Consider the following 54,821-nt stretch of genomic DNA (forward strand, 5'->3'; position numbering starts at 1 on the left):
CCGACCTTCCGGGCACCGACGTGGGCCCCGGTCGCGGGTGCGGTCGTGTCGCTCGTCCTCGCGTCGCCGCTGACGGGCCGCGACCCGGCCGTCTACGTGCGGGCGGGCGCGCTGCTCGCGATCGGTGTGGTGCTGTACCTGGTCAACCGCTGGGCGGTGGGACGCACGGACCGCACGGGCCGCGAGGCGGCGGCCCCGACGTCCCGCGCCTGACGTCGGACGGCCTCCTCACGGTCGACGCGGCCGGCGACGGCGACGTCGGACGACCTCGTCACGTCGACGCGGGCGGCGCCGGCCCGCGCTGCCGGCCGGGCTCAGCGCGACCGGTCGGCGTGCTCGCGGTGCAGCAGGCAGATCGCGTCGACGAGCGCCTCGGCGGGCCCGTCGACGACCGCGCCCGGGACGACGGACTTCACGGGCAGCGGCGCGACGGGCCCGGCCGGCAGCCCCCACGCGCGCCGCCACGCGACGAGCTGCCCGCTCGACGCGACGTAGACGATCCGCCCGAGCCCGGCCCACCCGTGCGCGGCGGCGCACATGGGGCAGTGCTCGCCCGACGTGTAGACCGTGCAGCCGCCGCGCTCCTCCGGCGGGAGGTGCGCGGCGGCCCAGCGGGCGATCTCGAGCTCGGGGTGCCGGGTCTGGTCGCCGTCCTTGACGCGGTTGCGGTCCTCGAGCAGGACGGTCCCGGCGGCGTCGACGAGCACCGAGCCGAACGGCTCGTCGCCGTCGTCGAGCGCTTCGCGCGCGAGCGCGACGCACCGTCGCAGGTGGACCAGGTCGGCGTCGGTCACGGCCATGCTGCCGACCCTAGGCCGCGGCCGGCGGTCAGGACAGGCGCGGCGTCTTCACGCTGGCGATCGGCCCGACGAGGGTGCCCGCGGAGTTCTGCGCGACGACCCGGTAGTAGTACGTCGTGCTCGGCGCGAGCCCGCCGAGGAGCCCGCTCGACACCGACTTCTCGTACGTGAGGGCGGCGACCGACGTGACGGGTGACGTCTGGCCGAGGGCCGTGGTCGTGCCCCACTCGATCCACGCCGTGGTCGCGAGCCGGTGCGGGTGCACCTGCGCCACGAACGTGGTCGACGTCGCGGTCGTGCCGGACGTCCACTGCTTCGACGACGTGGGCTTCCCGGCGGTCTCGAAGCTGCTCGTGGTGACGGTCGTGCCCGCGGGCGTCGTGGTCGTGGTGCGCACGTAGTAGGTGGTGTTCGGCTGCAGCGTCCCGAGCGGCTGGTTGACCGCCTTCGCGTAGGACACCGCCGGGACGGACGTGACCGGGCCGGTCGTCCCGTAGGCGGTCGTCGTACCCCACTCCGACCGCACGGTGCCCGCGAACCCGTGCAGGTCGACGAGCGCCTGCGACGTCGCGGACGTCGTCGTGACGTCCTTGGCCGACACGGTGACCGTCGGCACGGGTGCGGCCTCGACGGAGACCCGGTCGGTCGACGTGCGGCCGGCGGTGTCGGTCACGGTGAGCCGCAGCGCATAGGTGCCGCCGGCGTACGTCCGGCTCACCGTGGCGGGCGGCGTGCCGGTGCCGGTGAGGGGTGCCGATCCGTCACCGAGGTCGAGGGTCCACGAGGCGATCCCGGCCCCGGGCGTCGAGCCGGCGGCCGACGAGCGGGACGCGTCGACCGTGACGGCGAGCGGTGCGGCGCCGTGCGTCGCGGAGACGCGCAGCCACGCGGTGGTGCGGGTGCGGGCGGCGGGGTCGGCCGCGATCGACTGGAACGCGCCGAGCGTCGTCGGCGAGGAGTCCGCCCACCACGGGCAGCTGCCCTGCTGGTGGAAGTAGAGGACGGCCTTGACCTCGGGCCAGCTGGTCCACGTGGTCATCGAGTCGCGCAGCCACGTGGCCTTGCGCTGCGCGTTCGTCGGGTCCTCGACGGAGCCCCACTCGGCGACCATCATCGGCTTGCCGTGCTTCTGCGCGAACGCGCGCACGGCCGTGGACTGGGTCGCGACGCTCTGCCAGGACGTGGGTCCGCCGGGGTTGCAGCCGTTCCAGTTGTAGACGTCGAGCCCGACGAAGTCGACGACGTCGTCGCCGGGGTAGAGCGCGTCGGCGGTCGTGGTCGCGTTCACGGCGAACGGTGTGGGCGTGACGATCCACGTCCAGACGACGTTGCTCACGCCCTTGTCGCGGAACACCTGCACGTAGTGCCGCCACGCGGCGCGGTACTCGGCGGCGGTGCCGAAGCCGGTCGCGTAGTCGGGCTCGTGCTGGAAGGTGAGGTAGAGCGGGACGCCGAGGCCGGCGACGGTCGCGGCCTGCGCGGCGATGGTCGCGTCCTGGTCGCCACGGGCGATGGACGCCCAGCTCACCTTGGTCCCGTCGACGCGCTTGGTCGCGACGGACAGGACGGGCGTGCGGCCACGCTCGACGGCCGAGGCGACGCCGCCGGCGCGCAGGTCCTCGTCCCACTGCCGGTAGAGGCGCTGGGTGTCGAGCTTGCGGCCGACCGTGTCCTCGAACGTCGCGACGGCGTCCTCCTGCGTGGACGTGCCCTTGGCGACGAACGCGCCGAAGAGAAGGCCGCTCTGCGGGGTGAGGGCCGCGGCGGCGCTGCCCGGTGCGGGCTCGGCGGCGGTCGCGGGTGCGGCGACGCCGGTGCCGAGGAGGCCGGCGACGAGGGCCGTCACGACCACGGCGGCGCGCCGGCGGGTCGTGCCCGGCCGGAGCGCACGGGTGCCCCGGAGACGGCGGGTCGGGTGGATCTGGGCATGGGTGATGGCGCCCGCAACGGGCGTGGACGTGCGCAAGTGAAGAGCCCCCTGAGTCGTTCGGCAGCCTGGCGGACCTCGAGGGCCCCATGGCTTTGCGTCCCTGCCTCGCGGCAGGTTTGCCGTTCTCGCTGACCGAACAAGCGTACGAGCACACACTTGGACGTGTATATAGGACGAAGGTCCTAGACAATTGTCTAGATAGTCATATCTGTACTGACCAACTTGTGGACGGGTATTTCCCTTCACGGGTGACTCGTGGAAACTGTGAGCACTTGTCCGGTACGCCGGACCTGGCCGCTCCCGAACGCCGGGATCCGGCGCCGCACGACTGCTCGGGGACCGGGGGGACTCCGACCGCGTGCCGCGCCGCCTCACCGCTCGACGCCGAGCAGCCCTTCCCCCGCGACGCCCTCGCCGCCGACCCCGAGCGGCCCGACACCCGCCGCGTTGAAGACGCCGACGCCTCGACCCGAGGAGCTCCCGCGTGCTCATCTTCCTGCTGCAGGTCCGTGACCTGCTCTCCGACGCCCCGTTCGAGATCTATCTCTTCGCGTTGTTCACCGCCCTCGTCTGGCTCATCTGGCTCGTCAAGGTCGTGCTCTCCGCGCGCTACCGCACGTGGACGGAGCCGTGCCGCGCGACCACGTCCGTCGTCATCCCCGTCGTCGACGAGCCCCTCGACCTGTTCCACGACGTGCTGCGCCGCATCACCGAGCAGCAGCCGCACGAGGTCGTCGTCGTCATCAACGGACCGCGCAACACGGCCCTGGAATCCGTCTGCGACGACTTCCCCGAGGTGCGCCGAATCTGGACGCCGGTCGCCGGAAAAAGGAACGCGGTCGCCATCGGGGTGGAGGTGTCGACCGGTGAGGTCATCGCGCTCGTCGACAGCGACACCATCTGGACGCCCCACACCCTGACCGAGCTCGTGAAGCCGTTCAACGACCCCAAGGTCGGCGGCGTCACCACCCGGCAGCGGATCCTCGACCCGCGGCGCAAGTTCATCACCCGCTGGGCCGACTGGCTGGAGAACAGCCGCGCGCTGTACGCGATGCCCGCGCAGTCCGCGCTCGGCCAGGTCGGGTGCCTGCCCGGCCGCACGATCGCGTTCCGCCGCGACGTCCTCCAGCGGGCGATGCCGCAGTTCCTCGGCGAGGAGTTCCTCGGCATCTTCCTCGAGGTCTCCGACGACCGGACGCTCACCAACCTCACGCTCAAGCAGGGGTACCGGACCGTCTACCAGCACACGAGCCTCGTCTACACCGACGCGCCCCTGAAGCTGCGCAAGATGGCCAAGCAGCAGCTGCGCTGGGCGCGCGGCAGCCAGTACAACACCCTGCGGATGCTGCCCTGGATGACCGGGCACGCCCCCGTGCTCGGGTTCTTCTTCGTCATGGACATCCTGCTGCCGTTCCTGCTGCTCGGGACGTGGGTCGGCGGGCTGTACCGGACCCTGACCCAGACCGGCTACAACTTCTACAAGCCGCTGCTCGAGCTGCGGCCCGGGTGGCAGGGCGTCGTGCTGCTCGTCGGGCTCGTCGTCGCGGCCAGCTGGCTGTCGATGGCGCTGCGGCAGATGCGGCACCTGCGGGAGGTCCCGCGCGACCTGCTCCTGCTGCCCGCGTACATCGTGTTCTCGACGTTCTTCCTCATGCCGATCCGGCTGCTCGGGTTCTTCCGCATGGCGCACGTCGCGTCGTGGGGCACCCGCGCGCACGCGTACTCCGCGGACCGCTCCGACGGGGTGCTCGACGTCGCCGAGGACGCGCTGCGCGCCGACCCCGACCGCCCGATCGACGCGGCGCTGCCGTCCGTCGGCGACACCCCGCCGTCCGGGGTGCCGATCGCGGGCGGCTCGGGCCACGGCCCGCAGGCGACGCGGACCGCACCCGGCACCCGTGCGGAGCGCCGCACCGAGACGCTCACCTACGTCCGGACGCAGCCGGCTCCCCCGGCCCGACGGCGCCGGCTCAACCCCAAGGCCGCCGTGCCCTACCTGCTCGGCGGTGCCCTGCTCAGCGTGGAGGCGCTCGCCTATGTTCTCTGACCGCCTGTTCCGCCTCAGCCGCCGTCAGCGCATCAGCGGTGCGGCCCTCGTCGTCGCACTCCTGCTGGTCACGGGCCTCGCGTGGTCGACGCCGCAGGGCCAGCGCTTCTGGGAAGGGCCCTCCGCGGCCGAGGTCGCGCTGCAGACCGAACGCGCCCGGGCGGACGACCTCAAGACCCAGCTCACCGCCGCGGAGAAGAAGCTGACCGGCGGCCGGCCGCCCGTGCTCGACACCGTCCAGAAGGCGCGCGCGGACGACCTCAAGGCCCAGCTCGACGCGCTGCAGGCCGAGCTCGTCGCGACCCAGCAGGCCCTCGGTCGCGCCGAGGCCGAGGCCGCCGCGCAGGCGAACACCGCCAACGTCGTCAACGGCGAGCTCAAGGCGACGCGCGAGCGGCACAACGCCGCCGCCGTCGACACGACCGCGAAGATCGCCGACCTGCGCCGGCAGGTGCAGGAGCTGTCCTGGAAGGTCGAGAACCCCAAGGGCTACGTGCCACCGCCCGTGACCGCGTCGATGACGAAGTCGCAGATCCTCGCCGCCAGTCAGCTGTTCGGGCTCTACACGACGCAGAGCCCGTTCGACTACGCCGAGTTCAACGGCGTCGAGGCCGCCGTCAACCGCAACGCGAACGTCAGCGGCTACTTCCAGTCGTGGGACACCCCGTTCCGCCCCGACGCGGTGCAGGCCGCGTGGAGCCGCGGGCAGATCCCCCTGCTCACGTGGGAGAGCCAGAGCCAGATCGGCTCGATCACGAACTACGTGCCCGAGTTCTCGCTCAGCCGCATCATCGGCGGCGCGTTCGACGACTACCTGCACCAGTACGCCCGCGACATCGCCGCCACCGGGCTGCCGCTCGTCATCCGGTTCGACCACGAGATGAACGGCTCGTGGTACCCGTGGTCGGAGATCCGCGGCTGGGACGGCGGGTCCGTCAACGGCAACAAGCCGGGCCAGTACGTCGAGATGTGGCGTCACGTGCACGACATCTTCGAGGCCGAGGGCGCGAACGACCTCGTCGTGTGGCTGTGGGCACCCAACCGCGTCAACAAGATCCCCAGCCAGCCGCACCCGCGGCAGTTCTACCCCGGCCCCGAGTACGTCGACTGGGTCGGCATGTCCGGCTACTACCGCCCGGGCGACCCCGTGCCGACCTTCGACGACACGTACGCGATGACCCTGCCCATGCTGCGCGAGGCCGCTCCCGGCAAGCCGATCTTCCTCGCGGAGATCGGGGCGACCGAGCGCGGCGGCAAGAAGGCGCAGTGGATCAGCAGCCTGTTCGACGGGCTGGCCCGGCCGGAGAACAGCGACATCATCGGCATCGGCTGGTTCAGCCTCGCCGTGACCTCGGGCGAGGGCAGCGGGCGCTCGACGAACGACTGGCGGCTCGACTCGTCGCCGCAGTCGCTGCGCGCCGCCGCCGACGGGTTCGCGCGCACCGGGATCGGGCTGCCGCGGCCGTGACCGACGCGACCCCCGGTCCCGGTCCGCCGCCGGGGTCGGGGGTCGTCGTCCGTCGAACGTCGGTCGTCGGTCGTCGGTCGTCGGTCGTCGGTCGTCGGTCGTCGGTCGTCGGTCGTCGGTCGTCGGTCGTCGGTCGTCGGTCGTCGGTCGTCGGTCGTCGGTCGTCGGTCGTCGGTCGTCGAGCGTCGGCGTCGGGTCTCGTCCGTCGACCGTCGGGCTTCGGGCGTCGAGAGCCGGGTCGGCGTCGGTCGCGCCGCGACAGGCGCGGGGCCGCGCGCCAGGTGCGCGTCAGCCGCGCCAGGCCGGGAGCTGCTGGACCGACCACTCGTTGCCGTCGGGGTCCCGGAAGCCGGTGAACCGGCCCCACGGGAACTCCTGCACCTCGGGTGCCTCGACGCCGTGCTCGACGAGGAAGGCGCGCGCCGCGTCGGCGTCGTCGACGACCACCTGCAACCCCTTCACCGATCCCGGCGCGGCGTCGGTCAGGCCGAGCCCGACCGCGATCGAGCACGCGGAGCCGGGCGGCGTGAGCTGGACGAAGCGCACGTCGTCGCTCACGCGCTGGTCGTGGTCGACGACGAACCCGACCTTCTCGGAGTAGAACGCGACGGCGCGGTCCACGTCGCTCACGGGGACGATCACGAGCTCGAGCCTGAACTCCACGGGAGACCCCCTCGGTCGGTCCGCCGGACGTCCCCGGCGGCGTCCGGCCCATCGTCCCGCGGACCACCCACACGGCGCCCCTGCCCGGCAGGACGGAACCCCCCGCCACGGGTGATGCCGCGGACGTGGCCGCGGCGGGAGGGTGCGCGTCGAGGGCACGACGGCGCGAGCGACGGGAGCGGGACATGGCGAAGGGCTCGGACGCGGGCGGTGCGGGCGGCGGGGCGGTCTACGGCCTCGGGATCATCGGGGCGGCGGTCTACTACTTCTCGGCCGGGGAGGGGTTCTGGGACTTCGTCCTGGCGATCCCGAAGGCGCTCGTGTGGCCCGCGATCGTCGCGTACGAGCTGCTCAAGTCGTTCTACGGCGGCTGACGTCTGGCGCCGCGACGTGGGCTGCCGCCGGCCGGTCCGGTCAGGTCAGAAGCCGGTGTAGCGGCCCGGCCGGTGGTTGAACGTCACCACGAGGCTCAGCAGCACCGCGCCCGCGGCGGACACCAGCACGTCGAGCGGCGGGGCGACGGTGAACGCCGCGAGGACGACGAGCGTGTCGAGCGCCATGAGCACGTGCCCCGCACGGATCCCCGACCGCTCCTGCAGCAGGACGGCGACGATCGAGAACCCGCCCACGCTCGCCCGGTGCCGGAACACGACGAGGATGCCCGTCCCGCACAGCAGGTTGCCGACCACGGCGGCGAACCACGGGTCGACCGACGCGACGTCGAGGTGCGCCGCCGTGACCGCGGTGCCGAGCGACACCAGCCCGACGGTCGCGGCGCTGCGCAGCGTGAACGACCAGCCCGACCGGTGCGCCGCGAGCGCGAAGAACGGCACGTTGAGCGCGAAGAACAGGACGCCGAGCGGCACGTCGACGACGTGCCCCAGGAGCAGCGCGGCACCCGCGATGCCGCCCGTGACGAGCCCGCCGGTCCGCAGCAGCGACATGCCGACCGCGACCAGCACGACGCCCGTCACGAGGCCCAGCAGGTCCTCCGCGCGCCCGTGCGGGATCGCCGTGGGCAGCGTCGGGGTGTCGGTGGTGGCCATGGTGTCGTCCTCGGTCGCGTCGTCGTGGCGGGCGACGCTGCCCGGGGCGTGCGCGGCTCGGTGCATCGCGCGCAGGACATTGTGACCGACGACGACGCGGTCGCCTACGGGACGTAGGGCGGTCAGCCGGGGTGGCCCGCCTCACGCGACCGCGTCGGACGCGGGGCGCCGGATCGGCCTCGAGTCAGGCGACCGAGTCGGGCGCGCGCGCCGGACCGGCCTCGGCTCAGCGCACCGGCGCGTCCGGGTCCCGCGGGGGCGAGCCGAGCACGTACGCCATGTGCCCGCCCAGGAACCCGCCGACGCCGAGCGCCGCGGCACCGGCGGCCGACGCGAGCAGCCCGACACCCCGGTTGCCCTTGCGGCGGGCCAGCCACGACGCCGTGTAGCACGCGAGCGCGACGCCGTTGGACGCCGCGTGCACGACGCCGACGCGCCGGGTCCGGTCGTCGGCCACCGACCAGTCGGCCCACCCGGTGACGACCGTCGGTCCGGCGGCGAGGATCCCGGCACCGATGAGGCGGCGCGCCGCCTTCTCCTGCCCGACCGCGTCGAGGACCGCGGAGCTCATCCACAGGCCGAGCGGCACGTCGGTGAGCAGCGGGTGCGCGGCGTGGCCGAGCGGCTTGCCGCGCAGCAGCCGCCGCAGGCCGTCGTGCTGGAGAGGCCCGCGCCACAGCGCGGCGACCCGCTCGACGATCGGGTCGAGCTGGTGCGCGTTCTCGAGCGCCTGGGCCAACCGGTCGGCGACGGAGTCGGCGCGCGGGCCTGTGTGCCTACCGGTGCTGTGCTGCTCGCCGGACGCGTCGCCGGGTCGGTCGGTGTCGGCCGTGACCATGAGGACTCCTCGGGTACGTCGCCGTGGAGAGCTCGGCGACGGGCTCGTCGGCCACGTCCTGACCGTCCTCTCGACCCTACGCAGGGGTGCGACGGCGTGCCCGCCGGCGACGCACCGCCTGATCCTCGCGGGCGCGTGCCGACACCACGGTGCGTCGACAGGGTCGGTGCCGAGCATCGGGTCGTCCGGTCGCGCCTACGGCGTGGGGGCGAACGGTGGCTTTCTCCGGGCGGCGTCTCGCGGCCGTACGACCGCTGGTGCCACACCGCCGGTGACGCACGAGAACCACGCGCTACTGGGCCTGCTGCTACCGGTGGCGGCATCGAGGACTACCCGGGGCGCCGGCTCGCCCGTGCCTTGTCCCGCGCCGCGGCGTCGGAGCGGACGCCGCGGCGCTCCCGCACGTGACCCCGGCGGTCGTGCGGCCCGCACGGACCGTGCATCAGGACGGAGAGGAACTCCCGCGGGTGGCGTCGCGGACGTCAGCCCTTCGAGCCCGTCGTCGCGATGCCCTGGACGAAGTGCCGCTGGCCGAGGAAGAACAGGAGGATCATCGGGATCGTCGTGATGACGCTGGCGGTGACGACGATCTCCCAGTGCCACTCCCCGCCGAACCCGAACTGGTCGAGCATCGCCTTGAGCCCGCGCGGGACGGTGAACGTCGCGGAGTCCTGCAGGTAGATGAGCGGCCGCATGAGGTCGGTCCACGCGGCCTGGATCTCGAACAGCAGCGTGAGGATGAGCGCGGGCCGGCACAGCGGCGCGGCGATGCGCGCGAAGATCGTCCAGTTGCCGGCGCCGTCGAGCCGTGCTGCCTCGAAGAGCTCACGCGGCAGCGAGAGGAAGAACTGCCGCAGCAGGAAGATGTAGAACGCGCTGCCGAACAGGTTGCCGCCCCACAGCGGGGTGAGGCCGCCGACGAGCCCGAGCTGCTTCCAGATCAGGTACGTCGGGACCATCGTGACGGCGCCGGGCAGCATCATCGTGGCGAGCACCAGCCCGAACAGGGGCCCACGGCCGGGGAACCGGAAGTACGCGAAGCCCCACGCGACGAGCGCGGAGGACAACGTCACGGTGACCGCGGCGAGCGCCGTGACGATCACGGTGTTGACCAGCCAGGTCGCCATGGGGGCGACCTGCCACACCTCGACGTAGTTCTGCAGCGTGAACGTCTGCGGGATCAGCCGGTTGTCGAACACCTCGCCGCGCGGCTTGAACGACGCGGACAGCAGCCAGACGAACGGGTAGACGAACGCGACGGTCGCGAGCACGAGCGCGCCGAGGACGGCGACGCGCAGCGCGAGCCGTCGGGGCGGGCGCCGACGCGGGGCCGTGCGGGTCTCGGGGTCGGCGGTGACGACGCCCTGGGGCATGCGCGTCGCGGCGGCGGCGGAGGTCATCGGTCCCCCTCGTAGTAGACGACGCGGCGGCTGACGAGCATCTGGACCCCGGTGATCGCCATGATCACGAGGAACAGCAGCCATGCCAGCGCGGAGGCGTAGCCCATGTGCAGGAACTCGAACGCCTGCTGGAACAGGTAGATGACGTAGAACAGCGCGGCGTCGTTCGAGTACGTCGTGTTCCCCGACCCGAAGAACGCCGTGTACGCCTCGGTGAACAGCTGGAGCGCGGCGATGGTGTTGACGACCACGACGAAGAACAGCGGTCCGCTGATCATCGGGAGGGTCACCGCGCGCGTGCGGTGCCAGAACCCGGCGCCGTCGACGCGGGCCGCGTCGTACAGGTCGGCGGGGACGTTGCGCAGCGCCGCGAGCAGGATGATGACGGTCGAGCCGACGGTCCACAGGCCCATCATCACGAGCCCGGGCTTGACCCAGTCCGGGTCCGTCGTCCACGCCGGGCCGTCGATCCCGATCCAGCCGAGCATCGTGTTGATCGCACCGCGCTGGCCGTTGAACAGCAGCAGGAGGAGCACGCCGATCGCGACGGGCGGCGTCATCTTCGGCAGGAAGAACGCGGTGCGGAAGAACCCCGCCGAGCGGGCCGCCCGGTCGAGCAGCAGCGCGAGGCCGAGCGCGAGCAGGATGTGCGCCGGCACGGCCATCACGGTGTAGATGAGCGTGTTGCGCAGCGCCAGCGCGACCTTCGGGTCCGCGAACAGCTCCCGGTAGTTGTCCAGGCCCACGAACTGCGGGTCGTTGATGACGTCGTAGTCCGTGAACGACAGGTACGCGCTGTAGACCATCGGCCACGCCGTGAAGACGAGGAAGCCGACGATCCACGGGGCGATGAACCACCACGCGTTGCGGGCGTCCCGGCTCGACACGCTGGACCGCCTCCGGCGCGGGGCCTCGACCCCGGCCGGCGCGGTCGTCGTCGTCGCCGCCATCAGTCCGTCGTCCCGCCGTCCCAGCGCTCCCACGCCTTGTCGAGAGCGTCCTGCGCCTCCTTCTGCGCCTGGTCGAGCGCGTCCGCGGGCTCCTGCTGGCCGTTGAGCACGCGGTTCACCGCGTCCTGCCACGCCGTCTTGAACTCGCTGTCGGCGGGGTTCGCGGGGAGTGCGAACGTGTGGTCGTTGGCCTCGTACATCGCGTTCACGCCCGACGCCCACGGCTCGTCGGTGACCGTCACGAGCGTCGAGCGGATCTCGTCGTCCGCCTTCTCGTTGCCGGTCAGGACTCCCGTGAACACGAGGCCCTCCTGCTCGCGCGCGTCGGCCCGGGCCTGCGCCGCCGCCATCCAGCTGTCGAACGACACCATCGACGCCGCGAACCGGCACGCCGCCTCGGGGTTCGCCGAGCCGGCCGGGATCGCCCACGCGGAGCCCGTCGCGTACGCGAGCGGCTCACCCTCGGGCGTGCGGAACGCGTCGAACGCCATCGGCGCGTCCGGCGAGTTCTCGTTGAGCACGTTGACGTACCACTGCTCCATCGGCATCGCGCCGAGCGTCGACGACGCGAACTGGTTGCCGGAACCGAAGAAGTCCGCCGCGTCGCGCGTCGACTTCACGCCCGCGAACCCGCCCTGCACGTCGTAGACGTCGACCGCGAACTCGAGCGCCTCGAGCACCTTCGGGTCGTCGAGCTGCGCGGTGCGGCCGTCCTCCGACAGCAGGTCCGCGCCGTTGGCCTTGGCCCACAGCGGGAGGAACTCCGGCATCTTCGAGTCGTAGCCGATGACGCTCACCGTGCCGCCGCTGGACCTCGACAGGGCCGTCGTCGCGGCCGTGACCGCGTCCCAGTCGGAGCCGTTGACGTCCTCGATCGTGAGGCCCGCCGCGTCGAGCAGCGACTGGTTCGCCATCGTCAGCTGCACCTGGTTGAACTCCGGGACCCCGTACAGCTGGTCGCCGAACGTCACCTGCGCGAGCGCGGCGTCCCGGAACGCGTCCTGGTCGATGTCCTGCGACGCGTAGCACTCGTCGAGCGGCACCACGGCACCGCGCGACGCGAACGTGCCGATCTGGTCGCGGTTCGCGTACACGATGTCCGGCGGGTCACCGGCGGCGACGGCCGACAGGAACGCCTGGATGTCGAGGTCGCCCTCGATCAGCGACACGTCGACGTCGGGCATCGACTCCTTCGCGCGGTCCAGACGCGTCTGGCCGATCTCGTCGCCCGCGCCGAAGCCCATCACGGTGAGCTTCCCGGAGACGTCCGCGTCCGGGTCGAACGACGGTGCCGCCGTCCCGTCGCCGCCGCCCGTCCCTCGGGCGCACGCCGTCAGGACCAGCAGGACCGCCGCACCCGGGACCGCCCATCGCACTGCACGCATCGGAGCCTCCGCCTGGCTCGAAGGGCGACCGACGTCGCCCCTGACGCGCTCCGAACTGCCTCAGGGCTCCCCTCAATATGAACCGCTTCTCCCGGGTCGGCGAGCCGAAGCGGTTCTCCCGGCGGCGCGACCTGCGACGTCGGTGCGTGTCGCCCCGCGGCGGCGGGGCGAGGGGGTCCCCCTGCTGTCAGCCCGCGTCCGAGCGGTCCTCCTCCGACGACTCCGACGACTCCGACGCGTCCGTCGCGTCCGTCTTGGTCGGGTCGAGCTCCGACTCGTCGGGGCCGTGACCGGCGCTCAGCGGCCCCCGGTCCTTGTCGTCCTGTGCGCGGTCCATGCGACTCCCTCTCCCGGGACGCCTGCCGCCAGGCCCCGGCCTGACCGGGGCGTTCTCGACGCGTCCACGCTACGAGCCGGTCCGTCAGAGCGCCATCGGCGCCACCGCTCACCTGCCCGCTTCGCGGAGGAGCGCACCGCGAGCCGCTTCTCCGTCGGTGCGCCGGCCCGTGTCCCCTGGTGCGGGACCGGGACGGGACTCGGATGCCGCGAGAAGACGCCGTGACTACGCTGGGCGCATCATCCGGCCGAGGGTGTCCAGCCACGGGCGCGCGGGAGCCGGGAGTCGCGGAGCACGAGTGATGGACGACCTCCAGTCGGGACAGTTCCTCGTCCCGGTCCAGGGCCGCCCCTGGTGGTCGGACGAGCTGTACGCCGTCCTCGGGATGTCCCCCGGCGACGTCCCGCCGACGCTCGACGCGCTGCTGCGGCACGTCCGCGTCGACGAGCGGGAGGCGCTGCGCCGCGCGGTCGAGGAGTGCGCGCGCGGGGGCGCCGCGTTCGCCCAGGTGCACACCGTCAAGCGACTCGAGGGCGAGTCCCGGGTCATGGCGATCGCCGGAGTCGCGGAGCCGGCGGGACCGGGGCACGACGTGCGCGGCGTGGTCGTCGACGTGTCCCCCGATGTCCGCGCGCGTGCCGCGCGGGCCGTCAACGCGAAGCTGCCCGAGCTGCTCGCGGAGCGTCCGGTCGTCGAGCAGGCGATCGGGTGCCTCGGCCTGGTCTACGGGGTCGACCGGGCCGGCGCCCTGGAGATGCTCCGGTGGAGCGCGGACCGGCGCGACGTCGACGTGACCGCAGCCGCACGGCTCGTCATGCAGGCAGCCGTCGCGGCGCGCGGCGACCTCGGCACCCAGGGGGGCCGACTCGAGCGTGCCGTCGCGAGCGCACTCGACGACACGCCACCCGCCTGACGCGTCTCCGCACGCCGCGCTCACGCGATCGGGAGCATCGTCACGAGGGATCGCGCCGCTCGTCCCGCACGCGCCGGGCCGACAGCACCTCCTCCGTGAGGTCGTCGACCTCGCTCACCCGGACGGTCCACGGACGCTGCCCCGCGTCGCCGGCGATGGGCTCGAGCTCGATCGACTGGAGCTCCTCGCCCACGGTCTCCAGCTCCTCGTGCGTCGACAGGAGGTCCTCGTTCGCCGTCTCCAGCTCCTCCACCGTGGACCGGAGCTCCTCGTCCGTCGACCCCGGCCGCTGGGACGCGGCCCTCGCCCGTCGCGGGCGCCCCGCGCGACTCATCCGCCAGTCGACCTCGGCCGCCTCGCGGTGCTCGCGCGCTCGGGAGCGGTGGCGACCGGAGTCCGACCCGAGCCGTGCGAGCCGCTCGTGCACGTCGGCCGCGGCCTCGTGCGCGAGGGCCGCTCGTTCGAACACATCGGCGGACCGGGCGCGCACGGCCGCCGCGGCGCGCTGCACCTCCCGGGCCGAGCCCGCGGCGTCGCCGACGTCGGGACGCGACGACCCGCGTCCCCCTTGCGGCTCCGCCAGCCGCCCGCGCGCACGCGTCGCGCGCTCGACCGCGGAGCGCGACCTCAGAGTCGCGCGCGGGTCGGTCGGGGGCGCGGCCCACGGCGCCTGGTCGGCCCTGTCGTCGAGCTCGCTCACGCGTTCCACCACGGTCTCGTCCGGGAGGTCGATCAGGTGGGGTCGCCCGAGTCGCAGCGCCGTCCGCCGTCCGCGCGCGATCGCGTGCCACGCGTCGGCGGTCGGCTCACCCTCGAGCCGCCGGCCGACGAGGGTCGCCCAGCCACCGTCCCAGCGCACGGTGCGCACCGCGTCGTCCATCAGCACCACCTCCGCCCCCCGCGAGGCTCGTCGGGTGTCCTGCTCGTCAGGCGCCGACGGCGCCGAGGCGACGTCCCGGCGCGAGGGCCCCGTCCGCGGCGCGCACGACGCGCGCCGGCAGGGTCCCGACCATCCCGGCGGGGTCGCCGGCGGGGACGACGACCCGCAGCCGGACGTGGTCGGAGTCCGCGCGCCGCGCCGTCCCGGCGAGCAGGTGCCGGGCCGCGGCGCCGATCCCCGCCGTGCGTTCGAGGTCGACGACCAGGCCGCCCTGCGCGCGGGCCTCGGACCACACCGTGCCGAGCGCCTCGGCGAGCAGCCGCGCGGTCCACGGGTCGACCCGGCCACCGACCGTGACCACCGGGCCGTGCGGCCCGTAGGTCGTCGTGGTGACCTCGCCGCGGTCGGCACGTCGACGGGGCGGGGCGTCCGGGTCGTCGAGCATGCGCTCGAGTGCGTCGCGGGCCGACGGTGCCAGGCTCTCGGCCGCGCGCACGACTGCGACGACCCGCTGGGCGAGCAGCGCGAGCTTGACGTTGAGCCGCATCGAGCTCCAGCGCAGCAGGTCGAACGCCTCCTGCTCGTCGATGCCGTACACGAGCATGAGGGCGCCCTTGGCCTGGTCGACGAGCGCGTGGGAGGCGAGCGCGGTATCGAGCTGCAGCCGGGCGTCGTGCCGCGCGGCGGCGGTGACGGCCTCGTCGACGTCCAGGACGAAGCCCCCGACGCGGGGCGCGCCGGCGTCGTCGCGCTCACGGGCGCCGGTGAGCGTGACGCGTCGTCGGCCGTCGCCCTCGGCCGCGTGCACGCGGTGCGACACGGCGAAGGACGTCCCGTGCGTCACGCAGGCGGCGAGCGCGTCGGTGACCCGCCTACGGTCGTCCTCGTGGATGCGGTGCAGCAGGCGTCCCACGCCCACGGCGCCCGGCTGTGAGCCGCCCGTCCTGGGGCCGTAGGTCGCCTGCATGGTGTCGGACCACCACCAGCGACCGCCCTCGTCGTACGTGTAGCGGCCAACCGCCTCGGCTGCGTGGACGGGCATGGGTCCTCCTCGCGGCTCCGCCGCGAAGGAAGAGAGAGGCTGGGTCCGAACCCCCGGGTCCGTCGTGGACGCCGCTGCTCTCGACAGTAGACCCGGGGCCCGGTGCCCGCGCGGTGCGTCGGCCGTCGCGCACGCCCGAGGCCTGTTCGTGGACACGTTTCACCGGCCTCTTACTAACAGGTCGGTAAGTGTGGTTTCCTCCCGTGTGTCCACCCTCGACGGAGAGGAACCCCGCATGGACCCGCACGTCCCTGCGAGCAGCCGGTCACGACGACGTCGTCGCACCCCGCTGATCGCGACCCTCGCCCTCGCGCTCGCCGCCACGGCCGCCGCGCCCGCCACCGCGCACGGCGGCGGTCAGCCCGCCACGCCGAACCTCGGCCCGAACGTCGTCGTCTTCGACCCGAGCATGCCCGTCGCCGACATCCAGGCGAAGGTCGACCAGATCCACGCGCAGCAGGTCGACGCCGAGATGGGCACCGCCCGGTACAGCCTGCTGTTCAAGCCCGGCGAGTACGGCACCGCCGCGCAGCCCCTGCAGATGAAGGTCGGGTACTACACCGAGGTCGCCGGCCTCGGGGCGTCGCCGACCGACGTCGTCGTGCACGGCAAGATCGAGACGTACAACCGCTGCCTGTCCGACGACCCCGCGAACCCCAACTGCCTCGCGCTCGTCAACTTCTGGCGGACCCTGTCGAACCTCACGCTCGACATCGACGGCGCCGGCCAGGACGGGTGCCGCGCGTCGGCCAACTTCTGGGCCGTGTCGCAGGCCGTGTCGCTGCGCCGGATCAACGTCCTCGCGAACGAGGGCGACCCCGGGTTCTCGCTCATGGACTACTGCACCGCGGGTCCGCAGTTCGCGAGCGGCGGGTTCATCGCCGACTCGCGGTTCGGCGACGTCGTCAACGGGTCGCAGCAGCAGTGGCTGACCCGCAACAGCTCGGTGCGGAGCTGGTCCAACGCCGTGTGGAACCAGGTGTTCGCCGGCGTCGAGGGCGCGCCCGCCGACACGACGTTCCCCGACCCGCCGTACACGACGCTCGACACCACGCCCGTCAGCCGGGAGAAGCCGTACCTCTACGTCGACGCGCGCGGCACGTGGCAGGTCCGCGTCCCGTCGGCCGCCGAGGGCACGCGCGGCATCACGTGGGCGAACGGCATGACGCCCGGCCGCTCCATCCCGCTGCGCGACTTCTACGTCGCGAAGCCCGGCGACTCGGTGCTCAAGATCAACGCGCAGCTCGCGCTCGGCAAGCACCTGCTGCTCACGCCCGGCGTCTACGACATCGCCTCGACGATCGCCGTCTGGCGCCCGGGCACCGTCGTGCTAGGCACGGGTCACGCGACGCTCACGTCCGCGCGCGGGGCGACCCCGCTGTTCGTCGCCGACGTGCCCGGCATCGTCGTCGCCGGAGTCACGATCGACGCCGGTCCGACCAAGTCGTCCGTGCTCCTCAAGGTCGGCCTCGACCACCGGCACGCGCCCGACTGGGGCACCAAGAGCCGTCGCGACCCGATCACGCTGAGCGACGTCTACTTCCGTGTCGGCGGACCCCACAAGGGCAGCACCGACGTCGCGCTCGAGATCAACGCCGACGACGTCCTCGTCGACCACACCTGGGTGTGGCGCGCCGACCACGGCGTCGAGGGCTTCACCGAGGGCGTGAACGGCGACACCGAGCGGTGGCGCACCAACATCGGCCGCAACGGCGTCGTCGTGAACGGCGACGACGTCACCGCGACCGGCCTGTTCGTCGAGCACTTCCAGCAGCACAACACCATCTGGAACGGCGAGCGCGGACGCGTCGTCCTCTACCAGAACGAGCTGCCGTACGACCCGCCGACCCAGGCCGACTGGACCGAGCCCGACGGCACCCTCGGGTGGGCCGGGTACAAGGTCGGCGACAAGGTGAAGACGCACCAGCTGTGGGGCGCGGGCGTCTACGTGTTCAACCAGAACAACCCGTCGATCGTCACCGAGAACGGGTTCGAGGTGCCGCAGCGTCCGGGCGTGACGCTGAAGCACGTCATGACCGTCAACCTCAGCGCGGGCACGATCCGCCACGTGGTCAACGGTGTGGGTGGTCAGGTGGACAACTCGAACACGGGGACCCCGTCGTTCGTCACGTCCTACCCGTGACAGGTCCGGTGGGTCGCAGGCCGTGGCTGCCTGCGGCCCACCGGGTCGGCTCGCGGCTCCCGGCGGTCGTCCGCCGGGTCAGCTCGCGCGCTGTGCGCGGAGGTCCGCTGGTCAGCTCGCGCGCTTCGCGCGGAAGTCCTCCGCCATCTGCTGGGCCTGCGCGTTGATGACGCGACGCAGGCTGTCGTAGAGCAGCTGGGTTCGGGCGGCACTCTCGCCGCTCTCCACCGCGCGCGCCCAGGCGCGCTTGGCCGCGGCGACGTCGGCGTTCGTGACCTCGATCCGCATGTCCATCCCACAAGCCTCCCTGAAGTCCTGGGATGACTGAGGCTGGTTGGACCCAGGTCACCCGATCGTGTGCCGACGACGTCCGCCGTCCGGGTGCGCCCGTCGCCGCCTCGGCGCAACGGCGCCCGACGACCTCTGCTGGACCGTTGCCGACGGTAGGCGACCCCCCGCGAAGCGCAACCGGGGACCCGTGCGGCGGGCACGGCCGCGACACGCGACGCCGTCGCGGCCACGATGTCCTCGTCGAGCACGAGGAGTCGCCATGGGGCACGACGTCGTCGTCGTGGGGTCGGTCAACGCCGACCTCGTGCTGCAGGTCGACCGTCACCCACGGCCCGGGGAGACGCTCCTGGGCCGTGACGCCGTGACCCTGCCCGGTGGCAAGGGCGCGAACCAGGCCGTCGCCGCCGCCCGGCTCGGCGCGTCCGTCGCACTGGTCGGGGCCGTCGGCACCGACCCGGACGCCGCCGTCGCGCTGAGCCTGCTGACGTCGGCGGGCGTCGACCTCACCCACGTCGCGACCGTCGACGGGCTGACAGGGCTCGCCGTCGTGACGCTCGCCGACGACGGCGAGAACACGATCGTCGTCGTCCCGGGCGCCAACGCCGCCGTGACACCAGCGGCCGTCGACGCCGCTCGCGACGTGGTCGCGGGCGGCCGCGTGTGCGTGCTCCAGGCGGAGATCCCGCTCGACGCCGTCGGCCGTGCCGCGCACGTCGCGCACCGTGCCGGCGTGCGGGTGCTGCTGAACGTCGCACCCGCGACCACGCTCCCCGACGACGTCGTCCGTCTGGCCGACCCGCTCGTCGTCAACGAGCACGAGGCGACACTCCTGCTCGGACGCCCGATCACCGCGGGTGCCGAGGGTGCCCGCGGCGCTGCCGCGGAGCTCGCGGCGCGCGGGCCGGGGTCGGTCGTCGTCACGCTCGGGACGTCGGGGGTCGTCGGGCACGAGGCGGGGGCGTCCTGGTCGTGGCCCGCCGTGCGCGTCGACGCGGTCGACACCACCGGTGCCGGCGACGCGTTCGTCGGCGCCCTCGCCGCCCGGCTCGCCGCCGGAGACGCCCTCCGGGACGCGGCGGCGTTCGCGACCCGTGTCGCCGCGGCGTCCGTCACGCGCCTCGGCGCCCAGCCGTCCTACCCGTGGGCCACCGACCCCCTGCCGTGAGCGACGGCCGGCTCGGCGCTCCGGCTCACACGACGCGGTGTCGGGACCGTGCGGCGAACCGATCCATCGCGTCCAGCACCTCGGCCGCCTGCCAGACTCGGTCACGCGCGCCGTTCCCGACCTGCGTCAGGACCCCGTCCTCCACGAGTCTGTCGACCGCGAGCCGGGCGTTCACCGTGGTGATCCCGAGCCGGTCGGCGACGAGACGGACGTCGACGACCGGCCGCGTCGTGAGGAGGTCGGCGAGCGCCCATGCGGCCGCGCCCCGGCGCGCCCTGATCCGTTCGCCCCACCCGGCGCGCGTGTCCGAGACGTCGGCGATGAGCCGTCGCGAGCTCGCCAGCGCCGGGAAGACGGCGTCGGCGACCTCGACCACGATCGGCTCGGCGTCGCCGTCCCGGTAGACGGACAGGGCGCGGAAGTACCGGTCGGTGTCGGTCAGCAACCCCGCCGACACCGGGACGATCGCCTCCCGGGCAAGCCCCCCGTGCCGCAGCTGGGCGTGCAGGAGCGCCCGCCCGGTGCGGCCGGTGCCGTCCGGGAACGGGTGGATGGACTCGAACTGCGCATGCGTGAGAGCCGCCTGCGCGAGTACCGGCACGTCCTCGCGCGCCATGAACACGGCCAGGTCGTCGATCGCGTCCGGGACGCGGGTGTGCACGGGGGCGACGTACGTCGCCCCGTGCGGGCTCCGGGCACTCCCCCCGATCCACACCGCCTCCTCGCGCCATCGTCCGGCAGCCGACGGCATGTGGTCGGCCATCAGCGTCCGGTGCATCGCGAGGATCGCGGCGCCGTCCAGCCGCTCGGCGACGTTCAGGGCCTCGGCCATCGTGGCGACGTTGGCGACGACCTCGTCGGCGTTCGCCCGCCCCTTCCGACCGAGCTCGGCAAGAGCGATCGCCTTCGGGGATGACGTGAGGTTCTCGATCTGCGACGAGCTCGCGGCCTCCGTGCGCAGCAGCAGTGCCGCGCATCATCCGTTGCCAAGGCGAGCGCCGACCGCACTTTCCGCGTCCACCTGGGCGTCTAGCCCTCCGACGACGGGCGCTCGACGAGGTACGGCCGACCGTCCGGGCCGGTGACGCGATCGAAGGTCTGCCGCATCTCGGTCTCACGAGCGCGCTCCTGGTCGGTCACCGCGCGGCCGCGACCGTCGGGCGATCCCACCGACGGCGGGCCGACGAAGCGCAGGAAGAACAGCGTCACGTGGTTGTTCAGCGCGTCGAACCGGTCGGCGAAGCCCATCGTGAGTTCCATTCGTGCGCGGATGATTCGTGCACGAACTTATCACTAGGATGCCTGCATGCCGACCACCGTGACCGACGCCTCGGACGTCGACCCCCTCGCGCTCGAGGCGCAGCTCTGCCTCGCGACGTCCGCCGCCGCCCGCGCGCTCGTCGGCGTCTACCGGTCGCTCCTCGAGCCCCTCGGCCTCACGCACCCGCAGTACCTCGCGATGCTCGCGCTCTGGCAGCACGGCGACCTGTCGCTCAAGCGGCTCGCGACCGTCCTCCAGCTCGAGCCCGCGACGACGTCGCCGCTGGTCAAGCGCCTGGAGGCCCTCGGCCTCGTGACGAAGACGCGTGCGGGCGACGACGAGCGGCAGCTCGTCATCGCGCTCACCGACGAGGGCCGCGCGATGCGCGCCGACGCCGTCGGCATCCCCGCCGCGATGGTCGACCGCCTCGGCCTGTCCCGGCGGGAGATCGACGACATCCGCGTCGGCATGGAGACGCTGCTCGCCGCCTGCCACCGCGCGACCACCTGACCGCGAGGGACGACCCCGACGGGCGCGGGCCGGTGCGGCGCCGGACGTGCCGACGCCGCACCGTCAGCGGTCAGGACTCGCGCAGGACCTCGCGGACGAACCGCACGGAGTGCTCGCGCAGCGTCTCGATGCGGCGCTGCGTGACACCGGCCGGGTCCTGGCCCGCCTCGACGAGCGTCGGCTTGCGGCGCACGTTCCGCGAGCACACGAAGTCCGTGCACACGAGCGTCCCGAGGGTGTCGCCGTTGCGACCGGCCGCGCCGGCCCGGCGGGCCACGTACATCGACACGTCGTCGGTCGCGTAGACGTCCTCGCACCACGCGCACACGGCACGGCGGCGCGACGCGACCTCGGGGGCCCGCAGCGTGACACCGACGATCCCGTCGTCGACGGGGACGACCACGTAGGAGCGCAGCGGCGCCTTGCGGTCGATCCACCCGAGGTAGTCGAGGCGGTCCCAGCGCAGGTCGGCCAGGTCGGACGGGAGGGTGAGCTGCGCGGCCTCGCGGCGCGAGCAGTTCACGAAGGACGTGCGGATCTGCTGTTCGGTCAGGGGAAGCATGGGTCTCGGCTCTCGTGCGGCAGGAGCCGTCGCCCGACCATCGAGAGGCCGGGGACGGTACGGGTCAGGGAGACGGCCCGCCGGGGTGCACCGAGGAACCCGCGCGGACCAGGTCCGGACGGGTCGTCGCCGTGAGGCGTCAGGCGTGCGGGGCGGGCGTCGGGCCCGCGCCTGAGGAGGCCAGGACGGCCGCCTCGCTTCCCTGCTGCATCGAGATGCACCTCGTGCTCGCGGTCGCGGGCTCGTCCCGCGACGCAGATCGCCGTCCATGGTGCACCCGGATGCCCGCTCGACCAAACACGGCGAGGTGGAGAACCCGAGGTCGTGCCGGCTGAGCTCAGGCAGTCCGCGCCCCGAGCGCCTCGCCCGGCGCGGCGTCGACGACCGGTGGCCGCTTGCCCCGCTGCGCCACCACCACGCCGAGCACGACCAGCACCCCACCCACCGGCTCGTACCAGTGCACCCGCTCGCCCAGGACGAGCGCGCCCAGCACCACCCCGACGAGCGGGGTCAGGTACGTGACCGTCGACGCCCGCTGCGCGCCCCACGCGTCGACGATCCGGTTGAACCACACGTACGCCGCGCCGGTGCCCAGCGCGCCGAGGGCGACCATCGCACCGACCAGCGGCCACGACACCTCCAGCGTGCCGAGCGCGCTCGCCGGCACGACGAACGGCGACGCGGCCAGCACCATGAGCGCACCGGCGCCGATCTGCCCCGCCGCGACCGACTCGGGCGGCAGGCCCAGCGGCGTGACGAACCGGCGCAGGTAGGTGGTGCCGATCCCGTAGCTCGCCGTCGCCCCGAGGCACGCGAGCACGGCCGGGACGCTCGCGGACACGCCGCCCGCGAGCCAGGTCCACGGCGCGACGACCACCACGACGCCGAGGATGCCGACGAGCAGGCCGACCCGCTGCCGGGCGACCAGCCGCTCGGTGGGCAGCAGCGCCGCCGCCCACGCGGCGGTCATGAGCGGCGTCGTCGCGTTGAGGATGCTGGCGAGCCCCGACGTCACGTGCTGCCCGGCCCACGAGAACAGCAGGAACGGCACGACGCACAGGATGACGCCGAGCACCGCGAGGTGCCCCCACGTCCGCGCACCGCGTGGCCAGCGCCGACGCAGCACGAGCATCGCGACGAGCAGCGCGACCGCCCCCAGGGTCAGCCGCGCCAGCACGACCTGCGCCGGGCTCAGCCCTTCGTCGAGCCCGACCTTGATGAACAGGAAGCTCGCGCCCCACACGAGGGCGGCGGCGAGGTAGTAGACGACGATCGTCCGGTCCCGGGTCACGTGCACCACCGTGGCCGAGACCTCTGACATGAGGCAAACGCATCTGGCTCATGCCGCGATACGGTCGGTTCATGCCCACGCTCGTGCAGCTCCGGGTCCTCGTCGCGGTGGTCGACCGCTCGTCGTTCACCGAGGCCGCCGCGACGCTCGACGTCAGCCAGTCCGCCGTCTCGCACGCCGTCGCCGCGCTCGAGCAGGAGGCCGGTGGCCGGCTCGTCGAGCGCGCGACGCCCGTCGTGCCGACGGCGCTCGGCGCCCGCCTGCTCCCCCACGCGCGCGCCGCGATCGCGTCCGCCGACGCCTTCACGGCCGAGCACGCCTCGGCGCGGTCGGCCGGGACGGTCCGGCTCGCCGCCGTGCCGACGGTGTGCCAGGGCCTCATGCCGACGCTCCTCCGGACGTGGGGCGACCGCCTGCCCCTCGTCCACGTGCGCGTGTTCGAGGGCGACGACGACGAGCTCGCGGACTGGCTCGAGGGCGGCATCGTCGACGCCGCGGTGCTCGTCGACCCGGACCCGGCGCCGGACGGCGCCCGGCTCGTCGCGCGCGACGACTTCCGTGCCGTCGTCCGCACCGACCACCCGCTCGTCGACGCCGGTCCGATCCCGCTGACCGAGCTCGTCGACGACGGGCTGCTCGTGTCCGGGGGCGGGTGCGAGGCCCAGGTCCGACGCCTGCACCGCACCGCCGGCCTGCCGTTCTCCCCCGGACAGCGTGTCCGCGAGCTGGCGACGATGCTCCGCATGGTCGACGAGGGCATCGGGGTCTCCGTCATGCCCAGCCTGGGCGGCGGCCTGCTCCCCGACGGCGTCGTCATGGCCCCGCTCGCGCCCACGCTGACGCGCGACCTCGTGCTCACCGGCCCGACGACCCGTCCGTGGCACCCGCTCGTCCGCGCCCTCGTCGCGGCGACCGACGAGCGCCCGCTCGACGCGACGAGCGAGGCCGTCCCCGCCCTGGCCGGACGCTGACCCCGGCCCGAGGTCGGCGTCGTCCTATCATCACGACGTCCGTGACCGACGCGGGCGGTGGTGCCGGAGGTCGACGATGACGTCTGCGGGGAGCGACGCGCGCCCGCACGTCGTCGTCGTGGGGTCCGGGTTCGGCGGATCGGTCGCGGCGCTGCGGCTCTCCGAGAAGGGGTACCGCGTCACCGTCCTCGAGGCCGGCCGACGCTTCACGCCCGCGACGCTGCCGCGGACTTCGTGGGACGTGCGCCGGTTCCTGTGGGCGCCGCGGCTCGGCTGCCACGGCATCCAGCGGATCCACGTGCTGCCCGACGTCGTCGTCCTCGCGGGGGCGGGAGTCGGCGGCGGGTCGCTCGTCTACGCGAACACGCTGTACGAGCCCGAGTCGGCCGCGTTCTGGGACGACCCGCAGTGGGCCGGGATCACCGACTGGCGGGACGAGCTCGCGCCGCACTACGACCAGGCGCGGCGGATGCTCGGGGTCGTCGACAACCCGACGGTCACGCCCGCGGACCGCGTGGTGCTGGCGGCGGCGCGCGACCTGGGGGTGGACTCGTCGTTCCGGCCGGCACCGGTCGGCGTCGTGTTCGGCACGCCGGGGGCCGCGGTGCCCGACCCGTTCTTCGGCGGGGCCGGGCCCGAGCGACGCGGGTGCCTCGAGTGCGGCGAGTGCATGACCGGCTGCCGGCACGGGGCCAAGAACACGCTCGAGACGAACTACCTGTGGCTCGCCGAGCGCGCGGGCGCGCGGATCGTCCCGGACACGACGGTGACGTCGCTGGCGCCGCGTCCCGGCGGGGGGTGGGCCGTCTCGACGGTGCCGACCGGGCGGCGCGGGCCGGTCGGCCGGCTCGTCGCCGACCAGGTGGTCGTCGCCGCGGGTGCGTGGGGCACGCAGTCGCTGCTGCACCGGCTCAAGGCCGACGGGACGCTCCCGGGCCTGTCCGACCGGCTCGGCGCGCTCACCCGGACCAACTCCGAGTCGCTCGGCGGGGCGGCGCGGCGCGTGCGCGGGTGGCGGCGGCGCGAGCCGTTGAACAGCGGCGTCGCCATCACGTCGTCGGTCTGGCTCGACGAGCGCACCCACCTGGAACCGGTCCGGTACGGGCGCGGGTCGAACCTCATGGGGCTCCTGGCGACGGTGCTCACCGACGGCGGGGGACGCGTCCCGCGGCCCGTGCGGTGGCTCGGTCAGGTGGCGCGGCACCCGGCGCGCGCCGCGTCGGTCCTCACCGGGCTCGGGTCGTGGTCGCAGCGCACCGTCATCGGGCTCGTCATGCAGACCGGCGACGCGTCGATCACCGTCTCCCCCCGCCGCACGCGGCTCGGCCGCTGGCGCCTGACCTCGACACCCGGTGACGGCGCGCCCAACCCGACGTGGATCCCGCGGGCCAACGCCGCCTACCGACGCATGGCCGCGCACGTCGGTGGCGGGGCGTTCAGCAGCCTCGGGGAGATCGTCGACGTGCCGATGACCGCGCACTTCATCGGCGGCTGCACCATCGGCACGAGCGCCGCGGACGGCGTCGTCGACCCGTACCACCGCGTCTTCGGCCACGACGGCCTGCACGTCCTCGACGGCTCGACGATCACCGCGAACCTCGGCGTCAACCCGTCGCTGACGATCACCGCCCAGGCAGAACGCGCGTGCGCGCTCTGGCCGAACGCCGGGGACCGGGACGCGCGGCCCCCGCTCGGGGAGGCGTACGTCCGCGTCGCGCCTGTCGCGCCGCGTGCGCCCGTCGTGCCGGCGGGGGCGCGCGCCGCCCTGCGGCTGACCGTGCTCCGGCCGACGTCCTGACACGTCGACGGCCCAGTCGCCGACGTCGCCTGACCGACCGGGCGCGTGCCGATCGCACGGGACCGGTCCGGTCAGGACACGGGTGCCGGCGGCGGGCCCGCGCCGTGCGTCAGCAGCCCGCCGAGTCGAACGGGCAGAGCAGCTCCCAGCCCTGCTGCGCCAGACCGGAGACGGTCGTGCGCGCGGAGCCGACGGTCCCCTCCCCGCCGTCGAGCCCCACGAGCATCACGGCGTTGCCGCGCCGCGTGACCGCGACGTACGTGCCCATCGCGTCGTCGAGCGCACCCGACGCCGACGCGCCGTAGTAGTCCGTCGCGAGGCCGAGACCCTGCGCGCCGACGGCGAGCGGCTCGGCGACGTAGCGCGTGGGCGGCTCACCCTCGGTGCACGTGCCGAGCGCCGCCGTCAGGCGCTCCGCCTCGGCGACAGCGGCGTCCGCGTCCGCGAGCACGGCGACCTGCTGCACGCCCACGGGGGCCTCGAACTCACCCGAGCCCTGGGAGACGGTCCGCATCGCCGACGCGCCGGTCGGGTCGCCCGCGGCGCACGCCTCCGGCAGGCGCCAGTCGACGACGCCCGTCGACTCGTCGCGCGGAGCGCCCGGCCCCACCACCGTCCACGCGGCCTCGGTGAGCATCACGTCCGGCGCGACGTCCGTCGCGGCGGAGGCCGTCGGCGACGGCGACGTGGCGGGCGCCGACACGCCCGGCTCGGCCGTCGCCACGGGCTCCGGTCCGCCCGCGCACCCCGCCAGGGTGAGCGCGCACAGGACGATCGTCGAGGTCAGGGTCGTGTTCCGCATGGCGTCCACCCTGGCAGACGCGTCTCGCCGCCCGCGGCGCGCGACCACCCGGTGGCTCCGCTCGCACGCGACGCGGTTCACCCGACCGGCGCGAGCGACGGACGACGACACCGCGAACCCCGGGGGATCCGCGGCGCCGTCCGTGACGCGACGGTCGACGGTCGACGGTCACCCGAAGGTGAAGGAGTACACCGTCACTCCTTCGGGGACGTCGAGCTCGACGGTCCTCTCCGCGACCTCGTCGCCGTCGACGAGCGGGTAGGACCGCGGCGACCCGGCGACGTCGAGCCTGCCGCGGTCCACCACGCTCCCGTCGGCGTCGCGCACGACGAAGCCCACCTCGCCCGTCCCGCCGAGCACGGTCTGCACGACGGCCGCGTGGTAGCGGAGCCGGAGGGTGGCGTCGGCGCCGGCGTTCGCGCCCTGGAAGTCCGTCGTCCACGTCCCGCCGAGCGCGACCGTGTCGGGATCCTGCCCGGTCGGCAGTGCGTAGGTGTGCTCGCCCTGCACGTACTCCCCGGCGACGTTGCTGCGCTTCGAGACGGACAGGAACGTCTCGGGGGTGACGTCCTCCTGCGGAGTCGCGTCGTCGACCTGCGTGCGCGGCGGGAGCACGACGTCGGGGTCGGCGGCGACGAGCAGCTCGCGGATCATCGTCTCCGTCGCCTGGTAGCTCCCCTCGCCCTGCGACACGTGGCGGACCTGCCCGTCGGCGTCGACGAGGTACGCGGCCGGCCAGTACCGGTTCCGGTACGCGGTCCACGTCGCGTAGGCGTTGTCCTGCGCGACGGGGTACTCGATGCCGAAGCGCCGCGCGCCGTCGACGACGTTGCGCGTCTCCTTCTCGAACGCGTACTCGGGCGTGTGCACGCCGATGACCACGAGCCCGGCGGCGCGGTACGCCTCGTCCCACGCGACGACGTGCGGGACGGACCGCTGGCAGTTGATGCAGGAGTACGCCCAGAAGTCGACGAGCACGACCTTGCCGCGCTGGTCGGCCAGGTCGACGGGTGCGCCGTCGGGCGTGTTGAGCCACGTGTCGATGCCGCGGATCGCGGGCGCCGGGCCGCACTCCTCGAGCTCGTCGGCGCCGTCGGTGCACTCGCTCAGGCGCTCGTTCTCCGCGGTGACGAGGCCGCCGAGGTCGAGCTCGCGCTGCACGCGCGGGTCGGCCGCGATCTGCTCCTGCAGGCCGTCGGTGTAGCCCGGCAGCGCCCGCTGGATCGCGTCGGTCAGGTTGAACGACAGCGCGAGGGCGAGCGCGATCATGAGCGCACCGCCGACCGCCCGCACCGCGCGCAGGTGCGACCGGAACGCCTTGACGCGCTCGGACGCGCGACGTCCGGCCAGCGCGACGGCCAGCAGCGGCGCCGCGGCACCGAGCGCGAACGCCACAGTCAGGACGACGGTCCCCGGGCCGACGTTCCCGCTCGCGCCCGCCACCGTGATCGCCGCGAGCACCGGGCCCGCGCACGGCACGTAGACCGCGCCCAGACCCAGGCCGAGCACGAACCCGCCGCGGCCCGACCCCGGCGCGTTGCGCGGGGCCAGCCGCGCGAACGGTCGCTCCAGGACCGCCTCGAGCCGCGGCACGAGCAGCCCGAGGCCGATGACCGCGAGCACGACGATGCCGGTCCAGCGCAGCAGGTCCTGCGGGAGGCCCAGCACCGACAGGACGACGCTGCCGAGCAGCGTGACGAGCGTGAAGCTCGTGACCAGACCGGCGACGACGAGGTAGGGACGGGCGGAGCGGCGGGCGCGCGTCGCGGCCGGGTCGTCACCCGAGGGCGGGTCGTCGAGCGTCGTCGTCGCTGCGGCTCTCCCAGACGCACCGCCCGCCGTCGCGCCCGACGCGGTGTCGCGCAGGAAGTCGGGCACCGGCAGGACGCCGAAGCCGGGCAGGGGCGCGCCGCCCGAGGTGCCCGAGCGGGGCGACGGGGCGTCGGCGGCGAGGCGCGGACGGCTGCCGATGGCCGACGCGGCACGTGGCGTCCCCGACGCGCCCGATGCACCAGTCGCACCCGTCGCACCCGCGACGAGCACGACGGGCAGCACGGGCAGGATGCACGGCGAGATGCCGGTGACGAGGCCGCCGACCAGGCCGATGAGCGCGAGCGTGAGCAGGTCCATGCCCGACGTTCGCCGCCGAGGACCCCCGCGGATGGGTCCGGGACGCGTCGGAAACTCGTCGACATCCGCACCCATCCACCCCGTCGACGGCCCCGAACCACCCTCGACAGGGGAGCCACCGGGCACCGGGCCGCTCCCTCAGGACTCAGGAGGGAACCACCATGAAGACCACCACCCGCACCCGCGTCGCCGCGGTCCTGCTCGCCGGTGTCACCGGGCTCACCCTCACCGCGTGCTCCGCGGGCGACGACACGGCCGGCGCCGACGAGACGGCCGCGATGGAGCAGACGCCCATGGAGGAGTCGACGCCCGAGGACGACGGGATGATGACCGCCGACCCCGCCGCGGACCTCGTCGGCCCGGGCTGTGCCGACTACGCCGCCGCCGTCCCCGACGGCCCGGGCTCGGTCATGGGCATGTCGACCGACCCCGTCGCGGTCGCCGCGTCGAACAACCCGATGCTGAAGACCCTCACCGCCGCCGTCTCCGGTCAGCTGAACCCCGACGTCAACCTGGTCGACACGCTCAACGGCGACGAGTTCACGGTGTTCGCGCCCGTCGACGACGCCTTCGCGAAGATCGACCCCGCGACGATCGAGGGCCTCAAGACCGACACCCCGACGCTCACGTCGATCCTCACGTACCACGTCGTGCCCGGTCAGCTCACGCCCGACCAGGTCGTCGGCACGCAGACCACCGTCCAGGGCGGCACCGTCGAGGTCACCGGCTCGGGCGACGAGCTCATGGTCAACGACGCCAAGGTCGTCTGCGGCGGCGTCCACACCGCCAACGCGACCGTCTACCTCATCGACTCGGTGCTCATGCCGACGATGTGACGACTCGGTCCGGTCCCGTGCGGTGCCGGACCGTCCCGCTCCTCGACGGGGGCACCCGTGCGGTGCCCGGACATGGTGCCCGTCGGGGAGCACGGAGCCCCCTCGCCTCCTGCGGCGAGGGGGCTCTCGTCGTCCCGGGTGCGGCTCGTCGGGACGGCGTCCGCGCGCGACGGGATCGTCAGGGCGACGCCCGCGCGCCGAGGGTCGTCGGGCGTGCGAGCGCGGGCCGCCGGGACGACGGGGGCGCACGCTCGACGGCCGGCCGCGGCGAGGTCGGCGGGCGTGCGGCGGGCGTGCGGCGTGCGGCGTCAGGCCGCGGCGAGGACCACGATCGGGTCGCTCGTCGGCTGCGCGGACCCGCCGGCCGGCTCGACCGTCACGGCGAGCGCGTCCCCGGGCGCGAAGTCGTCGGCGAACTGCCGGACCGTCCCGTCGTCGCTCGTCATGACACCCGCGGAGAGCGGCTGCCCCTCGCGGACGACCCACAGCTGGTAGACGCGGCCGTCCTCGGGGGCGGGCAGGTTCTCCGCCGTGAAGACGGCCCGTGTGTCGGTGAGGATCGCCGTCACGTCGCCGCCGTCGGCCACGTCCTGGTGCACGAGCACCGCGGACGGGTCGGTCAGGAGGTCCGCGACCTGCTGCTGCTCGGCCTGGACCTGGCGCGTGTGGGCGACCTGCTGCACGAGCAGCGCACCCGGGACGGCCGCCCCGATCGCGACCGCGGCGGCGAGCGCGTACCAGCGCGCGGGACCGCGACGCGGGAGGGGCCGCTCGGACACGGTCGGGACGGCGGAGGGCGGGACGTCGGAGGTGGGGACGACCGGGGTCGCGGCGACGGTGGGCGTTGCGACGGCCTCGGGCGCAGCCGCCGACGCTCCGGGGGTGAGGGTCGCGGGCGGCACGTCTCCGGTGGTCCGCGCCGTGCTCCCCGGGGCGTCCTGCGGCGTGGACGCGATCGCCGCGAGCACCGCGGCGCGGGCAGCGGCGGGCGGCTCGGCGTCGACGGCGGCACCCAGTCGTGCGGCGACGGCGCGCAGGTCGGCGAGCTCGCGTGCGGCGTCGGGATCAGCGGCCACGAGGGCCTCCACGGCGCGGCGCTCGTCGTCGTCGACGGCGTCGAGCGCGTACGCGCCGAGCAGGGCGCGGACGTCGTCGTGCTCGCTCACGCGGTCACCCCCAGGCAGTCCTTGAGGCGCAGCAGCCCGTCGCGGATGCGGGACTTCACGGTCGGCAGCGCCGCGTCGAGCTCGGCCGCCACCTCACGGTAGGTCCGGCCGCCGTAGTAGGCGAGGACCACCGCCGTGCGCTGCGTCTCGGTCAGCGAGCCCAGGCAGTCGCGGACGGCGGACTGCTCGAGGCGGTGCTCGACGTCGTCCGCGACCACGTCGAACGGGCGCTCGGTGCTCTCGTCGAGCACCCGCTGGTCGCGGTCGCGCTGCGCCTGCACGGCCCGCACGCGGTCGACGGCCCGGCGGTGCGCGAGCGTCGTGACCCAGGTGCGCACCGACCCGCGCGATGCCTCGTAGCGGGCGGCGGTGCGCCACACCTCGACCCACACCTCCTGCGCGACCTCGGCGGCGTGGTCGGGGTCCCGCAGGACGCCGAGGCACGTGCCGTGCACGGCGCGGGACAGCAGGTCGTAGAGGCTCGCGAAGGCGGCCTGGTCACCGGTCGCCACCGCCGCCATGAGGCCCTGCGCGGAGTCGGCCACCGACTCGCGCGCGGGGTTCGTCACGCCGGTCAGTGTGCCCCACGGCTCGCGTCCGCGACGAACGCGCGCCGCCACCCCGGCGAACGGGGAGGGCGGCGCGGGGGTCGCGCAGACGACCAGGGTGGACATGGGGACGCTCGCAGTCGGCTCGTCGGGACGGGTCGACCGTGGTTCGGAGCCGGCGGGCCGGCGGACGGGTGGCGCTCGTCACGCACCGGTGGTGATCCCCCCCGTCCGCAGACGTGGACGGCGGGACGGCGGAGGACGCGGGACTCAGTCGAGCAGCCCGATCGCGTACCCCACGAAGAACAGACCGATCAGGACGACGAACGCTCCGATCACCCCGTACGCGATCCAGTTGGAGCGCGTCGACCCGGTCCCCGGCTGCCGGTCCGACGCGCCGGACGTGGACGACTCCGCGGGCGGTGTGTCCCCGGGTGCGACGCCGCCACCGGGTTCGAGCCCCGGCGTCTCGTCGGGGTCGGGGTCCGGGTTGCGATACGGGTCGGTCGAGCTCATGCGTCCCCTCTCGTCGTCCTCCCAGCCTGCGGGGCGCACCGCCGACCGGCAACCGGCCGACGTCGGCGTCGCGCGCGCTCGCCCCGGCCGGACCCGCTCGGCGGGGCGTCGCAGGATCAGGCCGGCGGGATGTTCTGGTTGAGCCGGAAGACGTTCTCCGGGTCCCAGGCCGCCTTGACCTGCCGCAGCCGTGCGTAGGTGCCCTCGCCGTACGCCCGCCGGACGCCTGCGGCACCCTCGTCGGCGAGCGCGTTCACGTACACGCCGGTGCTCCACGGCTCGAGCCCCGACGCCAGGCGCCGGCACGACGCGACGACGGCCTCGTCGTCCGCGGGGTCCTCCCAGCGGGCACCCACGTCGTACTCGAACTCCACGTCGCGATGGACGAACGCCGTCGCGTCCGGGTCGACGTCGGCGATCGCGCCGCCGTACGCGACGAGGCTCGCCGCGCCGAGGCGGGCGTCGACGTGCGCCAGGAACGCCTCGAGAGCCGCGTCGGTCAGACCCCGGACGTAGTGGCTCTTCGCGTAGCGCCGGAAGCCGTGCGCGGTCGGGACGTCCGACTGGCTCTGGAGCTCGACGTACGAGCGGGGCTCGACGCGCCGGGCCAGCGGCGTCCCGAGCCGGTCGAGCTCCGCGACGAGCCCTTCGGCCCCCGCGGGGTCCCCCACCCAGGAGAACCCGAGCGTGAGCGCACCGCCCGCGACGAGGTCGGCGTACAGCGTGGCGGGTCGGGGCGCGTCCGCCGCCCGGGCCACCCAGGTCCGCAGCGCGTCGAGCGCGTGCTCGGGGTCGAGGTCCACCTCGGCGACGAGCGCCTGCGTGCCGACGTCGTGCAGCGTGAGGTCGAAGCGCGTGACGACGCCGAAGTTGCCGCCGCCGCCGCGCAGCCCCCAGAACAGGTCGGGACTCTCGTCGGCGGTCGCGTGCACGACGTCCCCCTCCGCCGTGACGACCTCGAACCCGCGCACGTTGTCGCAGGTCAGACCCACCTGCCGCGCGAGCCATCCCACGCCCCCGCCGAGCGCCAGCCCGCCGATGCCGGTGTGCGACACGATCCCCGCGGTCGTTGCGAGCCCGAACGGCTGGGTCGCCGCGTCGAGCGAGCCGAGCAGCGCACCGCCCTGCACCCGGGCGGTCCGGGCGGCGGGGTCGACCGCGACGTCGCGCATCCCGGACAGGTCGATCATGAGCCCGTCGTCGGGCACCGCCCAGCCGGCGGCGCTGTGGCCACCACCGCGGACGCCGAGCGTGAGCCCGTGCTCGCGTGCGACGCGGACGGCGCGCCGGACGTCCTCCACGCCGGCGCACCGCACGACGTAACGCGGTTTGCGGTCGATCGCGCCGTTCCAGACGGCGCGCGCCTCGTCGTACCCCGGGTCACCGGGGACCAGGACCTCACCGTCGAACGCGGGCAGCACGCGAGCCTCGGGCATGGCACGACTCTGTCGACTCCGGCGCGCCCTGCCAAGGGTGCGACCGCCACGGACCGCGCAGCGACCGCCAGGGGTGACCGGTCCCGCGTCAGCGAGGACCGGGAGCCGGCAGCACCGGGGGTGTCCACCGCCCGAAGCGGGCCATCGAGCTCAGCGCCACACGGTCGGGGGTGAGCCGCATCGCCGTGTTGCGCACCGCCACCGCGACGGGGTGGCGCAGCTTCTGCCCGAACCGGCTGATCGTCGTCGCGGCCCGGCCGATCGACTGGCTCCGCGGTCGCCGCTGACGGTCGTACGCCTCGAGCGCGGCGGTGACGTCGGGAGTCGACGCGAGCGACGCCGCCAGGACGACGGCATCCTCGACGGCCTGGGCACCGCCTTGACCGAGGTTCGGGACCATCGCGTGCGCGGCGTCGCCCAGCAGGGCCACCCGGCCGCGGACGTACGTCGGCAGGTCGGGGAGCCGGTAGACGTCGTGCCGCAGCACCGCCGCGGGGTCCGTGGCCGCGAGCACGTCGGCGATGGGGGCGTGCCAGGCGCCGAACCGTGCGCGCACCTCCGCGAGCTCGTCGGGGGCCCGCTCTCCCTCCGGCGCCGACGCGGCGGCGTACCAGTACACGCGTCCGTCGGCCAGGGGGATGCACCCGAACTCCTGCGCGGCACCCCACGTCTGGCTCATCTCGACGTCCGTCCCGACCGGGCCCGTCGTGATCGCGCGCCAGGCGGTGGACCCGTCGTGGACGGGTCCGGGCGCGTCCGGCCACCGCTGCGCGCGCACCCAGCTGCGCAGCCCGTCGGCGCCTACGACGAGGTCCGCACGGAGCGTGTCCTCGTGACCGTCGCGCACGTAGCGCACCGCGACGCCGTCCTCGTCGTCGACGATCGCCGAGGGCGTCGCGCCGGTGACCACCGACTCCTCCGGCAGCGCACCGAGGAGCAGCGCCAGGAGCTGCGGGCGCGGCAGGACGACGGCGCTGACGCCCAGCTCCTCCTCCACCGCCGCGCCGTCGAGCCGGGAGAGCCAGGCGCCGGAGGGCGCGCGCATGCCGCCCCCGAGCTGCGGGCGCGAGCCGTCGCGCACGGCGTCTCCGAGACCGAGCGCGTCGAGGCAGGCGAGCGCGTTGGACATGAGGCTGATCCCGGCGCCGACCTCCTCGAACGCGTGGGCGCGCTCCAGCACGGTCACCGACCAGCCGATCCGCCGCAACGCCACGGCCGCCGCCAGGCCGCCGATGCCTCCGCCGACCACGACCGCACTCCGTGCTTCCCGCATGTCCGTCCCCGCCCTCTTACTACACCTGTAGAATCGAGGCTACTACACATGTAGAAGTGGAGGGAGGGCGGAGATGTCGGGAGACGTCGTGAGTCAGCAACGGCCACCGCGCTTCGCGGTGCTCACGGACGCGGCGATCCAGGTCGTCGCCGACGCCGGGATGCGGGGGCTGACCCACCGCGCGGTCGACGCGCAGGCCGGGGTCCCGACGGGCACCACCTCGGTGCACTTCCGCACCCGTCGGGCCCTCGTCGAGGCGGTCGTCCAACGGCTCGCCGACCTGGACCAGGCCGAGCTCGCGGACCAGGGACTGCGCTTCGTGGGCTCGGGGGACGAGTCAGCCGACCTCACGGGCGCACTGCAGCCCGACCACGTGGACGCGTTCGCCGCCCAGGTCGCCGTCGTCCTCGACGCCTGGCTCAGCACCGGGCGTACCCGCACGCTCGTGCGCTACGCCTGCCTGCTCGAGGCCACGCACCACCCCGAGCTGCGCACGGTCCTCGCCCACGGGGTCGGGTTCCGCGTGCAGGCCCGTGACCTGCTGGCCCGCGCTGGCGTGCCGGACGCGGAGCGACGCGGCGACGCTCTCGTGGCGTTCGTCGACGGGCTCGTCTTCGACCGCCTCATCGGGGCCGGGTCACTCAGCGGCCCGCCGCCGGGAACGCCGGAGAGCGTCGCCGACCTCCGGACCGCCGTCGGGCTTGCCGTGCGCGCGGTCACCGCGGAGCGCGGCGCGTCGTAGAGGGGTGTCGTCGGCCTGCCGCCGAGCGGGCGACGGCTGACGGGCCTGCCGGGCGCCGCGATGCAGCCGCGCCGAGGGCGAGCCGGACAGGTCGACGAGCGGTCAGCTCGCCTCGGAGCGACCCTCGCGCCAGTAACCCATGAACGCGACGGCCTTGCGGTCGACGCCGCACTCGGACACGAGGTGGCGGCGCAGCGTCTTGATGACGGCGGCCTCGCCGGCGAGCCACGCGTAGAGGTGCGCCTCCTCGGCGAGCGGGGCGCCGGTCGACCAGTCGACGGGCACCTCCCACAGGATGCCCTCGTCGACGTCGACGTCCTCGAGGACGACGTCGGGCGCAGGCGCCTGGCCGGGCAGCATGCGGGCGCACGCGGCCTGGACGGCGGGCACGAGCAGCGAGCCGTGCGGCTCGTCGCCGCGGCCGTACCAGCGGACGGTCACACCCGCGGGGGCGACGAGGTCGAGGCGGTCCTCGGGGTGCGGCATCTCGATGATGGCCTCGCCCCGCGCGTCGGCGGGCAGACGCTCGAGGATGCCCGCGATGGCGGGCAGCGCGGTCTCGTCGCCCGCGATGAGCAGGCGGTCCGTGCGGGCCGGGGGCACGAAGTCGACGCCGCCGTGCGGGCCGACCGCGTCGGCGTTGGGGCCGAGGATGACGAGCTCGTCGCCGGGGGCGGCCGTGCCGGCCCAGCGGGACGCCGGTCCGAGGTCGCCGTGCAGCACGACGTCGACGTCGAGCTCGCGGCGGTGCTGGCGGACGGCGCGCGCGGTGTACGTGCGGACGGTGTGGCGGCGCTCGTCGGGCAGCGCGCGCCAGCGGCCGTACCAGTCGGCGCTGCCGTCGAGCGAGAGCAGCTCGTCGTAGCCGGCGTCGTGCAGCGGCAGGAAGAACTTGATGCGCTGGTCGAACCCGTTGTCCGCGAAGCGGTCGAGGTCCTCGCCCGTGAAGGTGAGGCGCAGGACGCTGGGGCACAGGCGCTGCACGTCGGACACCTGCACCGCGAACATGCGGAACGGCAGGGCGTCGGTCGCGGCGGCGGTGGTGTCCGTCGTCGTGGTCGTCGTCACGCCCGCCACCCTACGCGAAGGTGAGGCTTGCCTAAACCCGGGTGTTCGTCACATGGACACTGCAGGTGCGTATCGCCTGTCGGCCGCGCCGGAGGTCAGTGCGTGGCGACGATCTTCTGCACCAGGAGCCGGACGCGCGCGTCTGCTCCCGCAGTGCAGCGTTCGGACGCCGCACAGCCCCGAACGACGTGTGGAGCACGTGGGCGGCGTCTCGCCCTTCGGTCCGCCCGGGCCAGTCGGCCGCGGTCCGACCCGCGACGTTCGCGGCCTCGAGCAGCCGGTGGATGTCCACGGCGTCGGACCCGGCGTACCGGCCGCGGTATGCGTACGCCTTGAGCACGAGGGCTGCGGCGACGTCCGGTAGCAGGAGGGTGGTGTGCAGCTCGGTCCCGTCGGTGAGCACGGCGGTGAGCTCGACGGCCGTCGCCGGCTCGCGGAGCGCGGTGTGCAGGCCGGGGATGGCGTCGACGACGAGCTGGCCGCGCTCCTGGTTCGATTCCATCCGGCCGGTGTACGACGTCGTGAGCACGTCGACCACCAGCTCGCGCCCGTCCGCGTCGACGCGCACGAACCGGTTGCCCTGCATCTGGCCATATCCCACGTCGAGAAGTGCCTGCCGAAGCCGATCGTCTGCGCACACGTCGAACGGCACACCGAGGTCGGCGTCGTCGGTCTCGCGGGCAGGAGCGAGCTCGTCCGCGCCGTGGACGTGGACCAGCAGCGCGACCGCCAGGCCGCCGACGAGCCGGTAGGGGACACCGACCGCGCCGGCGGCGAGCCAACCCGCGTCGGTCGCCTTCGAGGTCGACGCGAGCACGAGCGAGCTCATGCCGCCTGTACCAGCTTCTCGCGCAGCCGGTCCGCCGCGGCGTCGTCGCCGTCCTGGGCCAGCGTCAGCCAGACCCGCCACGGATCAGCCAGGTGCAGTCCTCCACGCAACGTCGCGTCTTGCAGTGCGTACGGGTCGTCCGGCACCGCGATGGTGACGGTGGCGTCGGTCGCCCGTGCGGGTGTGCAGCCGACAGCGGACAGGTCGACGAGCTGGTCGGCCCAGATGGTCGTGCGCGTCGGCCGCGCCCATGGTGCGTAGGAGTCGGCGGCGACCTGCCCGGTGACCGCGTACCGGACACCGGCGTCCTCGAGTGCACCAGCGATCGCCCTCGTCGCCAGGACGGGGGCGTCGAGCGTGAGCCACGTCGCGCTGGTCCGGGGCTGCGGGTACCGGTCACGCAGCCAGCGCGCGAGCTGGTCCGAGTCCCGCACGGCCCAGCCGGCCGGCTCGCGCGCGACGAAGTCGTGCATGTCCCTGAGCGCCTGCGAGACCCGCGGCTGCGTGAGGGACACCTCGCACGCCAGCGCGGCCTGGCTGCGCGGGGTGGGGTCGTGCAGCAGGGAGATCGCGAGTGCGTAGGCGCCCCACGGCGTGCGGCCCGAACGCCGTGGTGCCTCGTCCGCTGCCTCGTGCGCGGTCGGCGCGTCAACGACGTGCGTGCGCCCGCTCGCGTCGATCAGCACACCGGTGACGGGGCCGCCGTCGGGGGCGACGAGCAGCGACACGCCGACCTCGAGCGCGGTGTCGCGAGCCGCGCGCGTCGCGGATGCGGCGATGACGAGCGGTCGAGGTCGCGCCGCAGCGAGCGCGTACCGGTCGACGCTGTACCGGCGCACGCGCGAGGGGTACAGCGCACCGGTCGTGTGCACGTCGTACGGGGTCGCGGGCATGTCCGGGCCGGTCAGCGTGAGCGGTGCGTGCACGCCCAGGGCCGGCGACGGCCGGAAAACGATGCCGTGCGCCTGCGCGAGGGCGACGAACACGTCGCTCATAAGCATTTTCAGCTCCCGACTGACGATGCTTATAGCGTAGCAGCACCCCTCCCGGGTGCGTCACGGCGCGGTCAGGCGCGGCGGCTGCGCCAGAGGAGCCAGACGAAGTACGGCGCGCCGATGAGTGCCGCCACCAGGCCCGCGGGGATCTGCGCGGGGGCGATGACGGTCCGCCCGACGGTGTCCGCCGCGCTGAGCACGACCGCGCCGAGCAGGGCCGCGACGGGGATGACGCGGGCGTGCGACGACCCGACGAGCGCACGGGCGAGGTGCGGCGCGACGAGGCCGATGAACCCGACGACGCCGACGGCCGACACGGCGACGGCCGTGAGCAGCGCGGTGACGACGAGCAGCCCGAGCCGGGTGCGCTCGAGCGGGACGCCGAGCACGCGCGGCACGTCGTCGTCGAGCGCGATGACGTCGAGGTCGCGCCGCCAGCGCACCAGCAGGGGCGTGAGCAGCGCGAGCGCGATCGCGACCGGCCACACCTGCGCGGCCGTCCGGCCGTACGTCGACCCGGACAGGAACGTGAGCGCCATGGTCGTGTTCCACGGGCTCGTGAGCACCACGAGCAGCGTGATGATCGAGGTCGCCGCCGCGGAGACGCCGATGCCGACGAGCACGAGCCGGTCGGAGCTGAGCCCGCGCCGCGAGGACAGCCCGTAGACGAGCGAGAACGTGAGCGCGGCGCCGACGACCGCGCCGACGGACACACCCCACACGGACGTCCCGGGCAGCACGACGGTCGCGAGCACCGCGCCGACACCCGCGCCGCCGGTGATCCCGAGCAGCCCGGGTTCGGCGAGCGGGTTGCGCGCGACGGCCTGCACCGACGTCCCGGCGAGGCCGAGCGCGGCACCGGCGAGCAGCGCGGCGAGGACGCGTGGCACGCGCTGGTCGAGCACGAACGACACCTGCCGCCCGCTGGTCCCGGCGAGCCAGTGCGCGACGTCGCCCGTGAGCAGCAGCCGGTCGCCCAGCAGCAGCCCGGCGACGAGCAGCCCGACGACGAGCACCACGAGCAGCCCGACGACGACGCCGACGCGCGTCCGCGAGGCCGCCCGCGCACCGACCGAGGCCGTGGCCCGCACGGGCCCCGACGCGCGCAGCCGACGCGCGAGCCACACCATGAGCGACGCCCCGAGCAGGGTCGTGACGACGCCCGTCGGGATCATCACGCCCGCCCGCGCGGGCACGAGCGCCCGGATGAGCACGTCGGCGGCCAGCACGACCGCGCACCCGGCGAGAGCCGCGAACGGCAGCAGCAGCCGGTGCCGGAACAGGCCGGGGACACGCGACGCGACGAGCCGCGCGATGACCGGCGCGGACAGGCCGACGAAGCCGACGGGACCGGCGACCGTCACGGCGAGCGCGGCCAGGAGCACCGCGAGCAGGACGGCGACGACGCGCGTCCGGCGGACGTCGAGGCCCAGGACCGACGCGGTGTCGTCGCCCAGCGCGAGGACGTCGAGCCGGCGCGACCACACGACCAGCACGACGATCGCGACGAGCACGACGGGCGCCGCCTGCGCGACCTTCTGCGTGCCGGACTGGACGATCGTGCCCTCGCCCCACGCGAACATGCCCTGCGTCTCCTGCTCGAAGAGCAGCATGAGCAGGTACGTGATCGACGAGAGCGCGAGCATCGTCGCCGAGCCCGCGAGCACCAGGCGCGACGGACCGGCCGCGCCGCCGCGCGCGATCGCGAGCACGAACGCCGCCGCGGCCAGGCCGCCGACGAACGTGAGCGCGCCGCTCAGCGCGAACGGCAGCGAGATCCCGAGGACGGCCGCCAGGACGACCGTGACGTACGCGCCCGCGTTGACCGCGAGCGTGTCGGGCGACGCCAGCGGGTTGCGCGCCACGGACTGCAGCGCACCGCCCGAGACGCCGAGCGCGGCCCCGACGAGCAGGCCGGCGAGCACCCGCGGGGCCCGCGACGCGATCAGGACCGCGAGGGTCTGGTCGTCGCTCGTGCCCCGCAGCAGGTGCCACAGGTCGAGGGCCCCCACGTCGGAGGTGCCCAGCGTGAGGTCGAGCACCGCGAGCGCCGCCACGAGGACGACGGCCACGGTGAACACGCCCACCAGCGGCAGCGCTGCGGTGCGGGGCGGCGCGGCCGGGATGGCCGTCGCGCCGCCCCGGCCCGGGCGCGTGCCCGCCGGTGCGTCGACCTGCTCGTCGAGACCGAGGCTCACTTGGTCAGCGCGTCCACCGTCGCGTCGATCCACGCCTCCCCGGAGGCGGGACCGCCGAACAGCCAGATGCCGTCGGGCAGGCGGTGCACGTCGCCGGCGACGACGAACGGGAGCTGCTGCCAGATCGCGTTGGTGCCGAGGCCCTCGGTGAACGCGTCACCACCCTCGGTGTCGTTGGCGATGTAGAGGAAGTGCACGCCCTCGCCGAGCGCGGTCAGGCCCTCGACGTCCGTGCCGCCGAGGCCGTAGTCGGGGTCGCCCTCGAGCGACCACGCGTTCTCGAGGCCCAGGAGCTTGCCGATGCCGCCGAGGTACGAGCCCTCGGTGTAGGCGCGGATCGACACGGCGCCGTCGGAGAGCCAGCCGTCGGCCATCGCGACCTTCGCGCCGGACAGGCCCGCGTCCTCGAGCTCGGCCTTGGCGTCGGCGACGGCCGCGTCGAACTCCTCGAGGGCCTTCGTCGCCTCGTCCTCGGTGCCCGTGGCCTGGCCGAGGACCTCGATCGTCCGCTCCATGTGGCCGATCGGGTCGGTCGCGTCCGACCCGCGCAGCGCGATGACCGGGACGGTCTTCTCGATCTGCGCGATGACCTCCTCCGGGAGGTCGGTCGTCGTGACGACCAGGTCCGCGTCGAGCGCGGCGATCGCGTCGAGGCTCGGTTCGCCGCGCATGCCCACGTCGGCGACCGACGGGTCGAGCGGCACGACCGTGTCCCACACGTTGTAGCCCGTGACGTCGGCCTGGCCGACGGGCGTGACGCCGAGCGTCAGCAGGTTCTCCGTGAGGCCCCACTCGAGCGAGACGACGTCCGTCGCGGGGGCGTCGAGCGTGACCTCCTCGCCGCGGTCGTCGGTGATGGTGACCGGGCCGCCGGTCGCCTCGGGCGCACCGGACTCCGCCGCGGCGGCGGGCTCCTCGGTGGTGCCGCAGGCGGTCAGCAGGAGGGCGGCGACGGTGCCCGTCACGACGGCGGCGGGCAGGGCGCGCAGGGTTCGCATGGGATTCCTCGGGTGGTGGTGGTGCGCCTCGCGGGGGGCGAGGCGCGGGTGTGTCGGGCGGGTCAGGCAGGCGTGAGGGCGCGGTGCGTGTGCCGGCCGACGGGGCGCGTGCGCACGCGGCCGTGGTCGTCGACGGTCACGTCGATGCGGATGCCGTAGGTCTCGGTGAGCGCGTCGGCGGTGAGCACCTCGTGGGGCAGGCCCGCGCCGACGACCTCGCCGCGGCGCAGCAGCACCACGTGGTCCGCGACGGCGGCTGCCTGGTCGAGGTCGTGCAGGACGACGCCGACGGCCACGCCGTGCTCGTCGGCCAGGTCGCGCACCAGGTCGAGGATCTCGACCTGGTAGCGCAGGTCGAGGTAGGTCGTGGGCTCGTCGAGCAGCAGCACGCGCGTGTCCTGCGCGAGGCAGGTCGCGAGCCAGACGCGCTGCAGCTCGCCGCCGGACAGCTCGTCGACGGGCCGCGCAGCCATGTCGGTGGTGCCCGTGACGTCCATCGCCCACGCGATCGCGCGGGGGCCGTCGGGGTCGTCCTGGCGCCAGCGGCCGCGGTACGGGTGGCGGCCGTAGCCGACGACGTCGCGGACGCAGACGCCCGACGGCGTGGGCCGGGACTGCGACAGCAGCGTGACGCGGCGCGCGAAGTGCTGCGCCGACAGCGCGCGGGCGTCCTCGACGTCCGGCAGCGCGATCGTCCCGGCGTCGGGCCGGTGCAGCCGGGCGAGAGCCCGGAGCAGCGTGGACTTGCCGGAGCCGTTGGGGCCGATCAGCGCGGTGACCTCGCCGGGGAGCAGGCGGAGACCGGCGCGCTCGACGACGACCGTGCCGTGGTAGGCCAGGCGCAGGTCGTGACCGCGCAGCGCGGGGACGCCGGGCGTGGCGGGTGCGTCGTCGGACGGAGGCGTCGTGGGCACACGCACAGGTTAGCCTCAACTAAGTAAGGATTGCCAAACCTCGTCCATCCACCGGGCGACAGCCCGTCCCGTCCGCGTCCCTCGGGGCCGGGCGGTCGTCAGGCGACCGACGTGCCGAACGCCAGCCCCAGCAGGTACGTGACCGCGGCCGCCCCGAACCCGATCGCGAGCTGACGCAGCGCCCGACGCCCCGGCGACGCGCCCGACAGCACCCCGACGGTCGCGCCCGTGCCGAGCAGCGCGAGCCCGACCAGCGCCGCCGCCCACGCGACCGCGACCAGCCCGTCGGCGCCGAACAGGTACGGCAGGACCGGGATCGCCGCACCCGACGCGAAGAAGCAGAAGCTCGCGACCGCCGCGCCCATCGCCGTGCCGATCGTCTCGTGCTCGTCGACCTCGACCACGGCGTCCTCGTCGCCCTCGCCCGCCGCGACCGCGAGCGCGTCGCGCGCCACCGCCGGGAGGCCGGTCACGGCCTCGGTCCGCGAGCCGCCCGGGCCGAACGTCGCGAGGACCTGCGCCGCACGCTCCTGGGCCTCGTCGGCGTCCAGGCCCCGCGCCCGGTAGACGAGCGCGAGCTCGTTCGCGTCCACGTCGAGGTGCGGCAGCGCCTCGGCCGCGTGCCGACCGGGCCGCGACGCCTCCAGGAGCTCGCGCTGCGACCGCACCGACACGTACTCGCCCGCACCCATCGACAGCGCGCCCGCGAGCAGCCCGGCCAGGCCCGTCAGCAGCACCGTGGCCTGCGACGCGCCGCTCGCACCGATGCCGAGCACGAGCGCCAGGTTGCTCACGAGGCCGTCGTTCGCGCCGAACACCGCCGCCCGGAAGGTGCCCGACATGCGGTTGCGACCTCGCGTCGCGAGCCCCCGCACGACCTCCTCGTGGATGCGCTCGTCCGCGGCCATGCGCGGCGTCGCGTCGGCCTCGTCCGCGTACTCCGACCGGGCCTCCGCACGCTGCGCGAGCGCCAGGACGAACACCGACCCGAACCGGCGGGCCAGCCACCCCAGCACGCGCGTCCGGGCGTCGCCCTTGAGCGGCCGGCCCGCGTCGTCGCCCAGGAGGTCCAGCCAGTGCTGCTCGTGGCGGCCTTCCGCGTCCGCGAGCGCGAGCAGGATCGCCTTCTCCTCACCCGTGCGGCGCGCCGCGAGGTCCCGGTAGACCGCCGCCTCGGCCCGCTCGTCGGCGAGATAGCGCCGCCACCTGCGCACCTGGCGCGGCGACGGTCGGTGCGGGGTGGGCGGTGCGACGGGGACCACGGCGACCATGCTCACACGCGTGCGGGTGGAGGGTCGTCCCGAGGGACGAGTTCGAGTTGCCGAATCGCCGGATGTGCACAACCGTGGCGGAGTCCCCCCCATCACTCCCGGACGAGGTCGAGCAGGAGGCCCCGCATGCGCGCCGAGACGTCCGTCGCCCCCGCGCTCTCCGCGGTCGCGCCGGCGCGCCGGTGGGCACGCGAGCGGCTCGTCGAGGCCGGGGTCGAGCCCGCCCGGCTCGAGGTGCTCGTGCTGCTCGTCAGCGAGCTGGTGACGAACGCGGTCGCGCACGCCGACCCGCCCGTCACGCTCCGCGTCGACGTCGACGACGTCCGCACGCGCGTCGAGGTCACCGACGGCGCCCGTGAGGACCCCGTCCTTCGCAACCCGCCGCCCAGCGCCCTCGGCGGTCGCGGCGTGATGTTCGTCGACCGGCTCTCGAGCAGCTGGGGCACGACGCCCGAGGAGGGCGGCGTCGCCGTCAAGGCCGTCTGGTTCGAGCTCCGGCACGACGACGTCCCCGCCGACCTGGCCCGGTTCGCGCCTCAGGCCTGACGCGTCCGCCGTGCGCCTCTGACGCGCTCGCACCGCGCACCCGACGCGCTCGCACCACCGGTCGGACGCGTCGGCACCGCTGACATGACGCGTTCGCACCGCGCACGCGTCCCGCGCAGGCGAGGATGGGCGGCATGCCGGAGACCACCACCGCCCGCGTCGCCGTGTACGTCGACTTCGACAACATCGTCATCTCGCGCTACGACCAGACCTTCCGCCGCGGCGACTGGTACCGCGACAGCGCCCGTGAGCACCGCATGGACGCGCGCGCCGACGACCCCGTCGCCCAGCGGCTCGCGCAGGCGCGCGTCGACGTCGGCGCGATCCTCGACTACGCGTCCTCGTTCGGGTCCGTCGTCGTCAGCCGTGCGTACGCCGACTGGTCCGTGCCCGCCAACGCCGCCTACCAGCGCCAGCTCGTCGACCGCGCCGTCGACCTCACGCAGCTCTTCCCGGTGACCGCCGGGCTCAAGAACGGCGCCGACATCCGGCTCGCGGTGGACGTCGTCGAGGACCTGTTCCGGCTGCCCGACGTCACGCACGTCGTCGTCGTGGCCGGCGACTCCGACTACGTCGCGCTCGCGCAGCGCGCCAAGCGGCTCGGGCGGTACGTCGTCGGGATCGGCGTCGCCGGGGCCACGTCGCGCGCGCTCATGGCGGCGTGCGACGAGTTCGCCGACTACGACGACCTGCTCGAGACGTCGGCGGCCGACGAGCCCGAGGACGACGAGCCGGCGGAGGTCACCGCCGCGGACCGTCCCGCCGCGGCGGCCGGGCGCGGGTCGGGCAGGAAGGCGCGCAACGGGTCCGAGGGCGGCGGTGCACCAGCTGTCGACGACGGCGCCCCCGCCGGGTCGGCCGCGGCGGGTGCGGGGGCTGCGGCGGACGCGCGCGCTGCGGCGGACGGCAGCGCTGTGGCGGACGGCAGCGCTGCGGCGGACGGGACCGACGACGCGGACGCCGAGGCCGCCGACCGCCCGCCCGCTCGCACCGGGAAGGCCGCCCACCGGGCGGCGACCCAGCTGCTCATGCGCGCGATGCGCCTGGTCCGCACCAAGAAGCCCGACGACGAGTGGGTGTCGTTCGGCGAGCTCAAGAACCAGATGACGCGCATGGACCCGGCGTTCAGCGAGCGCTCGCTGGGGTACAGGTCGTTCGGGGACTTCGTCGCGGACCGCCCGAGCATCGTCGAGTCGGGCCGCTCGGCCGACAACCAGCCCCGCGTCCGCCTCCGCCCGGGCTACTGATCCCTGCCATTCGCGGAACCCGTCACTCGCAACCGATACCGTCACCATCCCGGTCGAGGTGGCGGCCGTAGCCCGGTTCGCCGGCGTACACCGGTGCCGCCCCTGCGGCCCGTGCGGCGTCGCAGTTCGCGTACGACGTGGCGGCCGGCGCGGCGGCCGTCCCTGACGACTGACCAGAGCTCGCCGTCGCGTCCGCCTCCTGCTGCACGACGGCGACCTCCCGGGCCGACAGCGACGCCGCCAACGTGTCCAGCTCCAGGGCGCGCGCGTCCAGCTGCTCCTTCTGCAGCGCGAGCGACGTCCGGTCGGCGTCGAGGGCAGCGACGGCCGCCTGTGCGTCCGTCGCTGCGGCCTCCGCGACCTCCAGACGTGCCTGCGCATCGGCGAGAGCGCCCTCCGCGCTCTCGAGCTGGGCAGCCTGACGGTCGACGAGCGCGGAGAGCTCCCGCTCCGACCGCTCCTGGTCCGCGTCCGACGCGGCGCTGATACCGGCGAAGAGCCCCACGACGAACGCTGCGACGACTCCGCCGGCGACAAGGCCCCGGCGTTTCCCGGTGCGCGGTTCGTCGACCCAGAACTCCCAACCGTCGGGGGCCGCCGGCCACGAGGGGTCGGGCTCCCATCCTGGGGGCGGACGCCATGCTCTCGGCGGGATCGGCCACCCGGGCGCAGCACGGAACACCTTCATCTCGGACCCTCCAGCCGCCGACGCCGTCGTCCCCCCGCCTACGAGAGGTGCAGGACGTCCAGGGAGAGATACGCCGTCCTCGGGCGCGACCGGATGCTGGAGCGGCTCCTCGACACCGACACGAACGACGTTCGCGGGACCGCGAAGGCGTTCATGTCGGTATCGACCCCACGTCGGGTCGGGGCGACGGCTGCGTCAGTCGTCCCAGGGCGGGGTCTCGTCGAGCTTGGCGTAGTACTTCGCCAGGTGGCTCTTCACGCGGTCGCGGTCCTTGTCGGGCAGGTCGACGCCGCCGCGTGACCCCTGCATGACCGCGGCGGCGGCGAACACACCGCGCGGCACCGCCCGCAGCCGGCCGTCGACCACGTCGGCGATCAGCAGCTTGTACGCGGTGAAGTTGTCCTTCGCGTCGGCGTCGTACCAGACGTGCGCGTCGCGGTACTTCTCGTTGGGCTCGTCCTGCGCGTCGGCCCACGCGCGCACGCGCTTCTCGGCGGCGGCGCCGTCCCACGCGCGGTCACGGTCGGCGAGCGGGAGGTCCTGGAAGGCGGTCACGGCCATGGTCGGTGCTCCTCTCATCGGTGGTGCGCCTGGCAGACGTGCAGACGTGCAGACGTGCAGACGTGCAGATGGGCAGACGGCCGGGCGCGCAGGACGGCCGTCCGCCGCGGTCAGGCCTTCGACGCGGCGCGCAGCTTCTCGAGCAGCGGGCCGGCGGCCTTCTCGAGGAACTCGGCCTGGTTCTCGTCGCCGACCTGCACGATCGCGACGTCGGTGAACCCGGCCTCCCAGTACGCCCGGACAGACTCGACGAACGCGTCGAGGTCGGGGCCGCACGCGATCTGCTCGGCGACGTCCTCGGGCCGCACGAACTGGCTCGCGGCGTCGAAGGCCTCGGTCGTCGGCAGGTCGGCGTTGACCTTCCACCCGCCGGCGAACCACCGGAACTGCTCGTGCGCGCGCTCGACCGCCCGCTCCTGCGACGGGTCCCAGCTGATCGGCACCTGGCCGATCTTGCGGGACAGCGCCGCACCCGACGGGCGGGCCGCGTCCCAGGAGGCGACGAGGTCACCGTCGGGCTCGACGGCGACGAGGTGGTCGGCGAGCGGCGCGAAGCGCTGCACCGACTGGTCGCCGGACACGGCCACGCCGATCTCGACCGGGCTGTCCGGCGTGTCCCACACGCGTGCGGAGTCGACGCGGAAGTACGCGCCGTCGTACGTCGTGCGCTCGCCCGTGAGGAGCTCGCGGATGATCTCGACGGCCTCCTCGAGCATGTCGTGCCGCTCGCCGACCGCGGGCCAGCGCTCGCCGACGACGTGCTCGTTGAGGTTCTCCCCCGCGCCCAGGTTGAGCGTGAACCGGCCGTCGGACAGCACCCCGAGCGTCGCGGCCTTCTGCGCCACGACGGCCGGGTGGTACCGCAGGATCGGGCACGTCACGTACGTCATGAGCTCGACGCGGCTGGTCGCCTGCGCGACCGCGCCGAGCGTCGACCAGGCGTAGCCGGAGTGGCCCTGCGCGTCGAGCCACGGGAAGTAGTGGTCGCTCGACACCTCGAAGTCGAAGCCGACCTCCTCAGCCGCGGCGGCGTACCGCACGAGCTCCTTGGGGCCGGACTGCTCGGTCATGAGCGTGTAGCCGAATCGCGTCATCTCCCGACCGTCGCACCCGTCCCGGCGACCCGCATCCGGGGGCGCCCTGGTCCGGTGGCGGTCAGCGGGCGTCGGCTCGCTCGCGCTCGTCGGCGTCGTCGTCGGCACCGTCGGCCGGTCGGCCGCGCGTCGACAGCTCCGTCCAGACGGGTCCCGCGACGAACCAGACGACGAGCACGAGCGTCGCGCGCCCGAGCCACCCGAGCAGCACCTCGCGCTGGTCGGGCTCCTGCGCGATGAGGAGGAGCACCCCGAGGACGACCGCGGCCACCGCCCAGGCGACGACCACGCGGCCCCACGTGCGCCACTCGTGCGCGCGTGCCGGCGCCCCTGTCTTCGGCACGCGAGGGGGCCGCGGCCCGCCCGCGAAGCGCCACGCGACCCACGCGTCGACCTTGTGGATCGTGTACTTCCCGAACCCCGCCGTGAACCCCAGGTACAGCGCGGCCAGGCCGTGGGTCCACGTCGGCTCGCTGCCGCGCAGCAGGTCCCCGACGGTCGCGACGAGCAGCACGACCTCGAGCACCGGCTCGCACAGCAGCAGGACGGTCGACGTCCGCCGCCACCGCAACCCGTAGCGCGCCACCACAGCGGCGACGAGGAACACCCAGAACGCCACCTCGCACGCCACGACCAGCGCAGCGACGGGGTTCTCACGGATCAGCTCCACCAGCTCGGTCATGCCGTCACCCTCGCGGCGCCGACCTGTCCGCCGCGTCGGGCGGAGTGCCCATCCCGTGCGACGGCGTACATCCTTCGGACGACGGCTGCCGTCGGCCGCTGTGCTGGGATGGGCGGGTGACGGGGGCGACGGGCGAGGTGCGGGACGTCGCGGGCCGGGCGGCACCTGACGGCCCGGGCGACGAGCCGCGCGACGCCCGGGCGACGCGACCTGCCGAGCCCGTCGGCGGCACGGCCGCCCGACCGCCGGCGTCGACCCTCCCGGCGGACGCGGGCCGCACGGGCTGGTGGGACCGCGGCGCGCGGCTCCTGCGGCTCGCACGGGAGCGCGGCTGGTGGGACGACCGGACCGCCGCCGTGGGGACGCTGCTGTTCGGGCTCGTGCTCCTCGGGCTCGGCGTCGCGAGCTCGGCGGCGCCGTGGGTCCCCGACGTCGTCGCCGACCGGGTCGGCCTGTGGCACGTCGCGCTGCTCGTCGTCGCGTCGACCGCGCTCGTCGTCAAGCGTCGGCACCCGGTGGCGGTGCTCCTGGTCACCGCGGCGTGCGCGCTGCTCGACGCCCTGCTCGGCGGCAGCGTCGCGACGCTCGTCGCGCTGTTCGACGCGCTCTACACCGCCGCGCTCCTGACCCGCGAGACCGTGCGCCGGCGGATCGTGGTGGCCGTCGTCGTCCTCGTCGTCCTGTCGCCGGTCGTCACGCTCGCGCTGGGTGCACCGGGCCGTGAGGCCGTCCTGATGCTCCTGCAGTCCGTCGCGATCTTCGGGACACCGCTGTGGTGGGCGCACGACGTGCGGCGCCGCGACGAGCTGGCCGCGCTGGAGTCGGACCGTGCCGCGGCGGAGGGCCGCCGCGCGGAGGCGGAGCGGCAGCGCGCCGACGCGGAGCGGGCCGCCGCGGTGCTCGCCCGAGCGCACGCCGACGACCTCGCGCGCATCGCCGACCTCGACCGCGAGTCCGCCGTCCGCGAGGAGCGGGCCCGCACGGCGCGCGACCTGCACGACGTCGTCGCGGGGCACGTGTCGGCCGTCGCGATCCGCGCCGAGGCCGCGCTCGCCGGGCCGCCGGACCTCGACGCGGACCGGGACGCGCTCCGGGCGGTCCGCGCCGGGACGCTCGACGCGCTCGCCGAGCTGCGCGCGATGATCGTCGTCCTGCGCGGCCGCCCTGACGCGGTGACCGCCCCCGCGGGGCTCGACCGCCTCGACGACGTGCTGCGCACGGTCCGGGCCGCCGGGCAGCACGTCGTCGTGGTCGGCTCCGTGCCCGACGGGCTCGCCGCGGCGACCGACCACGCCGCGTTCCGCATCGTCCAGGAGGCCCTCACGAACGCCGCCAAGCACGCACCGCACGCGACGACGCACCTCGTGCTCGACGCCGGGGCCGACGCGCTCGACGTCACCGTCACCAACGCGACCGACGGCTCGTCCGTCGCGCCGCCGCTGCACGGCGGGACCGGGCTGCTCACCATGCGCGAGCGTGCCGAGGCGCTCGGCGGGACGCTCGACGCGGGCGCGCGCGACGGCACGTGGACCGTGCGCGCGCACCTGCCGGCGGTGGTCGGATGAGTGCCGCCGGAGGGTCGTCGCCGGGACACGCACCGGGCGCCGAGCCCGCGACGCACCGGTCCTCCGACTCCGCGCCGACGACGACGGACCCGTCGTCCCACACCCGACCGGCGGCGGGCGGCCGACCGTCCGACCTCGCCCCCGCGGACGGCCGCGCACCCACCGTGCTGCTCGCCGACGACCACGCCGCGATCCGCGCGGGCCTTCGGCTGCTGCTCGAGCACGGCGGGATCACGGTCGTCGGGGAGGCCGCCGACGGTGCCGCCGCGATCGCGAACGCCCGCGCGCTGCGTCCCGACGTCGTGCTCATGGACGTCCGCATGCCCGGCGTCGACGGCATCGAGGCGACCCGCGTCATCACGCGCGACGGGCTCGCCGACGTGCTCGCGCTCACGACGTTCGACCTCGACGAGTACGTCCTCGGCATGCTCCGCGCCGGTGCCGTCGGGTTCCTGCTGAAGACGACCGGAGCCGCGGCGCTCGTCGACGCCGTGCACCGCGTCGCCGCGGGTGACGGGGTGCTCGCGCCGGAGGTGACGCGCCGGCTGCTCGCCGACCTCGTCGCCGCCGCACCGTCCCCCGAGCCCGACGTCCCGCCCGGCCCGGTGCGGGCCGAGGCGGTCGCATCGCTCACGGCCCGCGAGCGCGACGTGCTCGCGTGCCTCGGCGCGGGCATGTCCAACGCGGACGTCGCCGCCGCGCTCGTCATCACCGAGTCGACCGCGAAGACGCACGTCAGCCGGGTGCTCGCGAAGCTCGGCTGCGCGTCGCGCGTGCAGGCGGCGATCGTCGCCGTCGAGGCGGGTGTCGTCCGGGACTAGTGGCGCGCGCGTCGCGTCCTGCGGCCGCGGCGGTTGCCCCGGGGAACATGACGGCTAGCCTGTCGACAGGGAGCAGGGCAGACGCCGCCGGGGCGTCGCGCGCCTTGCCGTCACCGCCGGGGGTGGGCCGATGAGACGGCGCAGCGGCACGGACGAGGCGATGCTGCCGGCACCCGCCCCGCAGGCCCGCGCACGCGAGGAGTCGGCTCGTCTCGTCGGCCCGGTGCACGGCCCTGCCGCCGTGTCGGCGATGGGCCGGCTCGCGGGCAACCGCGCGGTGAGCCGGCTGCTCGCCGGTGCGGAGCCGGTCGTGCAGCGCAAGCTCGGGTTCGAGTTCCAGAGCGTGAGGAACACGTTCGTCCCGGGCGGCGACATCCCCGCCGTGGCGGAGAAGGAGCGCGTCTACGAGGGCTCCGAGGGACTCTTCCGCGTCGAGGGCGACAACGCGACGGCCACGCAGGCCGATCTCGAGTTCGTCACGAGGGCGACCGACGACATCCCCGAGGCACTGGCCGCCGTGCACGGCGCGAGCCTGGTCGCCCGGGACCTGGGCGAGCACGGTGACCGGGTGGCGCGCGCTGGCGCCGGCCCGTACGCCGGCAGGTGGCTCCGTGACGCCCGCCTCCGCGTGCCCGATCCTCAGTTCACGGCGACGCCGCAAGCCACGATCGGCGTGCCGCTCGACAAGATCGCGACCCTGCTGGGCCACGCGATGGACGTGCCCGTCGCGAAGAACGAGTCGTTCATGACCGGGGAGATCCGGAAGATCCGTGCGGAGGAGGGAGCGAAGGTCCGCGAGCGCACCTCGGCGTGGTCCGGGCAGCAGCAGCTCTCCGGTGCGGTCAGCGGGCTGCTGAGCATGGTCGCGTACTACCTGGAGGCGGGCAGCCGCGGACCGGAGAAGGTGGCGAAGCCGACCGAGACGTCGGTCCTGCTGGACGGGCAGTGGTGGGACCTGGGGACGACCGACGGGCCCAAGGCGTCGTTCGGGCTGATGGCTCGCACGAGCTTCCGGGCAGCCTTCCTGAGCCTGTCGGAGCCCGACCAGGCGACCTTCCGCGCGCTCATGACACCGGCCGCCGGGGCCACGGCGGTGGGCATCGAACCGGTCCTCGGCTCCCGGCTGACCATGTCCTCACGTTTCCCCGTGTCGCCGTACCTCGCGGACCCGGACGTCGTCGGGCAGGACGCGGACCTCCGCGACATGTTCCAGATCCGGAAGGCGCAGGGCCACGCGGGGCAGGTCGTCCACGTCGTCACCGCGGGCCCGACCGTGCAGCAGTGGCTCGCCAGCATCTGCGGGGACGTCCCGGGCTACGGCAGGGCCGGACGCGACCTGATGTCCCCGCCCATCGGGTGGGGGAAGCGTGACCCGGCCCTCGAGCAGAAGGACCCCTTCCCCGGGGAGAAGGAGATCCGGGACCGACGCCTGTACGGCATGGGCGCCTACCCGATGGACACCCGGGCCGGCGCGGACGAGGCCGCCGAGAAGCTGTTCATCGTGGAGATCCGCGCGCTGTCGGACTCCCTCCAGCACGTCGACCTGCCCGCGAACCCGCCCGCGGGCCGGTGGGTGCAGACGGCCGGCGCCGTCCTGTCGCACCACTTCGCCGGTCTGCTCACCGCGGAGTCAGCGGCGCTGTGGGACACGATCAGGACGGCCGGCGCCGCCGAGGGAGTCGGCGCGCTCCGGCTCGCGATGCCGGCGCTCGTCGCGTACCTCAGCGGCCAGAAGGCCACCGTCACCAGCTAGGGCGCGGCTGCTGCGGACCAGCGTGACGCGGCGACGCCGCCACGACCGCGACCAGCGCGGGCGACGGCCGGGTCGTGCGTCGTGCGACGGCCGGGTCGTGCGTCGCGCCTCACGCGTCCGCCCAGGCCTCCCGGGCCGTGCGGACGGTGCTGCCCGTGCGCGCCGACTCCTCGATCGCGAGGCCGAGCAGGTGGTCCTGGCAGCCGTCGGCGAGCGGGTACGGCGGCGGGCCGTCGCCGCGCACCCACGCCCCCGTGCCGGCCATGAGGGTCGCGACGGCGATGTCGTCGTCGGCCAGCCGGGCGCCGTCGAACGGGTTCCGGTAGAGCGCGCGCCCGTCGAGGCTCACGTGCTCGAGGTCGAACCCGTCGAGGTCCTGCTCGACGCCCGACATGCGGCGGACCAGGGACGACGTCACGACGGTCCGCTCGTCGACCCAGCGCGTGAGCGTGTCGCCGACGAGCTCGCCGTGCGAGCCGCGCACCACGATCCGGTTGGTGCGCAGCGGGTTGTGCCACTGGTTCTCGGTGAAGTCGTACAGCGCGCTGCGCCCGCCGCCGAAGTCGAGCGTCGCGAGGATCGACCAGCGCTCGCGCGGCTCGGTCTCGCCGGTCCAGCCGTCGCGGCTCCTCGGGTCGAGCAGCGGCGCGGTCGTCGAGACGGCGTGCACGTCGACCTCGCCGCGGCCGGCCCCGAGCAGCCGCCGGACCAGCCCGACCGCGTGGTACAGGTGCGTCGACGAGATCTGCACGCTCGTCGGCGTCCCGAGCAGCCCCTCGTCCACCAGCGCGATCCGTGCCTGGTGCTGGGGCATCGACGGGCTGTGCTCGGCGACCTGGACCAGCCCGGACGCGCCCACGTCGGCCCACAGCGCACGCAGGCCGTCGGCGTCGGGCGCAGGCGGCGTCTCGGCGAGCACAGGCACGCCCAGACTGACGAGCTCACGCGTCGCCTCGGGTGTGACGGGCCACGGCACGGAGACGACGACGAAGTCGGGCCGGTCGGCCACGAGCTCGGGGATCGTGCGGACCGTCGGCACCTGCCACGCCCGCTCGACCTCGGCACCGCGCTCGGCGGTCCGCGTGACGACCCCGACGCACCGGAACCTGTCCGGCATGAGCCGCGCCGCGCGGAGGAAGAACTCCGCGCGCCAGCCGCTGCCGACGACCCCGAACGTGACCGGTCCACCGTTGCCCATGCGCCCGCCTCTCCGTCGACCCGGACCGCCCGAGGCTAACCCGGCCCACGCCCCCACCGCCTCGCCGGCCCGCGCCACCCGCCCTCGACGCGCGACCCGGGTCTGGGTACCGCGCCTGCGCGATCAGCGGTACCCAGACCCGGGTCGACCTCGGATGCGGTCGACCGGCGCGGTCAGCGTGATGCGCCGCGCGTGTCGGACGTCAGGCGCGGGCGGCGCGGAACGTGTCGACCAGCGGCACCGTCGGGCGGCCGACGAGCGTGCGCAGGTCGGCGGTCGCGTCGGCCAGGTCGCCGCGCGCGATGCCCTCGTCCATCGTCAGCAGGAAACCGATCGTCCCCGCGTCGAGCCCGGCGCCCTCGAGGATCGCCCGGTGCTCCTCGGGCGACACGGCACGGTGCTCGACGGGCCGGCCGAGCGCCTCGGCGGCGGCCGCGGCGAGCTCGTCGTGCGTCCACGCGACGTCACCGCTGAGCTCGTACACGCGCCCGTCGTGCCCGTCGGTCGACAGGACCACGGCGGCGGCCTCCGCGTAGTCGTCGCGCGGCGCGGAGGCGACCCGTCCGCTCGCGGTGCTCGACACGACGACGCCCGTCGCGGCCGCCTGCTCCAGCACGGGCAGGTAGTTCTCGGAGTACCAGTTGTTGCGCAGGACCGTCCACGTGAGTCCGGACGTGCGCAGCACCTCCTCGGTCGCACGGTGCTCGACGGCCAGCGGCAGCGGCGTCGTGTCGGCGTGCGGGGCGCTCGTGTAGACGACGCGGCCCACGCCGGCCGCGGCGGCGGCCTCGATGGCGCGCGTGTGCTGCGGGACGCGCTGACCGACCTCGCTGCCCGACACGAGCAGCACGACGTCGGCGCCCTCGAACGCGGCGGTCAGCGTGGCGGGGTCGTCGAAGTCGGCGACGGTCGTGCGGACGCCGCGCGCGGCGAGGTCGGCGAGCCGGTCGACGGAACGGCCGGTCGCGACCACGTCCTGCGCGGGCACGCCGCGGTCGAGCAGGTGCTCGACGACGAGGCGGCCGAGGTGGCCGGTGGCTCCGGTGACGACGATCGACATGGTGGTCCTCTCGGTGGCCCGACGGCGCGGGCGGCGGGTGTGTCCTCGTGGTCAACCGGGACCTGTCGACACACCTTCCCGTCAGGAGGTACCCACTTCGACGTAAGGTACAGACGTGACGGTAAGCAACGAGGTCAGCGTGATGGACCGCCTCCTGACGGACGGGGTCCTGGCCTCGGCGTGCCCCAGCAGG

54 protein-coding genes and 1 riboswitch (2 of these 55 running past the window's edge) are annotated in these 54,821 nt (G+C 74.5%); of the genes, 18 read left to right on the top strand and 36 right to left on the bottom strand.

Annotation, left to right across the window (positions count from 1 at the left end; genetic code table 11):
• Window positions 1-213: the final stretch of an APC family permease gene (locus tag GXP71_RS15400; RefSeq protein WP_162353359.1), read on the top strand. The gene continues 1,212 nt to the left of window position 1, outside the view; 213 of the gene's 1,425 nt are visible here — the last part of the coding sequence; its start codon lies beyond the left edge, outside the window; the stop codon is at window positions 211-213.
• A 101-nt stretch (window positions 214-314) separates the two neighbouring features.
• Here GXP71_RS15400 and GXP71_RS15405 read toward each other — a convergent pair whose 3' ends face one another.
• A complete protein-coding gene (locus GXP71_RS15405; RefSeq protein ID WP_162353360.1) occupies window positions 315-800 on the bottom strand; it encodes a nucleoside deaminase in 486 nt (161 codons plus the stop codon).
• A 28-nt stretch (window positions 801-828) separates the two neighbouring features.
• Window positions 829-2,646 (bottom strand): glycosyl hydrolase, encoded by a 1,818-nt coding sequence (locus GXP71_RS15410; protein WP_162353361.1) that lies wholly within the window; start codon window positions 2,644-2,646, stop codon window positions 829-831.
• 140 nt (window positions 2,647-2,786) lie between these two features.
• Window positions 2,787-2,861: riboswitch (cyclic di-GMP riboswitch) on the bottom strand.
• Between the two features lie 353 nt (window positions 2,862-3,214).
• Between GXP71_RS15410 and GXP71_RS15415 the strand changes: the two genes are divergently transcribed.
• Window positions 3,215-4,777, top strand: coding sequence for a glycosyltransferase (locus GXP71_RS15415; RefSeq protein ID WP_162353362.1), 1,563 nt, complete (start codon window positions 3,215-3,217; stop codon window positions 4,775-4,777).
• Complete coding sequence (locus tag GXP71_RS15420) at window positions 4,767-6,245, top strand: glycoside hydrolase family 26 protein (RefSeq protein WP_162353363.1); 1,479 nt, start codon at window positions 4,767-4,769, stop codon at window positions 6,243-6,245. The genes GXP71_RS15415 and GXP71_RS15420 overlap by 11 nt, the downstream gene beginning before the upstream one ends.
• Window positions 6,246-6,533: 288 nt before the next feature.
• On the opposite strand, the gene GXP71_RS15425 is transcribed toward GXP71_RS15420, so the two are convergent.
• A complete protein-coding gene (locus GXP71_RS15425; RefSeq protein ID WP_162353364.1) occupies window positions 6,534-6,908 on the bottom strand; it encodes a VOC family protein in 375 nt (124 codons plus the stop codon).
• A gap of 185 nt (window positions 6,909-7,093) precedes the next feature.
• Between GXP71_RS15425 and GXP71_RS15430 the strand changes: the two genes are divergently transcribed.
• The gene (locus GXP71_RS15430) at window positions 7,094-7,282 is read left to right on the top strand and encodes a hypothetical protein (RefSeq protein ID WP_162353365.1); all 189 of its coding nucleotides are present in this window, start codon (window positions 7,094-7,096) and stop codon (window positions 7,280-7,282) included.
• Between the two features lie 45 nt (window positions 7,283-7,327).
• On the opposite strand, the gene GXP71_RS15435 is transcribed toward GXP71_RS15430, so the two are convergent.
• The 6 genes from GXP71_RS15435 to GXP71_RS15460 form a co-directional block, all read right to left on the bottom strand.
• Window positions 7,328-7,954, bottom strand: a complete 627-nt coding sequence (locus GXP71_RS15435; RefSeq protein ID WP_238402445.1) for a YitT family protein — start codon at window positions 7,952-7,954, stop codon at window positions 7,328-7,330.
• 226 nt (window positions 7,955-8,180) lie between these two features.
• Window positions 8,181-8,792 (bottom strand): DUF2231 domain-containing protein, encoded by a 612-nt coding sequence (locus GXP71_RS15440; RefSeq protein ID WP_162353367.1) that lies wholly within the window; start codon window positions 8,790-8,792, stop codon window positions 8,181-8,183.
• A gap of 482 nt (window positions 8,793-9,274) precedes the next feature.
• On the bottom strand, window positions 9,275-10,192 hold the full coding sequence (locus tag GXP71_RS15445) for a carbohydrate ABC transporter permease (protein ID WP_202924261.1): 918 nt from the start codon (window positions 10,190-10,192) through the stop codon (window positions 9,275-9,277).
• Window positions 10,189-11,142 carry a carbohydrate ABC transporter permease gene (locus tag GXP71_RS15450; RefSeq protein WP_162353368.1) on the bottom strand — a complete coding sequence of 318 codons (954 nt, stop codon included), beginning with the start codon at window positions 11,140-11,142 and terminating at the stop codon, window positions 10,189-10,191. Before GXP71_RS15450 ends, GXP71_RS15445 begins: the two co-directional genes overlap by 4 nt.
• On the bottom strand, window positions 11,142-12,527 hold the full coding sequence (locus GXP71_RS15455) for an ABC transporter substrate-binding protein (protein ID WP_162353369.1): 1,386 nt from the start codon (window positions 12,525-12,527) through the stop codon (window positions 11,142-11,144). The genes GXP71_RS15450 and GXP71_RS15455 overlap by 1 nt, the downstream gene beginning before the upstream one ends.
• A 187-nt stretch (window positions 12,528-12,714) precedes the next feature.
• The gene (locus GXP71_RS15460; RefSeq protein WP_162353370.1) at window positions 12,715-12,864 is read right to left on the bottom strand and encodes a hypothetical protein; all 150 of its coding nucleotides are present in this window, start codon (window positions 12,862-12,864) and stop codon (window positions 12,715-12,717) included.
• Window positions 12,865-13,165: 301 nt separating this feature from the next.
• On the opposite strand from GXP71_RS15460, the gene GXP71_RS15465 reads away from it, so the two are divergent.
• Window positions 13,166-13,777: a PAS and ANTAR domain-containing protein gene (locus GXP71_RS15465; RefSeq protein ID WP_162353371.1), complete on the top strand. Its 612-nt coding sequence runs from the start codon at window positions 13,166-13,168 to the stop codon at window positions 13,775-13,777.
• Window positions 13,778-13,817: 40 nt separating this feature from the next.
• Here GXP71_RS15465 and GXP71_RS15470 read toward each other — a convergent pair whose 3' ends face one another.
• Both GXP71_RS15470 and GXP71_RS15475 read right to left on the bottom strand, forming a co-directional pair.
• Window positions 13,818-14,657 (bottom strand): hypothetical protein, encoded by an 840-nt coding sequence (locus GXP71_RS15470; RefSeq protein ID WP_162350971.1) that lies wholly within the window; start codon window positions 14,655-14,657, stop codon window positions 13,818-13,820.
• A gap of 46 nt (window positions 14,658-14,703) precedes the next feature.
• Entirely contained in the window at window positions 14,704-15,699 is a 996-nt protein-coding gene (locus GXP71_RS15475) for an ANTAR domain-containing protein (protein ID WP_162353372.1), read from the bottom strand.
• A gap of 235 nt (window positions 15,700-15,934) precedes the next feature.
• On the opposite strand from GXP71_RS15475, the gene GXP71_RS15480 reads away from it, so the two are divergent.
• Window positions 15,935-17,842, top strand: coding sequence for an adenylyl cyclase (locus tag GXP71_RS15480; RefSeq protein WP_202924262.1), 1,908 nt, complete (start codon window positions 15,935-15,937; stop codon window positions 17,840-17,842).
• A 111-nt stretch (window positions 17,843-17,953) separates the two neighbouring features.
• Here GXP71_RS15480 and GXP71_RS15485 read toward each other — a convergent pair whose 3' ends face one another.
• Window positions 17,954-18,136, bottom strand: a complete 183-nt coding sequence (locus tag GXP71_RS15485) for a hypothetical protein (protein ID WP_162353373.1) — start codon at window positions 18,134-18,136, stop codon at window positions 17,954-17,956.
• Window positions 18,137-18,392: 256 nt separating this feature from the next.
• Here GXP71_RS15485 and rbsK point away from each other — a divergent pair, with 256 nt between their 5' ends.
• Window positions 18,393-19,298 carry a ribokinase gene (rbsK, locus tag GXP71_RS15490; RefSeq protein ID WP_162353374.1) on the top strand — a complete coding sequence of 302 codons (906 nt, stop codon included), beginning with the start codon at window positions 18,393-18,395 and terminating at the stop codon, window positions 19,296-19,298.
• Between the two features lie 25 nt (window positions 19,299-19,323).
• On the opposite strand, the gene GXP71_RS15495 is transcribed toward rbsK, so the two are convergent.
• Both GXP71_RS15495 and GXP71_RS15500 read right to left on the bottom strand, forming a co-directional pair.
• Window positions 19,324-20,130 (bottom strand): Fic family protein, encoded by an 807-nt coding sequence (locus tag GXP71_RS15495; protein ID WP_162353375.1) that lies wholly within the window; start codon window positions 20,128-20,130, stop codon window positions 19,324-19,326.
• Between the two features lie 197 nt (window positions 20,131-20,327).
• Window positions 20,328-20,558, bottom strand: a complete 231-nt coding sequence (locus tag GXP71_RS15500; RefSeq protein WP_162353376.1) for a hypothetical protein — start codon at window positions 20,556-20,558, stop codon at window positions 20,328-20,330.
• A 46-nt stretch (window positions 20,559-20,604) separates the two neighbouring features.
• On the opposite strand from GXP71_RS15500, the gene GXP71_RS15505 reads away from it, so the two are divergent.
• The gene (locus tag GXP71_RS15505; protein WP_202924263.1) at window positions 20,605-21,069 is read left to right on the top strand and encodes a MarR family winged helix-turn-helix transcriptional regulator; all 465 of its coding nucleotides are present in this window, start codon (window positions 20,605-20,607) and stop codon (window positions 21,067-21,069) included.
• Between the two features lie 70 nt (window positions 21,070-21,139).
• Here GXP71_RS15505 and GXP71_RS15510 read toward each other — a convergent pair whose 3' ends face one another.
• Entirely contained in the window at window positions 21,140-21,631 is a 492-nt protein-coding gene (locus GXP71_RS15510; protein ID WP_162353377.1) for an FBP domain-containing protein, read from the bottom strand.
• Between the two features lie 337 nt (window positions 21,632-21,968).
• Window positions 21,969-22,922 (bottom strand): DMT family transporter, encoded by a 954-nt coding sequence (locus tag GXP71_RS15515; RefSeq protein WP_238402446.1) that lies wholly within the window; start codon window positions 22,920-22,922, stop codon window positions 21,969-21,971.
• 71 nt (window positions 22,923-22,993) lie between these two features.
• Between GXP71_RS15515 and GXP71_RS15520 the strand changes: the two genes are divergently transcribed.
• Window positions 22,994-23,893, top strand: coding sequence for a LysR family transcriptional regulator (locus tag GXP71_RS15520; protein WP_162353379.1), 900 nt, complete (start codon window positions 22,994-22,996; stop codon window positions 23,891-23,893).
• Window positions 23,894-23,969: 76 nt separating this feature from the next.
• Window positions 23,970-25,691 carry a GMC family oxidoreductase gene (locus tag GXP71_RS15525; protein WP_162353380.1) on the top strand — a complete coding sequence of 574 codons (1,722 nt, stop codon included), beginning with the start codon at window positions 23,970-23,972 and terminating at the stop codon, window positions 25,689-25,691.
• 109 nt (window positions 25,692-25,800) lie between these two features.
• Here GXP71_RS15525 and GXP71_RS15530 read toward each other — a convergent pair whose 3' ends face one another.
• Both GXP71_RS15530 and GXP71_RS15535 read right to left on the bottom strand, forming a co-directional pair.
• Window positions 25,801-26,493, bottom strand: a complete 693-nt coding sequence (locus tag GXP71_RS15530) for a hypothetical protein (protein WP_162353381.1) — start codon at window positions 26,491-26,493, stop codon at window positions 25,801-25,803.
• A gap of 168 nt (window positions 26,494-26,661) precedes the next feature.
• Window positions 26,662-28,623: a cytochrome c biogenesis protein DipZ gene (locus GXP71_RS15535; protein ID WP_162353382.1), complete on the bottom strand. Its 1,962-nt coding sequence runs from the start codon at window positions 28,621-28,623 to the stop codon at window positions 26,662-26,664.
• A gap of 161 nt (window positions 28,624-28,784) precedes the next feature.
• Between GXP71_RS15535 and GXP71_RS15540 the strand changes: the two genes are divergently transcribed.
• On the top strand, window positions 28,785-29,459 hold the full coding sequence (locus tag GXP71_RS15540; RefSeq protein ID WP_162353383.1) for a fasciclin domain-containing protein: 675 nt from the start codon (window positions 28,785-28,787) through the stop codon (window positions 29,457-29,459).
• Window positions 29,460-29,767: 308 nt separating this feature from the next.
• Here GXP71_RS15540 and GXP71_RS15545 read toward each other — a convergent pair whose 3' ends face one another.
• From GXP71_RS15545 to GXP71_RS15565, 5 genes are all read right to left on the bottom strand, one after another.
• On the bottom strand, window positions 29,768-30,625 hold the full coding sequence (locus GXP71_RS15545; protein ID WP_162353384.1) for an anti-sigma factor domain-containing protein: 858 nt from the start codon (window positions 30,623-30,625) through the stop codon (window positions 29,768-29,770).
• Window positions 30,622-31,194 (bottom strand): ECF RNA polymerase sigma factor SigK, encoded by a 573-nt coding sequence (sigK, locus tag GXP71_RS15550; protein ID WP_238402447.1) that lies wholly within the window; start codon window positions 31,192-31,194, stop codon window positions 30,622-30,624. Before sigK ends, GXP71_RS15545 begins: the two co-directional genes overlap by 4 nt.
• A 249-nt stretch (window positions 31,195-31,443) precedes the next feature.
• Entirely contained in the window at window positions 31,444-31,689 is a 246-nt protein-coding gene (locus GXP71_RS15555; RefSeq protein ID WP_124342662.1) for a DUF6480 family protein, read from the bottom strand.
• A 116-nt stretch (window positions 31,690-31,805) separates the two neighbouring features.
• Window positions 31,806-33,125, bottom strand: coding sequence for an FAD-binding oxidoreductase (locus tag GXP71_RS15560; protein WP_162353386.1), 1,320 nt, complete (start codon window positions 33,123-33,125; stop codon window positions 31,806-31,808).
• Window positions 33,126-33,213: 88 nt separating this feature from the next.
• Window positions 33,214-34,374, bottom strand: a complete 1,161-nt coding sequence (locus GXP71_RS15565) for an FAD-dependent monooxygenase (protein WP_202924264.1) — start codon at window positions 34,372-34,374, stop codon at window positions 33,214-33,216.
• 112 nt (window positions 34,375-34,486) lie between these two features.
• On the opposite strand from GXP71_RS15565, the gene GXP71_RS15570 reads away from it, so the two are divergent.
• Entirely contained in the window at window positions 34,487-35,140 is a 654-nt protein-coding gene (locus tag GXP71_RS15570) for a TetR/AcrR family transcriptional regulator (RefSeq protein WP_238402448.1), read from the top strand.
• Window positions 35,141-35,242: 102 nt separating this feature from the next.
• On the opposite strand, the gene GXP71_RS15575 is transcribed toward GXP71_RS15570, so the two are convergent.
• The 7 genes from GXP71_RS15575 to GXP71_RS15605 all read right to left on the bottom strand — a co-directional run bounded on the left by GXP71_RS15575 (window position 35,243) and on the right by GXP71_RS15605 (window position 43,413).
• Entirely contained in the window at window positions 35,243-36,208 is a 966-nt protein-coding gene (locus GXP71_RS15575; RefSeq protein ID WP_124342658.1) for a siderophore-interacting protein, read from the bottom strand.
• Between the two features lie 31 nt (window positions 36,209-36,239).
• Window positions 36,240-37,037, bottom strand: coding sequence for a hypothetical protein (locus tag GXP71_RS15580; RefSeq protein ID WP_162353389.1), 798 nt, complete (start codon window positions 37,035-37,037; stop codon window positions 36,240-36,242).
• The gene (locus GXP71_RS15585; protein ID WP_162353390.1) at window positions 37,034-38,038 is read right to left on the bottom strand and encodes a hypothetical protein; all 1,005 of its coding nucleotides are present in this window, start codon (window positions 38,036-38,038) and stop codon (window positions 37,034-37,036) included. The genes GXP71_RS15580 and GXP71_RS15585 overlap by 4 nt, the downstream gene beginning before the upstream one ends.
• Before the next feature lie 65 nt (window positions 38,039-38,103).
• On the bottom strand, window positions 38,104-40,230 hold the full coding sequence (locus GXP71_RS15590; protein ID WP_162353391.1) for an iron ABC transporter permease: 2,127 nt from the start codon (window positions 40,228-40,230) through the stop codon (window positions 38,104-38,106).
• Window positions 40,227-41,228 (bottom strand): iron-siderophore ABC transporter substrate-binding protein, encoded by a 1,002-nt coding sequence (locus GXP71_RS15595; RefSeq protein ID WP_162353392.1) that lies wholly within the window; start codon window positions 41,226-41,228, stop codon window positions 40,227-40,229. The genes GXP71_RS15590 and GXP71_RS15595 overlap by 4 nt, the downstream gene beginning before the upstream one ends.
• Before the next feature lie 62 nt (window positions 41,229-41,290).
• A complete protein-coding gene (locus GXP71_RS15600; protein ID WP_202924265.1) occupies window positions 41,291-42,142 on the bottom strand; it encodes an ABC transporter ATP-binding protein in 852 nt (283 codons plus the stop codon).
• Window positions 42,143-42,240: 98 nt separating this feature from the next.
• Complete coding sequence (locus GXP71_RS15605; RefSeq protein ID WP_162353393.1) at window positions 42,241-43,413, bottom strand: VIT1/CCC1 family protein; 1,173 nt, start codon at window positions 43,411-43,413, stop codon at window positions 42,241-42,243.
• Window positions 43,414-43,539: 126 nt separating this feature from the next.
• On the opposite strand from GXP71_RS15605, the gene GXP71_RS15610 reads away from it, so the two are divergent.
• Both GXP71_RS15610 and GXP71_RS15615 read left to right on the top strand, forming a co-directional pair.
• Window positions 43,540-43,959 carry an ATP-binding protein gene (locus GXP71_RS15610; RefSeq protein ID WP_124342651.1) on the top strand — a complete coding sequence of 140 codons (420 nt, stop codon included), beginning with the start codon at window positions 43,540-43,542 and terminating at the stop codon, window positions 43,957-43,959.
• 134 nt (window positions 43,960-44,093) lie between these two features.
• Window positions 44,094-45,206 carry an NYN domain-containing protein gene (locus GXP71_RS15615; protein ID WP_162353394.1) on the top strand — a complete coding sequence of 371 codons (1,113 nt, stop codon included), beginning with the start codon at window positions 44,094-44,096 and terminating at the stop codon, window positions 45,204-45,206.
• Window positions 45,207-45,228: 22 nt separating this feature from the next.
• Here GXP71_RS15615 and GXP71_RS20425 read toward each other — a convergent pair whose 3' ends face one another.
• The 4 genes from GXP71_RS20425 to GXP71_RS15635 all read right to left on the bottom strand — a co-directional run bounded on the left by GXP71_RS20425 (window position 45,229) and on the right by GXP71_RS15635 (window position 48,231).
• Window positions 45,229-45,894, bottom strand: coding sequence for an excalibur calcium-binding domain-containing protein (locus GXP71_RS20425; protein WP_162353395.1), 666 nt, complete (start codon window positions 45,892-45,894; stop codon window positions 45,229-45,231).
• Between the two features lie 195 nt (window positions 45,895-46,089).
• Window positions 46,090-46,455, bottom strand: coding sequence for a hypothetical protein (locus GXP71_RS15625; protein WP_162353396.1), 366 nt, complete (start codon window positions 46,453-46,455; stop codon window positions 46,090-46,092).
• A gap of 110 nt (window positions 46,456-46,565) precedes the next feature.
• Window positions 46,566-47,549: a TIGR03557 family F420-dependent LLM class oxidoreductase gene (locus GXP71_RS15630; RefSeq protein ID WP_162353397.1), complete on the bottom strand. Its 984-nt coding sequence runs from the start codon at window positions 47,547-47,549 to the stop codon at window positions 46,566-46,568.
• A gap of 61 nt (window positions 47,550-47,610) precedes the next feature.
• The gene (locus tag GXP71_RS15635) at window positions 47,611-48,231 is read right to left on the bottom strand and encodes a hypothetical protein (protein WP_238402450.1); all 621 of its coding nucleotides are present in this window, start codon (window positions 48,229-48,231) and stop codon (window positions 47,611-47,613) included.
• 116 nt (window positions 48,232-48,347) lie between these two features.
• Here GXP71_RS15635 and GXP71_RS15640 point away from each other — a divergent pair, with 116 nt between their 5' ends.
• From GXP71_RS15640 to GXP71_RS15650, 3 genes are all read left to right on the top strand, one after another.
• A complete protein-coding gene (locus tag GXP71_RS15640) occupies window positions 48,348-49,796 on the top strand; it encodes a sensor histidine kinase (RefSeq protein ID WP_162353398.1) in 1,449 nt (482 codons plus the stop codon).
• The gene (locus GXP71_RS15645; protein ID WP_238402451.1) at window positions 49,793-50,617 is read left to right on the top strand and encodes a response regulator transcription factor; all 825 of its coding nucleotides are present in this window, start codon (window positions 49,793-49,795) and stop codon (window positions 50,615-50,617) included. The genes GXP71_RS15640 and GXP71_RS15645 overlap by 4 nt, the downstream gene beginning before the upstream one ends.
• Window positions 50,618-50,747: 130 nt before the next feature.
• Entirely contained in the window at window positions 50,748-52,370 is a 1,623-nt protein-coding gene (locus GXP71_RS15650) for a hypothetical protein (protein WP_162353399.1), read from the top strand.
• Window positions 52,371-52,479: 109 nt separating this feature from the next.
• Here GXP71_RS15650 and GXP71_RS15655 read toward each other — a convergent pair whose 3' ends face one another.
• Both GXP71_RS15655 and GXP71_RS15660 read right to left on the bottom strand, forming a co-directional pair.
• On the bottom strand, window positions 52,480-53,568 hold the full coding sequence (locus GXP71_RS15655; protein WP_162353400.1) for a Gfo/Idh/MocA family protein: 1,089 nt from the start codon (window positions 53,566-53,568) through the stop codon (window positions 52,480-52,482).
• Between the two features lie 202 nt (window positions 53,569-53,770).
• A complete protein-coding gene (locus GXP71_RS15660) occupies window positions 53,771-54,628 on the bottom strand; it encodes an SDR family oxidoreductase (RefSeq protein ID WP_162353401.1) in 858 nt (285 codons plus the stop codon).
• 115 nt (window positions 54,629-54,743) lie between these two features.
• On the opposite strand from GXP71_RS15660, the gene GXP71_RS15665 reads away from it, so the two are divergent.
• Window positions 54,744-54,821: the start of a winged helix-turn-helix transcriptional regulator gene (locus GXP71_RS15665; protein WP_370520944.1), read on the top strand. Its footprint extends 306 nt past the window's final position; 78 of the gene's 384 nt are visible here — the first part of the coding sequence; it begins with the start codon at window positions 54,744-54,746; the stop codon falls past the right edge of the window.

It is taken from the genome of Cellulomonas sp. H30R-01, assembly GCF_010119915.1.
GTDB classification, from domain to species: Bacteria; Actinomycetota; Actinomycetes; order Actinomycetales; family Cellulomonadaceae; genus Cellulomonas; species Cellulomonas algicola.

Excerpts from the sequence above, each read along its gene's own strand:
- GXP71_RS15405 (WP_162353360.1), bottom strand. The coding sequence starts at position 800 with ATGGCCGTGACCGACGCCGACCTGGTCCACCTGCGACGGTGCGTCGCG.
- GXP71_RS15420 (WP_162353363.1), top strand. The coding sequence starts at position 4,767 with ATGTTCTCTGACCGCCTGTTCCGCCTCAGCCGCCGTCAGCGCATCAGC.
- GXP71_RS15430 (WP_162353365.1), top strand. The coding sequence starts at position 7,094 with ATGGCGAAGGGCTCGGACGCGGGCGGTGCGGGCGGCGGGGCGGTCTAC.
- GXP71_RS15435 (WP_238402445.1), bottom strand. The coding sequence starts at position 7,954 with ATGGCCACCACCGACACCCCGACGCTGCCCACGGCGATCCCGCACGGG.
- GXP71_RS15440 (WP_162353367.1), bottom strand. The coding sequence starts at position 8,792 with ATGGTCACGGCCGACACCGACCGACCCGGCGACGCGTCCGGCGAGCAG.
- GXP71_RS15445 (WP_202924261.1), bottom strand. The coding sequence starts at position 10,192 with ATGACCTCCGCCGCCGCCGCGACGCGCATGCCCCAGGGCGTCGTCACC.
- GXP71_RS15450 (WP_162353368.1), bottom strand. The coding sequence starts at position 11,142 with ATGGCGGCGACGACGACGACCGCGCCGGCCGGGGTCGAGGCCCCGCGC.
- GXP71_RS15455 (WP_162353369.1), bottom strand. The coding sequence starts at position 12,527 with ATGCGTGCAGTGCGATGGGCGGTCCCGGGTGCGGCGGTCCTGCTGGTC.
- GXP71_RS15460 (WP_162353370.1), bottom strand. The coding sequence starts at position 12,864 with ATGGACCGCGCACAGGACGACAAGGACCGGGGGCCGCTGAGCGCCGGT.
- GXP71_RS15465 (WP_162353371.1), top strand. The coding sequence starts at position 13,166 with ATGGACGACCTCCAGTCGGGACAGTTCCTCGTCCCGGTCCAGGGCCGC.
- GXP71_RS15470 (WP_162350971.1), bottom strand. The coding sequence starts at position 14,657 with ATGGACGACGCGGTGCGCACCGTGCGCTGGGACGGTGGCTGGGCGACC.
- GXP71_RS15475 (WP_162353372.1), bottom strand. The coding sequence starts at position 15,699 with ATGCCCGTCCACGCAGCCGAGGCGGTTGGCCGCTACACGTACGACGAG.
- GXP71_RS15480 (WP_202924262.1), top strand. The coding sequence starts at position 15,935 with ATGGACCCGCACGTCCCTGCGAGCAGCCGGTCACGACGACGTCGTCGC.
- GXP71_RS15485 (WP_162353373.1), bottom strand. The coding sequence starts at position 18,136 with ATGGACATGCGGATCGAGGTCACGAACGCCGACGTCGCCGCGGCCAAG.
- rbsK (WP_162353374.1), top strand. The coding sequence starts at position 18,393 with ATGGGGCACGACGTCGTCGTCGTGGGGTCGGTCAACGCCGACCTCGTG.
- GXP71_RS15495 (WP_162353375.1), bottom strand. The coding sequence starts at position 20,130 with ATGGCCGAGGCCCTGAACGTCGCCGAGCGGCTGGACGGCGCCGCGATC.
- GXP71_RS15500 (WP_162353376.1), bottom strand. The coding sequence starts at position 20,558 with ATGGAACTCACGATGGGCTTCGCCGACCGGTTCGACGCGCTGAACAAC.
- GXP71_RS15505 (WP_202924263.1), top strand. The coding sequence starts at position 20,605 with ATGCCGACCACCGTGACCGACGCCTCGGACGTCGACCCCCTCGCGCTC.
- GXP71_RS15510 (WP_162353377.1), bottom strand. The coding sequence starts at position 21,631 with ATGCTTCCCCTGACCGAACAGCAGATCCGCACGTCCTTCGTGAACTGC.
- GXP71_RS15520 (WP_162353379.1), top strand. The coding sequence starts at position 22,994 with ATGCCCACGCTCGTGCAGCTCCGGGTCCTCGTCGCGGTGGTCGACCGC.
- GXP71_RS15525 (WP_162353380.1), top strand. The coding sequence starts at position 23,970 with ATGACGTCTGCGGGGAGCGACGCGCGCCCGCACGTCGTCGTCGTGGGG.
- GXP71_RS15530 (WP_162353381.1), bottom strand. The coding sequence starts at position 26,493 with ATGCGGAACACGACCCTGACCTCGACGATCGTCCTGTGCGCGCTCACC.
- GXP71_RS15535 (WP_162353382.1), bottom strand. The coding sequence starts at position 28,623 with ATGGACCTGCTCACGCTCGCGCTCATCGGCCTGGTCGGCGGCCTCGTC.
- GXP71_RS15540 (WP_162353383.1), top strand. The coding sequence starts at position 28,785 with ATGAAGACCACCACCCGCACCCGCGTCGCCGCGGTCCTGCTCGCCGGT.
- GXP71_RS15555 (WP_124342662.1), bottom strand. The coding sequence starts at position 31,689 with ATGAGCTCGACCGACCCGTATCGCAACCCGGACCCCGACCCCGACGAG.
- GXP71_RS15560 (WP_162353386.1), bottom strand. The coding sequence starts at position 33,125 with ATGCCCGAGGCTCGCGTGCTGCCCGCGTTCGACGGTGAGGTCCTGGTC.
- GXP71_RS15580 (WP_162353389.1), bottom strand. The coding sequence starts at position 37,037 with ATGAGCTCGCTCGTGCTCGCGTCGACCTCGAAGGCGACCGACGCGGGT.
- GXP71_RS15585 (WP_162353390.1), bottom strand. The coding sequence starts at position 38,038 with ATGCTTATGAGCGACGTGTTCGTCGCCCTCGCGCAGGCGCACGGCATC.
- GXP71_RS15595 (WP_162353392.1), bottom strand. The coding sequence starts at position 41,228 with ATGCGAACCCTGCGCGCCCTGCCCGCCGCCGTCGTGACGGGCACCGTC.
- GXP71_RS15605 (WP_162353393.1), bottom strand. The coding sequence starts at position 43,413 with ATGGTCGCCGTGGTCCCCGTCGCACCGCCCACCCCGCACCGACCGTCG.
- GXP71_RS15610 (WP_124342651.1), top strand. The coding sequence starts at position 43,540 with ATGCGCGCCGAGACGTCCGTCGCCCCCGCGCTCTCCGCGGTCGCGCCG.
- GXP71_RS15615 (WP_162353394.1), top strand. The coding sequence starts at position 44,094 with ATGCCGGAGACCACCACCGCCCGCGTCGCCGTGTACGTCGACTTCGAC.
- GXP71_RS20425 (WP_162353395.1), bottom strand. The coding sequence starts at position 45,894 with ATGAAGGTGTTCCGTGCTGCGCCCGGGTGGCCGATCCCGCCGAGAGCA.
- GXP71_RS15625 (WP_162353396.1), bottom strand. The coding sequence starts at position 46,455 with ATGGCCGTGACCGCCTTCCAGGACCTCCCGCTCGCCGACCGTGACCGC.
- GXP71_RS15630 (WP_162353397.1), bottom strand. The coding sequence starts at position 47,549 with ATGACGCGATTCGGCTACACGCTCATGACCGAGCAGTCCGGCCCCAAG.
- GXP71_RS15635 (WP_238402450.1), bottom strand. The coding sequence starts at position 48,231 with ATGACCGAGCTGGTGGAGCTGATCCGTGAGAACCCCGTCGCTGCGCTG.
- GXP71_RS15645 (WP_238402451.1), top strand. The coding sequence starts at position 49,793 with ATGAGTGCCGCCGGAGGGTCGTCGCCGGGACACGCACCGGGCGCCGAG.
- GXP71_RS15650 (WP_162353399.1), top strand. The coding sequence starts at position 50,748 with ATGAGACGGCGCAGCGGCACGGACGAGGCGATGCTGCCGGCACCCGCC.
- GXP71_RS15655 (WP_162353400.1), bottom strand. The coding sequence starts at position 53,568 with ATGGGCAACGGTGGACCGGTCACGTTCGGGGTCGTCGGCAGCGGCTGG.
- GXP71_RS15660 (WP_162353401.1), bottom strand. The coding sequence starts at position 54,628 with ATGTCGATCGTCGTCACCGGAGCCACCGGCCACCTCGGCCGCCTCGTC.